Source organism: Modestobacter altitudinis (assembly GCF_005930475.1).
Lineage (GTDB): Bacteria > Actinomycetota > Actinomycetes > Mycobacteriales > Geodermatophilaceae > Modestobacter > Modestobacter altitudinis.
Map to the genome: position 1 here is coordinate 57,484 of NZ_SJEW01000005.1, position 57,076 is coordinate 114,559.

The window sequence follows — 57,076 nt, forward strand, 5'->3', positions numbered from 1 at the left end:
ACACCGGTTTGGTATGCCTGGCCATCCGGCCTGCTTATGGCGCCGGTCACGGAGGAGTACCGGTGGAGCTGCCCAGCCTCGACCTCAACCTGGTCGTCGTCCTGCACGCCCTCCTCGAGGAGCGCAACGTCACCCGCGCCGGTGAACGGGTGGGGCTGAGCCAGCCGGGCACCAGTTCCGCGCTCGCCCGGTTGCGCCGCCACTTCGACGACCCGCTGCTGGAGCGGGTGGGCACGGTGTACGAGCTGACCCCGTTGGCGCAGGCTCTGCAGGGTCAGCTCGGCTCGACCATGGAACAGCTGCAGCGGGTGCTGGCGGCCCAGCCGAGGTTCGACCCGGGCACCGCAGAGCGCCGCTTTACGGTGGCCTGCTCGGACTCGGTGCTGACCGTCCTGGGTCCGGGGCTGGTCGCCGCGGTGACACGTGCGGCACCCCGGGTGAGCCTGGACCTGCGCTCGTTGGACGCGCGGGTCGTCACCGACCCGCTCGCCCTGCTGCGCGACGTCGACGTGCTGGTCGTCCCCCGAGGGCTGTTCTCACTGCCCGACGTGCCGAGCGTCGAGCTCTACCGGGACCGCTGGGTGTGCGCCACCTGGCGCGGGAGCACCGCGGTCGGCGACCGGCTGAGCCTCGCCGACGTCGGCGAGGCGCGCTGGGTCATGCCGTTCCAGGAACTGCTCATGGCCTCCCCGGCCGACGCGGCGCTGGCCACGCTGGGCGTGGACCGGCACTGCGCCGTGCGGGTGGAGAGCTTCAGCGTGCTCGACCGGCTGGTCGTCGGCACCGACCTGCTGGTGCTCTTCCACGAACGACTGGCCGGCGACCTCACGGCACGCGACCTGCGGGTGGTGGAGCTGCCCGTGCAGCTGCCGCCGATCACCGAGACCGCCTGGTCGCACCCCTCGCGGCGGCTGGACCCGGGCCACCGCTGGCTGTTGGACCTGCTCACCGAGGTCAGCGCCGGCCTCGATCAGCCGACGACGTCCCCCAGCAGGTAGCGCACCGCGGTCTCGCCCAGGTCGGCGACGAACTCGTCGTCGACCACGGGCATCGGCGTGGCGAAGGCCGGGCCGTAGGCGATCCGGATGATCGTCGTGGCGAACACCGTGCCGAAGCAGGACCGGACGGCGGCCTCCGGGTCCTCGTGCCGGATGACGTCGCGCGCCTGCAGCACCACGCCGGCGAACCCCTCCCCCAGTGCCTGGCTGTACCGGGAGCCGCGCCGGCGGACCTCGACGTGCGACGCCGAGACGAGTACGACGGCGCGCAGGTACCGCTCGTGGCGCAGCGCGATGGAGACCGTCACGGCCACAGCCGCGCGGACGAGTTGCGCGGGCGCCAGAGCGGTCCAGCGCGCGTCGTCGGCGAACACCTCCTGATCGGCCTGCAGTCCGGCGATGCCGTGCTCGTAGACGGCGAGGAAGAGGGCGTCCTTGCTGGTCGTGCGGGCGTAGAGCGCCGTGGGGGCGACCTGGGCCTGCTCGCAGACCGCGGCGATGGTGAAGCCGTCGTAGCCGCGGTCCTCGAGGACCGCGACGCCGGCGTCGAGCACCCGCGCCCACGTCTCCCGGCTCCGGCGCTGCAGCGGCGGCCGGACCGCCAGGTCCGGAGCAGAGGCGTCGTCCACGGCGACCATCCTCCTCGGTGGGCTGCTTGACAGGACTGTGACGCGTCCTGCTGTCCTCGCTTAAGGTAGCGAACGCTACCTTTCCTACTGGATGAGGTGGGTCCCGTGTCCGTTGTTCCTCCCGCCGGCCCGCGCGGCCGGGGCGCCGTCCTCGGCGCCGGCCCGGCCGGCATGGCCGCCGCCCTCGGCGCCCTGCAGGCCGGCCACGACGTCGTGATCTACGAGCGCTACCGCGAGGCCCGGCCGGCAGGGAACATCCTCAACCTCTGGCCACCGCCGCTGAAGGCGCTCCGCTCCCTCGGCGTGGACACCGACGACCTCGGCGCCCCCACCGACTCGGAGTTCCGCAACGTGCGGGGCAGGGTCCGGGTGCGGGTGAAGCTGGACGAGGACGTCAAGCGTGAGTTCGGCGGCGGGTTCATCGGGCTGCTCCGGCCGGAGCTGTACGAGCGGATGCTCGCCGCCCTCCCGGACGGCGTGATCCGGTTCGGTCAGCAGGTGGAGCGGATCGAGCAGGACGACCGCGCGGTCACCCTGCACTTCGCCGACGGCAGCACCGCCGAGCACGACGTCCTGGTGGGCGCCGACGGGATCGACTCGCTGGTCCGGCGCACACTCTGGGGCGATGCCCCCAAGCGGGAGCACCGGCTGCACATCTTCGGCGGGTTCACCTTCGCCGAGGTGCCGGGCGCGACGCCCAACACCTGCATGCTCACCCACAGCCCGACCACCCAGGGCAGCTGGACGTCGATCCGCAACAAGGGCCGCGACGGCCACCAGTGGTGGGTGCTCACTGCCACCGACCCCGACGCCCCCGCGCCGGACGACCTCAAGGCCGCCGCCACCGCGCTGGCCGCGGAGTTCCCCGCTCCGTTGCCCGGCCTGATCGCGGCCACCCAGCCGGACAGCGTGCAGCGCTGGGTGCTGCGCGACAGGCCCGCACTGAAGCAGTGGTCGAAGGGCCGCGCCACGCTCGTCGGCGACGCCGCCCACCCCACCTCGCCCTACGCGGCCTATGGCGCGGGGATGTCGATCGAGGACGGGTACTTCCTCGGTCGGGCGCTGCGCGGGGTCGACCTCACCGACCCGGTCGCCGTCTCCCGCGCCCTGCAGACGTACGAGGACCCGCGCAAGCCGCACACCGCCAAGCAGGTGCAGATGGCCTATGTGCTGGGCAAGATCTTCCACTACGCCCGGACACCGCTGCGGCCCGTCCGCGACTTCGTCTTCGACCACACGCCCTTCCTGCAGAAGGTGGCCGGCGACTCCAACCCCCGTGAGATCAACAAGCAGCTCGCCCTGATCGAGAACTGAGCCGTGCTGATCATCTTGAGTTCCGCCACTGCCACCCCCGGCCGCCGCGACGAACTCATCGCAGCGGCCCGCGCGATCGCCGCGGTCACCCGCAGCGACCGCGGCTGTCTGTCCTATGACTTCGCCGCCGACCTCGACGACCCCGACCGGGTCCTCGGCGTCGAGGTGTGGGCCGACCGGGCGGCGCTCGACGAGCACATGGGCCACGACCACTCGCGGGAGTTCCTCGCCGCGGTGCCCGGGATGGTGACCGGTGAGCCGGTCATGGCGTTCCACGGGGTCCCTGCCGTGGAGGCCTGACGGCGGCCACCGGCCGATGACACCGGCGACCGGGCGGACGGGCCTGCGACCACTGACCGCGGCCGTCCAGCCGGTCAGGAGCTCCCGGTGACGGTGATGCCCGGCGCCGGCTCGGCCTCCTCCCGGGCCACCACGGACAGCTGCTCGCGCAGCCAGACGTGGCCGGGGTCCCGGTCGCGGCGGGAGTGCCAGAACGCCGACTGGCGGAGCGGCTGCAGGTCCATCTGCGGCTCCAGCAGCCGGATGTCCGCGGCCCCGGCGACGCGCCGGGCCAACCGCTCGGGGAGCACGGCGACCATGTCCGTGCCGGCCAGCATGAAGGGCATGGGCACGAACCCGCTCGCAGTCGCGGCCACCCGACGCGTGCACCCGACCGCGTCGAGCTGTTCCTCGACGATGGACCGTCGCCCCTCCACGACGTACTCCAGGTAAGGCGAGGCGGACAGGAGCTCAGCAGTGAGCCGGTCCTCCGCCCGCGGGTGCTCGCGCCACACGGCGCCGACGAAGCGGTCGGTGATGACCGGCAGCTGCGAGCAGTCCGACAGCGACCGCTGGTCGACGATCTGGTCCGGCAGGATGGCGACGTCGACCTCGTCCCGCTGCAGAGCGTCGAGGTACCGGGAGCCGACCGGCGCGGCGTCCAGCCGGAGGTCCGTGGCGAGCCCGGAGAGCCGAGCGATGAGCGGTCGGATGAGGGTCACCCCGACGTAGTCGCTGGCCACGACCGAGAACCGGCGGGCGTCCCGGGTCGGGTCGAACACGGGCGGACGGACGATGGTCTGCTCGATCGTCGCCAGCACCTCACGCACCGGCTCGATGAGCGACTCGGCCCGGGGCGTGAGCTCCATGTACCGGCCGTTCTTGTACAGCAGCTCGTCACCCAGCACCCGCCGCAACCGGGCCAGCGCCGTGCTGGTCGCCGGTTGGGACAGGTGCAGGCTCTCCGCGGCCCGGGTGACGTTCTTCTCCCGCAGCACCGCGTCCAGCACCACCAACAGGTTCAGGTCGACCTGTCCGAGCTTCACCCGTGCCTCCTCCGAGGTCGTGACGCCCATCACGACCATGGATCGCAGCCAACCACGCTGTGCATTTCCGGACGTCGCAGGTCCTCCCTAGCGTCGCTGGCAACTCGACGAGGAGGTGCCATGACCGACGCCCGCAACAGCACCCGACCACCGGCATGACGGCCCGGGTGCTGGTGACCGACATCGCCTGGCCGACCACCGACGTGGAGCGCCAGGTGCTGGCGGCGGCCGACATCGACCTGGTCCTGGCGCCGAGCGGGGACGAGGCCGAGCTGGTCAGGCTGGCCGCCGGTGTCGACGCCATCCTCACCTGCTTCGCCAGGGTCTCGGCCGCCGTCCTCGACGCCGCACCCAGCTGCCGCACGGTCGCCCGCTACGGAGTGGGGGTCGACAACATCGACGTCGGCCATGCCACCGAGCTCGGCATGGTGGTGAGCAACGTCCCGGTCTACTGCGTCGACGAGGTCGCCGACTCGGCACTGCTGGGCATCCTCGCCCTGGCCCGCCGGCTGCTGCCGCTGACCCGCGATGTCGCGGCGGGACGCTGGGGACGCGACGTGCCCGGCGCCGGTACCCGGCTGCGCGGCAAGGTCCTGGGGCTGGTGGGCCTGGGCGTCATCGGCTCGGCGTTGGCGACCCGCGCGCAGGCCCTGGGCCTCGAGGTCGTCGCCTTCCACCTGTCGGGTTGCGCGCCGGCGGGCGGGCGCGCCGTGGCCTCGCTCGACGACCTGCTCGAGCAGGCCGACGTGGTGTCACTGCACGTGCCGTTGACCGAGCGCACCCACCACCTCATCGGCGCAGCCCAGCTGGAGCGGATGAAGCCCACCGCCTGGCTGGTCAACACCGCCCGCGGGCCGCTCGTCGACAACGCCGCGCTGCTCGCCGCCCTGGAGTCCGGGGAGATCGCCGGCGCAGCGCTGGACGTGACCGACCCCGAACCGCTTCCGGCCGACCACCCGCTCCGCACCCGGGACGACGTGGTGCTCACCCCGCACACCGCGTTCTCCTCCGACGGCTCCCTGGTCGAGCTGGCGACGAAGGCGGCGACCAACGTGGTCGAGGTGCTGCAGGGCCGGGTGCCGGCCACCGTCGTCAACCGCGACGTCCTCACCAGCCCGGCACTCCGGGCACCGCTGGCGCAGCGGTGACGGCCGCCGCGGTGCCCAGCACCGACGCGCTGACCGCGCACCTCGTCCACCGCGGGCTGGCCGCCGCCGCCGGTGACCTGGAGGTCACGGCGCTGGCCGGCGGGGTCTCCAACGACGTGGTCGCGGTCCGCGGGCCGGGGTTGGACGTGGTGGTCAAGCAGGCCCTCGGCCGGCTGCGGGTCGCCGAGGAGTGGCTGGCCGACCCGGCCCGGATCGACACCGAGGGCCGCGCGCTGCGGCTGGCCGGGCAGCTCCTGCCCGGCGCCGTCCCGGAGGTCCTCGACCTGTCCGACGGCTACCTGGTGATCGAGCGGGCCCCGGAGGACTGGCGCACCTGGAAGGAGGACCTCCTCGACGGGGCGGTCGACGTCGGGGTGGCCGAGCAGCTGGGGCGCGCACTGGGCGTGTGGCAGCGCCGCACGGCCGGCCGGGCGGACGTCGCCGCCGACTTCGGCGACGTCACCGCCTTCACCCAGCTCCGCGTCGACCCCTTCCACCGGACCGTGGCCCAGCGGCACCCCGACCTGGCCGCCGTGATCGGCCGGACGGTCGACGTGATGGCGGCCGACCGCAGCTGCCTGGTGCACGGGGACTACACGCCCAAGAACGTGCTGGTCGACCCGTCCGGCGGGCAGCCGTGGGTCATCGACTGGGAGGTGGCCCACGTGGGCGACCCGACCTTCGACCCGGCCTGGACCGTCGGCCACCTGCTGCTCAAGACGGTGCACCGGCCCGGGTCGGCGGCGGCCTACGCCGCGGCGGCCGGGGCCTTCCTCGACGCCCTTCGCGCCGAGCTGGCCGGGGCCGTGTCCACCGACCCCGACCAGCTGGTCCGGCAGACCGGGTGCCTGCTGCTCGCCCGGGTCGACGGCAAGAGCCCGGCCGACTACCTGACCGACGACGAACGACGCGCCACGCGCGACCTCGCCCGTCGGCTGCTCACCGATCCCCCCGCTGCACTCACCGACGCCTGGGAGCTGCTCGCATGAGCGACACGACGATCGCCGCTCTGTTCGCCTGGGAGGCACTGGACAGCCGCGGCAAGCCCACGGTCGGCTGCGAGGTCCGGCTGGACGGCGGCGCGACCGGCCGGGCCACGGTGCCCTCCGGCGCCTCGACCGGCCGGCACGAGGCCCGCGAACTGCGGGACGGGGAACCCCGCCACGGGGGCAACGGCGTCCGGCGGGCGGTGGCCCACGTGAGCGGGGAGATCGCCGACGCGGTCCGCGGCCTAGACGCGACCGACCAGGCCGGGCTGGACCGGACGATGCGCGAGCTCGACGGCACCGCCGACCTGGGCCGGCTGGGGGCCAACGCGGTCCTGGCGGTGTCGATCGCCACCGCGATCGCCGCCGCATCCGCCCGGGGGCTGCCGCTGTACCGCGCCGTCGCCGACGACGGGGCGGCCCCCTTGCTGCCGCTGCCGATGGTCAACATCATCTCCGGCGGCGCCCACTCCGGCCGGTCGATCGACGTGCAGGACTTCCTCGCCGTCCCGGTGGGTGCCGCGTCGTTCACCGAGGCGATCGAGTGGGCCACCCGCGTCCGGGCCGGCGCCGCCGAGGAACTCACGGCCCGCGGCCTGCCCGTGGCGCTGGTCGCCGACGAAGGTGGCCTCGGTCCGCTGCTCCCGACCAACCGCTCGGCGCTGGACGTACTGGTCGCCGGCATCACCCGCGCCGGGCTGCGGCCGGGGGACGACGTCGGGATCGCCGTCGACGTGGCGGCCACCCAGTTCCTGCGCGCGGACGGCCGTTACGTGCTCGCCGCCGAGGACCGCGAGCTGACGTCGGAGGAGCTGGTCGAGGAGCTGGCCGACTGGTGCGCCGGCTACCCGGTCGTCTCCCTGGAGGACGCGCTCGCCGAGGACGACTGGGCCGGCTGGCGGACGGCCACCCGGCGCCTGCAGGGCCGTCAGCTGCTCGGTGACGACCTGTTCGTCACCAACCCCGGCCGGCTGCAGCGGGGCATCGACGAGGGCGTCGGCAACGCGGTGCTGGTCAAGCCCAACCAGATCGGCACGCTGGACACCGCCCGGTCCGTCGTCCGCTCGGCGCACGCCGCCGGCTACGCCACCGTGCTCTCCGCCCGGTCCGGCGAGACCGAGGACGACTGGCTGGCCGACCTCGCCGTCGGCTGGCGCACCGGCCAGATCAAGGTCGGCTCCACCATGCGCTCCGAGCGCACCGCCAAGTGGAACCGGCTGTTGCGGCTGGAGGCGGAGCTCGGCGACCGCGCCGAGTACGCCGGCCGCACTGCGCTCCCCCACTCCGCCTGACCGAAACGAGGACATCATGACGCGATCCGTGCACGGCCACGCCCTGGGCAGGTTCGACGACGGCACCGGGCCGTTCCTCGGCCTGGTCGTCGGCGACCGGGTGCACCGACTCCAGGTCGGCGACCTGGCCGACGGCCCGGCCACCTACCTCACGCTGCTCGAGGCGTGGGCCACCGTGTCCTCCCGTCTCGCCGAGCGGGCCCGGACAGCCGACCCGGCCGCCGGCGTCCCCGTTGCCGACCTGCAGGTGCTGGCGCCGGTCGAGCCGCGGCAGGTGTTCCAGGCAGGGGCCAACTACCGGTCGCACGTGGCGGAGATGATCATCTCCGGCAAGGCGCCCGACGACCCGCGGTCCGATGACGAGCTGCGTCGGGCAGCCGAGGAGGAGATGGACGAGAAGGTCCGCAAGGGCAGCCCGTTCATCTTCGTCGGGCTGCCCACCGCCCTGTGCGGTCCTGACGACGACGTCGTCCTCCCCCCGGAGGCCAGCCGCGTCGACTGGGAGGCCGAACTCGCCGTGGTGATCGGCTCCCGGACCCACCGGGTGTCCCGGGAGCAGGCGATGGACTCCGTCGCCGGGTACACCGTGTGCAACGACGTCAGCGCTCGTGACCTCCAATTCCCCGCCGAGCACCGCGTGCTAGGCGGTGACTGGCTGCGAGCGAAGCACCGGCCGACCTTCCTGCCCACCGGGCCCTTCTTCGTCCCGGCCGACCAGGTCCACGACCACCGGCAGCTGCGCATCACGTTCGACCTCGACGGCGAACGCATGCAGGACGACGTTCCGGCCAACCTGCTCTTCGACGTCCCCGGGCTGATCGCCTCGGCCTCGGCGGCCGCCGTCCTGCTCCCTGGGGACCTGCTGCTCACCGGCAGCCCGGCCGGCAACGGCGGGCACTGGAAGCGGTGGCTGCAGCCGGGCGACGTGATGGAGGCAGCGATCGAGGGACTGGGCGCCCAACGCAACCGCTGCGTGGCCGAAGTCGTGTGACCTGCGTCATCCACCACCTGGATCACACGCATTCCGACTGCGCATTTCCGCCTTTCTCCCGCGCCCCATAGCGTTTCTCCCGAGGGAATTCCCCGGGCTCATCAGAGCCAGATCGGGTCGACCCTGAGGAATGGCAGGACCGCTGCCATTCCCAGATGACGCACGCCCCGATGAGGCCATTCCCACGCCGTGGGTGGCCGACGCCCGCACCCCCGGGCTCTCCCGAGCCCTGATCCCACTCTGCGATGAAGGAGTTGTCGTGTCTAAGTACCTGTCCCAGCTCACCGAGCTGGAGCTCACCACGCCGGACGTGGAGGCCTCGGTGGCCTTCTACGAGAAGCAGTTCGGCCTGCGCGTCATCGACCGGGACGACGACGGCTCGGTGTACCTGCGCTGCTGGGGCGACTACTACCGCCACAGCCTCGTCATCTCCCCCGGCGAGCAGCCGGCCCTGGTCAACATGGCCTGGCGCACCCAGAGCGCCGAGGCGCTCGAGCAGGCCGCGGCCCAGGTGGAGGCCGAGGGCATCACCGGCACCTGGCACGAGCCCCGCCGCGGGCACGGCCGCTCCTACCAGTTCACCGGCCCGTGGGGCCACACCCTCGAGCTGTACTGGGAGCTGCCCCGCTTCCACGGCGAGGGGAACGCCTCGATCTTCCCGGACCGTCCGGAGAAGAAGTCCAGCCACGGCGCCGCCCCGCGCACCCTCGACCACGTCACCATCGCCGCCACCGACGTCCGCGCGTTCTGCGAGTGGTACAGCCGGGTCCTGGACTTCCGCATCATGGCCTACACCGAGCTCGACGAGGCCCCGGTCACGGTGTTCGGGGTGCTCACCACGAACGAGAAGTCCCACGACCTGGGCATCGTCCTGGACAGCTCCTCGATCCCGGGACGTTCCAACCACATCGCCTTCTGGACCGACTCCTACGAGGAGCTCGCGCACGCCGCGGACGTCCTCATGGAGAACGGCACGATGATCGAGTACGGGCCCTCCATCCACGGCATCGGCGAGCAGGTCTTCCTGTACTTCCGTGAGCCCTCCGGCTACCGCGTGGAGCTCAACACCGGCGGCTACCGCAACTACGTCCCCGACTGGGAACCGACCGTCTGGAAGCCCTCGCAGGGCTCGGCGTCGATCTACCGCAACGCCAGCCTGCCCATGTCGATGACCGAGTCCTTCCCGCCCGACCCCGGCCACCCCACCGCGACCGAGGAAGGGGTGCTGGAAGGCACCGAGGACCAGTTGATCAACCCGTACGCCAAGCGCGGCAACGGCTGACCGCTGCGCCCGGGGAGTCCCGGTCCTCACCCCGAGGACCGGGACCTCCTGGGCCCCTCCCCCGCTCGACGACCGCTGCCCGCCGTCGGAGCGGCCCACACCACGAGGAAGGCCCCGATGGCCACGATCGACGTCACCGTCCCGTCGCCTGCAGCCCTGCTCCCGTCCCCGCGCGGCCTCCGGCGGCGCCGCACCGGCCGCCGTGCCACGCCCACGATGCTCGGCCCGGCGTTCGTCGCCGCGATCGCCTACGTGGACCCGGGCAACTTCGCCACCAACTTCTCCGCCGGTGCCGCGCACGGCTACCTGCTGCTCTGGGTCATCGTGGCGGCCAACCTGCTCGCCATGCTGGTCCAGACCCTCTCGGCCAAGCTCGGGCTGGCCACCGGCCGGAGCATGCCCGAGGTCTGCCGGGACACGTTCCGGCCCGTGGTGAACCGTGGCCTGTGGCTCCAGGCCGAGCTGGTGGCCATCGCCACCGACCTGGCCGAGGTGATCGGCGGCGCCATCGCGCTCAACCTGCTGTTCGGGTTGCCACTGCCGATCGGCGGCGCGGTCACCGGTGCGGTCGCATTCGTCCTGCTGGCGCTGGAGGGACGCGGGCAACGGCCCTTCGAACGGGCGATCACCGGGTTGTTCGCGGTCATCCTGGTCGGGTTCCTGGTCACCCTGGTGCGCGTTCCGGTCGACCCCCTGCCGTTGGCCGACGGTCTGCTGCCGGGTCTGGCCGGCACGGACAGCCTGGTGCTGGCGACCGGGATCCTGGGGGCCACGGTCATGCCGCACGCCATCTACCTGCACTCCGCTCTCACCTGCCGGCGGGACCAGGCACCCACCCCCGGTCAGCGGCGTCAGCTGCTCCGGGCCCATCGGCGCGGTGTCATCGTGGCCATGGGCCTGGCCGGGGTCGTGAACGCCTCGATGCTGGTCGTGGCGGCGGGGCTGTTCCACGGCTCGGACATCCCGGCCACCGACACGCTGGCCGGCGTGCACGCCGGGCTCGCCCGCGCGCTGGACGCGCCGGCCGCCACCCTCTTCGCCCTGACCCTGCTCGCTTCCGGCTTCGCCTCCTCCGGCGTGGGGACCCTGGCCGGCCAGGTGGTGATGCAGGGCTTCGTGCGCCGCCGGATGTCCCTGCTCGGCCGGCGGGCCCTCACCCTCGCTCCCGCACTCGTGGTGCTCACCGTGGGCATCGACCCGACCGCCGCCCTGGTCGCCTCGCAGGTGGTGCTCTCCTTCGGCATCCCCTTCGCGCTGGTCCCGCTGGTCCTGCTCACCCGCCGTCGTTGCGTCATGGGCGACCTGGTCAACCGGCGGGTCACCACGGTGGCCGCTGCGGTCGCCGCCGCCGCGATCATCGGACTGAACGGCTTCCTGCTCGCCACCCTGGTCGGCTGAGCGCGCCGGACGGCGCCCGCACCCATCGGCCGGGTGGATCCGAGCGATAGCGGATGCGCATTTCCGCTCCACCCCCGGCGCTTCCTAACGTGACCGGCACCACTCAACGAGGAGTTCCGCCGTGCCCGCAGTGAACAACGTCCTGGTCGTGGGGGCCGGCGCCGCCGGCACCACTGCCGCGGCCCTGCTGGCCGACGCCGGCGTCGCCGTCGACCTGGTGGAGATGAAGTCCGAGGTGAGCGCGCTCGGGTCGGGCATCACCCTGCAGGGCAACGCGCTGCGGGTGCTCCGGCAGCTGGGCGTGCTCGACGAGTGCCTCGAGCTCGGCCAGCCGTTCTCCCAGCTCGTCATCCGGCTGCCCGACCCGGCGGCGACCATCGTGGCGCGCGTCGACGACATCCCCTTCGGCGGCCCTGACCTGCCCTCCACCGTGGGCATGTACCGCCCGGACCTCGCCCGGGTCCTGGTCAGCCGGGCAGAGCGGGCCGGCGTGCGCTTCCGCTACTCCAAGACCATCGACTCCCTCACCCAGGACGACGACGGTGTCGATGTCCACTTCTCCGACGGCTCCACCGCTCGCTACGACGTCGTGGTCGGGGCCGATGGACTGCGCTCCTGGACCCGGCGGCTGCTGGAGATCCCTCTCGAGACGAAATCGGTGGGCATGGGCGCCTTCCGCATGTTCGGCCCCAAGCCGGCCGACGTCACCGAGTTCCACGCCATCTTCGGCGGGCCCTCCTACATGGCCCTGGTCTGCCCCACCTCGGCGACGACGGCCTACTGGTCGCTGGTCGAGCCGGCGCGGGACCGCACCACCCAGACCCCGGAGGAGCGGCTGGCAGACTTCTTGGAACTGAGCCGGCCCTACCACGGGCCCTGGGACGAGGTGCGCGACTCGTTCACCGACCCGGCGGCGCTGAACTACACCTGGTTCGAGCACCACCTCCTCGATGCGCCCTGGAATCGCGGACGAGTCGTGCTCATCGGCGACGCCGTGCACACCTGCCCGCCCACCATCGCCCAGGGTGCGGCGATGGGCTTCGAGGACGCCGCAGTGCTGGCCGAGCTCCTGACCGACCGCGAGCAGGTCGACGAGGAGCTGTGGGCCACGTTCACCGCGCGCCGGTTCGACCGGGTCAAGACCGTCGTCGACGCCTCCATGCAGATGGCCCAGTGGAACCTCGACCACGTCCAGGGCGACGTCCCCGGGGTCACCCGCCGCGTTGCAGCCGCCGTCAGCCAGCCCGCCTGACCGTCCTCCCCGACCTCCGGAGCCCAACGATGTCGATCCCCTTGCCTGCCCGTACTGACGACCACGCCGCAGCGCGCGGAGCCTGCTGATGGCAGCCGTCCGGAGAGTGCTGATCCAGGGCGGCGGCGTCGGCGGCCTCACGCTGGCTGCCGCCCTCGGCCAGCGCGGCGTCGAGGTCGACGTCCTCGAGGCGTCGGGCCCGGAAGCCGTCCTCGGGGTGGGGCTCAGCCAGCCGAACAACGCCCTGGCCGCCCTCGACGAGATCGGCGTCCGGGACGCCTGCCTGGCGGTCGGCTTCGCGTTCGAGCCGCTGGCCATCTGGAACCCGGCCGGGGTCGAGGTCGCGTCGATCCCGCCGGCAGAGGGCCGCTACGGCAAGCCGTCGAACAACGCGATCAGCCGCCCCGTCTACAACGCCATCCTGCGTGAGGCCGCGGAAGCGGCCGGCGCCCGCATCCGCACCGGTTCCACGGTCTGGGACGTGACCGAGGACGCCGACGGGGTCGAGGTCGAGCTGGCCACCTGGACCGGCAAGCGCACCCCTCCGGTCCGTGACCAGGGCGCCGGCAGCAACCGCTACGACCTGGTCGTGGGCTTCGACGGCGTGAACTCCAAGATCCGTGAGCACCTCTTCGGCGACCGGTACACCCCACGGTTCACCGGATCGGCGTGCTGGCGGATCACCATGCCCCGCCCGGCCGACCTCACCCACATCGCCTTCGCCATGAGCGGGCCGGCGAAGGCGGTGCTCACCCCGATCAGCGACGAGCAGATGTACTTCGGGCTCGTCACCCCGGAGCCCGACAACCCCCGGTTCGACCCTGCCGACTTCAGCCGGCTCGCGAAGGAGCGGATGCAGGGCTTCTCCGGCCGGATCGGTGAGATGCGCGATGGCATCACCACCGACAGCTACGTCAGCTACGCGCCGCTGTACCACGTGACCGTGCGGGAGCCGTGGTTCCGCGGCCGGATCGCCATCGCCGGCGACGCCGCGCACACCGCTCCCCCGCACCTGGCCCAGGGCGCGGCCATGGCGGTGGAGGACGCCGTCACCCTCGCCGCCGCCCTCGACGAGCACCCGACCCTGGACCGGGCGCTGCAGGCCTGGTTCGAACGCAGGAGGGACCGCGCGCTGTTCGTCGCCGACATGTCGCTGGCGCTCCTCAAGCAGGAGACCGGAGGTGCCGACCTGACCCCCGCGGAGACCGAGATGCTGGAGCTCGGCATCCCCGGCGCCCAGGCACGCATCGCGCAGGAGGCCTATTGATGCGCGCCTACGTACTCCCGGCCGAGGGGGGCTCCCCGGGCTTCGCCGATGTCGCCGTGCCCCAACCGGCCGACGACGAGGTCCTGGTGCGGGTGACTGCGTCCTCGGTGAACCCGCACGATGCACTGGTCGCCAGCGGTGGCGCGGCCCGCTACATGACCTACCGGTACCCGGTCGTGCTCGGCAGCGATCTGGCCGGCACCGTGGAGACCGTCGGCGCCGACGTCCACGACCTCACGCCTGGCCGACGGGTGTTCGGCCTGGTCCGCGAGCTCGTCGCTGCCCGCGGCTCGTTCGCCGAACTCGTGGCTGTCCCGCGCGCGTGGCTGGCCGCGGTTCCCGACGGGGTGGACGACGCATCCGCCGGGGCGCTCGGACTGGCCGCGCTCACCGCCCTCCGCTGCGTCGAGGCGATCGCGCCCGCCCCGGGTGACGTCGTCCTCGTCAACGGCGCCACGGGGGGCGTGGGCAGCTACACCCTGCAGCTGCTGGCGGCTCACGGGGCGACCGTGGTGGCCACCGCCCGTCCCGGCGAAGAGGAACAGCACGTCAGGAAGCTGGGTGCGACCGGCGTCGCGGACTGGTCGGCCGGGGACCTGGGCGACCAGGTCCGCGCCCTCCGTGCCGACGGCGTCGACGCGATCGTCGACCTGGTCAACCGCGAGCAGGACGCGCTCACCGCGCTGGCCAGCCGCTGCCTCCGGACCGGAGGTCGGGTCGCCTGCACCGGCCACGCCGCCGACCCCGACCGGCTGCCGGGCATCCGAGCGACCAACGTGCGCGCCGAAGTCGACCAGGACGCGCTGCGCACCATCGCCGAACTCGCCGGAACCGGTCGGCTGCACGCCCCCATCACCGCCATCTTCTCCCTCGACGAGGTCGCCGGGGCCTTCGCTGCGCTCCGGACCGGGGCGCTCGGCAAGCTCGCGATCGACCTGAGCACCGCCACGCCACACACATCACCAGAACAGAGGACGACGTGAACCTCCCTTCCCTGCAGAGCGGGATCGACCAGGCCGGTAGCCCGATGCGGTTGCTCTGGAAGCCGGGTGCCCCAGCCGTCACCGTGCCGGTGGTCCCCCCGGAGATCACCGGCTGGCGAGGAGAACAGCGAGCCTGGTACGACGGCGTCGCGTACCTCGAGCTGTCCCACCACATGACCGACCTGTTCCTGGAGGGCCCGGACGCCCTGCGGCTGCTCTCCCGGGTCGGAGCCAACAACGTCGAGAACTTCGTCGTCGGTCAGGCCAAGCAGTTCATCGTGGTGAACGACGAAGGCCTGCTGGTGCAGGACGGCATCGTGACCCGGCTCGCCGAGGACCGGTTCGACCTCGCCGGCATCGGCACCGCGGCCAGCTGGGTGCAGCACGAGGCCGAGCGCGGCGAGTACGACGTCACGCTCACCGTCGACCCCGACTCGGCCTTCCGCGGGGGTGCCGACCCGGTCCTCTTCCGGTTCCAGGTCCAGGGCGCCAAGGCGATGACCTTCCTGGAGTCCGCGTTCGGTGGGGCGATGCCGTCGGTGAAGTTCTTCCACTCCGCCGAGGTCTCCCTGGCGGGCAAGTCGTTCCGCGCGCTCCGCCACGGTATGACCGGCCAGCCCGGCTTCGAGTTCTTCGGGGCGTGGGAGGACTACACGCCCATCCGCGAGGCGCTGCTGAGCGCGGGTGAGCAGTTCGGGCTGGTCCAGGTTGGCGGGCTCGCCTACTACTCCGCCGGTGTCGTCGGCGGCTGGCTGGCGACTCCGGTCCCGGCGGTCTACACGTCGGAGAGCACGGCGGACTTCCGGCAGTTCACCAGCCTCTTCTCCTACGAGGGCCAGGGCGCCCTCCAGGGCAGCTTCTACTCCGACGACATCGCGGACTACTACCACTCCCCGTACGAGCTAGGGTACGGCCGCTCGATCTCCTTCAACCACGACTTCATCGGCAAGGACGCCCTCGCGGCGGCCAAGGACCAGGAGCACCGGCAGAAGGTCACCCTGGTGTGGGACGCCGATGACGTCGCGGCGGTGTTCGGGCCGGAGCGCGACTTCTTCCTGAGCTACACCAAGGACCGTGTGGAGAAGGACTCGCGGCTGATCGGCCTGTCCGAGTACGCCACGTACCTCGACCCCGCGGGAGCCATCCACTCCATCGCCGTGATCGACCGCGAGCACGCCGAGCCCGGCACCGAGGTCGAACTCGTCTGGGGCGAGCACCCTGGCCCCGGTACCGCTCCCGACGCCGACCTCGGTCTCCCACGGATCAAGGCGACCGTCCAGCCCGCGCCGTACGACAGCTACGCCCGCACGGAGTACCGCACGTCCTGAACAGGACGTCGGCCGCCCGTCGGAGGATCGACGGGCGGCCGGCAGGACCACGTCGTGAGATCTGTGACGGCTGGCTGACTTCCTCGAGCTCGGCCCTCCGCCGTCCCCGCACCCCCGCCGAGTCGCAGCCGCGATCCGGCCAGCCGCCTCGTTCTTCGGCCCCTGGAGCAGAACGGTGTCATCTCCCAGTTCCACACCCACACGTGGTCGCGTCGCCGTCCTCGGCGGCGGCCCGGCCGGCATGGCCACCGCCCTCTCCGTGCACCAGGCAGGTCACGACGTGGTCGTCTTCGAGCGCTACCACGAGGCACGTCCCGCCGGGAACGTGCTCAACCTGTGGCCCCCGCCGCTGAAGGCGTTGGGCCTCCTGGGAGTCGACACCACCGACCTGGGCGCCCCCTGCCAGTCGCAGTTCCGCAGCATCAGCGGCAGGGTCCGCGCGACCGTGAAGAGCGATCCCGACATCGAACGGGCCTACGGGCGCGGCGGCGGCTTCATCGGGCTCCTCCGACCGGAGCTCTACGAGCGGATGCTCGCCGCGTTGCCCCCGGGCGTCCTGCGCACCGACCAGCAGGTCGACCGGATCGAGCAGGACGAACGAGCGGTGACGCTGCACTTCGCCGACGGCAGCACCCACGAAGCCGACGTTCTTGTCGGCGCCGACGGGATCAACTCGCTGGTCCGCAGCGCGCTGTGGGGCGACACCCCCATCCGCGAGCACCGGCTGCACGCCATCGCCGGTTTCACCTTCGCCGACGACATCGGCGGGGAGACCGGGATGGCCGTCATCGGCCACGGACGGGAGGTGCAGGGCAGCTGGACGTCGATCCGGTACAAGGGTCGGGCCGGCTACCAGTGGTGGGTGCTGGAGGCGACCGACCCCCAAGCGCCGCCTCCGGCAGACCTCCTCGCCCGCGCGACGGAGCTCGGCCGCGACTTCCCCCACCCGCTGCCGGCGCTCATCGCCCGCACGGAGCCCGAGAACGTCCAGCGATGGGTCCTGCGCGATCGCGGCTACCTCGACCAGTGGTCCCAGGGCCGCGTCACGCTGGCCGGCGACGCGGCGCACGCGACCTCGCCCTACGCGGCGTACGGAGCGGGCATGGCGATCGAGGACGGCTACTTCATCGGCCGCGCGCTGCGGGGCGTCGACCTCACCGACCCCGCCGCGGTCACCCGGGCACTCCAGGCCTACGAGGAGCCCCGCAAGCCGCACGTCAACTTCCAGGTGAAGATGGCCTACCGCAACGGGCAGATGTTCCACCACGCGCCGCGGTTGCTGCAGCCGGTGCGCGACTTCGTCTTCGACCACACCCCCTTCCTGCAGAAGGTCGTCGGTGACACGAACCCGCAGGAGATCAACAAACAGCTCGCACTGATCACCGACTGACCCACCCCGCCGGCGAGAACCGGTCCGCTCCTGACCGACCTGGCCAGGAGCGGACCGGCCCGACCCGTCGGCCGGTGTGCACCGTCAGCGCGGCACGGTGCCCCACCGCGGTCGATGGCGCGGAGAGCACCGGCCGGAGAGCCGAGTGCCGGTCAGGCCCGGCAGGTGAGGGGCCGGCCGCCGTTGAAGGCGACCATGTCACCGAGGGCACCCGGGAAGTCGATCGGGCCGCCTCGTTCGCCGGCCGGCACCGCGAGGTCGGCGTAGGCCCGGTGCAGGTTGCCGACGATGCGTTCGGGGTCGCTCCACTCGGCGTACCGGCCGAGGTCGGTGCCGCGAGCCAGCTCGAGCGGGGAGACGCCCGAAGCGCGCCCGTCGGTCGCTGTGTCGCGGACGAAGCGGAGGTAGCCGAGTACTTCGTCGATGAGCTCGGGCCCGGCGACCGGGCCGTGACCGGGCACGATCGTCTGCGCGCCCAGGGGGCGGACAAAGTGCTCGAGGACGTCGATGGCACCCAGCACCGACCCGGACAGCAGGAACGGCGTCCCGCCGTTGAACAGCAGATCGCCGGCGAACAGCACCGACCGCTCGGGCAGCCAGGCCACCACGTCGTTGGTCGTGTGCGCCGGGCCGCCCGCGTACAGCAGATCGCACCGGAGTTCGTCCGACCACAGGGGGAGCCGCTCGGCGAAGGTGAGGAACGGGAGCGCCAGCTCCAGGCGCCCGTAGTCGACCTCGGTCCAGATGCTGCCGTTGTGCGGAAGGCCGAGCGCCCGCATCTCCTCCCGGGCGTTCTCGTGGGCCACGATGGTGGCCCCGGTGAACAGCCCGTTGCCGGCCGTGTGGTCGGGGTGGTGATGGGTGTTGACCAGCGTCCGCACCGGCGCGGCGGTGATCCCGCGGATGGCGCCGAGCAGGTCGCGGGTGCGGCGTTCGGTCGAGGACGCGTCGATGGCGCTCACGCCGTCCCGCCCGACGAGGAAGCCCGTGTTGTTGATCATCCAGCTGCCATCGGGCTGGACGTAGGCGAAGACGCCGTCGCTGACCTCCTGCACGGAGAACCGGACCGGTGCCTCGTCGCTGCGCAGGTGCACGCTCACTGCGCGGACTCCTTCCAGGGTCGGATCTCGTGGCGCTCGACGCCAGCAACGATCCGGTTGCTGGTGCCACCCAGCCCCTCGACCGACGTGGTGACCACGTCGCCGGGCTGCAACGGTGGGTGGAAGTCCATCCCGTTCCGGCCCCACAGCTCGGCCAGGCACCCGCCCTGGCACGTGCCCGAACCGAGCAGGTCACCGGGCCGGATCTCGGTGCCGCGGGACGCGTAGGCCGCCAGCGCCGGGAAGCTCCACGCCATGCTGTCCAGCCGGTCACTGCCCAGCAGCTCACCGTTCACGCGCACCTCCATCCGCAGGTCGAACGACGATCCCGACCGGCGCGCTGCCAGCTCGTCGGCCGTCACGAAGAAGGACCCCAGTGCCGTGGCGGTGTCCTTGCCCTTGGCCGGCCCCAGCCGGAGCCGCATCTCGTGGAACTGGACGTCCCGGGCGGAGAAGTCGTTGAGGACGACGAACCCGGCTATGTGGTCTTCCGCCTCGTCCACGGACAGGTCGCGGCCGGTCGGCCCGACCACCGCGGCGACCTCCAGCTCGTGGTCGAACAGCTCGCTGCCGGGAGACACCGGCACGTCGTCGCGCGGCCCGACGATGGCGTACGGATTGGAGAAGTAGAACGTGGGGATCTCCCAGAACTCCGGCGGGATCCCGCCGTCCGGATCGGCCACCTTCACGATGCCGGCGGTGTGCTCCGGGAAGGTCGAGAAGTCCCGGAAGGTCGGCGGATCCAGGGGCGCCATGAGCTCCGCGTCAGCCAACGCGCTGCGGGCACCGGATCGCATGGCCCGCTCGGCCAGGTCGGACAGCAGACCCTGTACGGCGAGCAGCTCCGGCAGTTCACGTCCGGGCGGGAGGTCGGCCAGCGTCTCCTCGTCGGCCACGACGGCCAGGGTCGGTCTGCCGGCAGTCCGGTGCCGCACGAACTTCATCGAGCCTCCTCGTCGAGTCGCCTGACCGTAGGCACCCGCGACGGCGGCGGGAAGTCCACCGTGCGGATGCCTCTCATCGACCCCAGGGATCCCTCGGATCCCGTATGCGCATCACCGCCACGAATGGCTGGCATCGCTGATCGGCGTGTTCCGGTGGCCGGACGCCCGCCCTAACGTGGCCGGCCTCACCGCCGTCGCTGAGGGGAGCCGCTGTGACCACTGCACCACCGGACCCGCCCGACCCCGTTCCGGCGGCCGACGGCGGAACGGGACCCGTCGCGGGGCAACGCCCCCGCCGCCGCTCACGGTGGTGGCGGGATTGGTGGTCCCGTCACCTGGTGGCCTCACTGGAGCAGTTGCTGGAGCGGGAGGCCTGCGGCCACGACGGCAGCGCCACCTGCTCGCTGTGCCGCGTCGTCATGGGGCTCGGCTTCCTGCCCGCCGCCGCGGCGGCAGGGCAACCCCGATCGCAACGTGCGTGAGCCCGTCCGACCCGTAGGGCACCGTGTCCCGACGTGCCGCTCCCCGAGGCTGCCGACCTCCAACCGACCGCCGTGGCGTCCGATGTGGGCCGCTTGGTCGGTCCTGCCGGGTCGGGAGGCCGTGCAGCAGCAGATGGGCCTGGCCGTCGGTGAGACCGTGGAGATCAGCAGCGGTCCGAGCTGGAGGCGGTGGACCGCCAGGAGCCGACGAGCTGGCCGGCGAAGGTGCAGTCCACCGAGCGCACGGTGCTGGTACGCACCCCGGCGTCGATGAGCGCACGCACCCGACGGGTGACGGCCACGGAGTCCTCGGCTGTCCGCGGATGTGGGCGGTCAGCCGACCTCGTCCCGCGCAAGAAACTGGTGCGCATCGGCTCATCGCCGTGCCGACGCCGGCCAAGGTGGCGCGGAGGGCCAGGAGAGGTGGTCGGCCACGGTCCGCGCTCGTGGCGACGATCGCCCTCGCGTCCGGGAGGTCCTCAGCGGTCGAATGTCCACAGGTCGCTCATGGCCCGGTCGACGAGGTCGGGCAACGACTGGTCGTCGAACCTGATGGCCGTCCGGCGGGCTGCCGCCATGCACGCGAAGGCCGCTCCCACGATTGCCTCGGGTGAGGGGTCCGTGGCCGCCCGGGGGCGACCGGCCTGCTCCTCGCGGTCGCGGACGATCGTGGCGAGGTCGGACTGCATCTGGTCCAGGCGCTGCAGGTAGGCGGCGTTCAGAGCAGGGCTCGCGGAGACGATCCGTTCCATCTCGTCCATCCGTGCACTGTTGCTCGTGTCCGCCGTGTAGGCGATGACGTCGTCGAACATGCGTCGCAACGCCGTCCAGACCGGCTCGTCGGCCGGCCGGGCAGTGAGCCCGGCCTGCAGCTGCTCCCCCATGAGGTCGTACTTCCCCATCACGAGGTCTTCCTTGGACGCGAAGTACCGGAAGAAGCTGCGCTTGCTCAGACCCGCCGCCTCGGTGATCGAGTCGACGGTCGTCGCCTCGTACCCCTGCTCGACGAACAGCCGCTGCGCCACGTCGACCAGCTCGGCCTGAACGGCACGACGCGTGCGCTCCCGCAGCGACAGGTGCGAGTCCTCTGACACGTCTTGCAGGCTACGCCCACACGCGCAAGTGGCACTTGGTGTCAACTTTGGCGTACGGTGCGAGGCGTCGTCAGACGAACTGACGTTGACAGAGGGAGTGACATGTCCAAGGTCTGGTTCATCACCGGCGCTGGCCGCGGGTTCGGCTCGGAGTTCGCGAAGTCCGCCCTCGAGCGGGGCGACAAGGTCGCGGCCACGGCCCGCAATACCGCCGCGCTCGACGGGCTCGTGACGGCGCACGGCGACGCGGTGCTGCCGTTGCAGCTCGACGTCACCGACCGCAACGCCGTCTTCGCCGCGGTCGAGCAGGCGCACCAGGAGTTCGGGCGGCTGGACGTCGTGGTGAACAACGCCGGCTACGGGCTCTTCGGTGCGGTCGAGGAGATCAGCGAGAGCCAGCTCCGCGACCAGCTGGAGGTCAACCTGTTCGGCGTCTTCCACGTCACCCAGGCCGTGCTGCCGATCCTCCGCGAGCAGGGAGCCGGCCACATCATCCAGATCTCCACCATCGGCGGGGTGGGTGCGTTCCCGACCCTCGGTGGCTACCACGCCTCGAAGTGGGCCCTGGAGGGAATGACCGAGTCCCTGGCGCAGGAGACTGCCGGGTTCGGGATCAAGGTCACCCTCGTCGAGCCCGGCGGCTACGCCACCGACTGGGCCGGCAGCAGCGCCACCCACGCCGACCCGCAGTCGCAGTACGAGCCCCTGCACACCGCGATGGCCGAGCAGCGCAAGAACACGGCACCGGGCATGGTCGGTGACCCGGTCGCCGCCGGTCAGGCGATCCTCAAGCTCGCCGACGCCGAGCAGCCCCCGCTGCGGGTCTTCTTCGGCACCATGCCGACCCAGCTCGCCCCGCGCCTCTACCAGCAGCGTCTGAAGACCTGGGAGCAGTGGAAGTGGCTCTCGGTCGAGGCCAACGGCGCCGTCCCCCAGCAGTAGCGAGCGACCCCGCCCCTCCTCCCCGGGCCCTCGCACCCGGGATCCAACTGCTCGCCGAACAGGACCCGCAGAGATGACACCGACCACTCCCGCTCTCGACGCCTCCTCCGAGGGCCGCTCCGCCCAGGGTCCCGCCGCGGCGGACGTGCGCTGAGCATGGAGGTGCTCCGGATCGTGCTCAGCGCCGTCCTGGCCCTGCTGCTGCTCAGCACCGGCGGCGGGAAGCTGGCCGGCATCGAGTCCTCGCGGACGATCCGCGACAGCCTGGGCATCGGGGCCGGGTCGTGGAAGGCCATCGGTGCCGCCGAGGTCCTCGTCGTCATCGGGCTGCTGGTGGGCATCTGGGTGGTTCCGGTGGGCCTGGCCGCCACCCTCGGCGTGATCGTGCTCATGGTGGGCGCGATCGCGGCGCGCGTCCGCGCGGGAGGGGCGCAACGGAGGGCTGGTGTCGCCGGCGACGCCGCCGTCCTCGTCGTCGCAGTGGTGGCCGCAGTCGCCTGCGCGGTCGGCCTCTGACCTCGTCGGCGGCCTCCCAGCGCCGCTCGACCGTGACGCCGGCAGCCGGGTGGCCACGAACCCACCCGGCTCCGGCGACATCTACAGCCACGTCGCACCGGAACAGCGGCGAGAGGCTGCCGACCGCCTCTTCGAGGCGCTCGAGTGGGGACCGGCGTTGTACAAGAGCGGGTTGCTGCACTCACGCGAGAGGCGGGCCGCCCACATGGGGTGACCCGCCTCTGACCTGCAGTTCCACTGTCGGGCTGACAGGATTTGAACCTGCGACCCCTTGACCCCCAGTCAAGTGCGCTACCAAGCTGCGCTACAGCCCGAGCTCCGAGTCCCCGGCGGTCCCGCCGGGCGCTCGATCGCTGCTGGAGCAGATTACCGCACGGCTTCCCAGCCCTGGCCGGGGCCTACTTCTTCAGGTCGCGGGCCTTCGTCTCGCGCACCTTGACCGACACGTCGATCGGCGTGCCGTGGAAGCCGAACTGCTCGCGCAGCTTGCGCTCCAGAAACCGCCGGTAGCCCGCCTCCAGGAACCCGGTGGAGAACACCACGAACCGCGGTGGCCGGATGTCCGCCTGGGTCACGTACTTGATCTTCGGTGCGCGGCCACCGCGGGCCGGCGGCGGCGTCTCCTGCACCAGCGCCCGGATGAACGTGTTCAGCTCGGCGGTCGGCACCCGCGTCTCCCAGCCGGCCAGCGCCTCCTTCAGGTGCCCCGCCAGCTTGTTCACCCCGCGGCCGGTCAGCGCGGAGATGTTGACCCGGCTGGCCCACTGGATCCGGGCCAGGTCGCGGTCGATCTCCTTCTCCAGCTGGGCGTGCCGGTCCTCGTCGAGGGTGTCCCACTTGTTGAAGGCGATCACCAGCGCCCGGCCGGCCTCGATCACCTGGGTGATCACCCGCTGGTCCTGCTCGCTGATCACCTCGTCGGCGGCGAGCAGCACGACGGCGACCTCGGCGGCCTCGATCGCGGCCTCGGTGCGCAGACTGGCGTAGTACTCGGTGCCGCTGGCGGTGTTCACCCGGCGGCGCAGACCCGCGGTGTCGACGAACCGCCACTCCTCCCCGCCGATCGTCACGATCGAGTCGACCGGGTCCACGGTGGTGCCGGCGACGGAGTCGACGACCGAGCGCTCCTCCTTGCTCAGCCGGTTGATCAGGCTGGACTTGCCCACGTTGGGCCGCCCCACCAGCGCCACCCGGCGCGGGCCGCCGACCTCCTCGGTCTCCCGCGGCGCCTCCGGCATCGCGTCGAGCACCAGGTCGAGGAGGTCACCGCTCCCCCGGCCGTGCAGCGCGCTGACCGGGAACGGCTCCCCCAGCCCCAGCGACCACAGCTCTGCCGCGCCGGCCTCGCTGCGCTCGTCGTCGACCTTGTTGGCCACCAGGATCACCGGCGTCGTGCTGCGCCGCAGCACCCGCGCGGCGGCCAGGTCGGTCTCGGTCGCCCCCACGGACGCGTCGACGACCAGCACGATCACGTCCGCGGTCTTCATCGCGTACTCGGCCTGCCGGGCGATCGAGGCGGCCATGCCGGTCGCCTTCGGCTCCCAGCCGCCGGTGTCCACGACGGTGAAGTTCTTGCCGTTCCACAGCGCCTGGTACGGGATGCGGTCGCGGGTGACACCGGGGACGTCCTGGACGACGGCGGCACGCCGGCCGATGAAGCGGTTGACCAGGGTCGACTTGCCGACGTTGGGCCGGCCGACGATCGCCACCACCGGCAGCGGACCGGTGGGCTCGTCGAGGTCGGGGATGTCGTTGTCGGTCATGCGGGCTCTCCTACTGCTGTGCGGGCCAGGTCGAGCACGCGCTCGACGACGGCCTCACGGTCCAGCCCGGTGCTGTCGACGACCACGGCGTCGGCAGCAGGGCGCAGCGGGCTGTCGGCCCGGCTGCTGTCGTACTCGTCCCGGCGGCGCAGGTCGGCGGCGATCTCGGCGATCCGGCCGGGGTCGGTGACCCCGAGCTGGCCGGCCCGTCGCTCGGCGCGCGCCTCGGGTGCGGCGGTCAGGTAGACCTTGAGGGTGGCATCGGGGAGGACGACGGTGCCGATGTCCCGGCCCTCGACGACGACGGCGTCGGCGGCGGCGATCAGCGAGCGCTGCCGGTCCACCAGCAGCCGGCGCACGGCCGGGACGGCGGAGACCGGCGAGACCGTGCGGGTCACCTCGGCGCCGCGGATCCGCTCGGCCACGTCCACGCCGTCCACGGTCACCGTCTCGGCGTCGGCCGCCGTCCCGACCTGGATGTCGGCGGCGCGGACGGCGCGGGTGATGCCCTCCGGGTCGTCGAGGTCCACCCCGGCGTCCAGGACGGCGACGGTCGCGGCGCGGTACATCGCGCCGGTGTCCAGGTAGGCCGCGCCCAGCCGGGTGGCGACGGCGCGGGCGACGCTGGACTTGCCGGTGCCCGACGGCCCGTCGAGGGTGACCTGGCCGCGGAAGACCTTGGCCCCGTCCAGAGGCCCGCGACGAGCCTGCGAGTCGTGCGGGGGACGGGGTCCTTCCATCACTGCGCGATGTCCCGGCGCAGCGCCACGGCTCCGCGCAGGTACACGTGCTGCACGTCGGCGCGGGCCCGCGGGGTGTCCACGTGCGCCATGAGCCGCAGCACCCGCGGCAGCGCGTGCGGCACCGCGATCTCGGTGGCGCACATCAGCGGTACGTCGCCCAGCCCCAGCTCCCGCGCGGCCAGTGCCGGGAACTCCGACACCAGGTCGGGGGTGGCGGTGAACAGGATGCTGATCAGGTCCGCTGGGTCGAGCTCGTTGCGCTCCAGGACGGTGCTGACGAGCTCGCGGGTGGCGTCGAGCACCTCGTCGCGGTCGTCGGCGGCCACCTGCGTCGCTCCTCGGATGGCTCGGACGGCCACAGCACTCCCCTTGATCGACGCGGTGCACGGGTCGCCGTGCACCTCGGTCGAGTCTACGGAGGCCCCGCCACCTGCCCCGCCGAGCGCCGGAGAGCCAGCGGCACCGCGGTGAGCGCGGCCGCCGCCGCGGCGAGCACCCAGCCCACCGCCGTCCCGGAGAACGGCCCGTACGAGCCGGCCGAGGCGACCAGGACCAGGACGGCGACCCCGATCGCCGTGCCCAGCTGCGCGCCGGTGTTCACGATGCCCGAGGCGCTGCCCTGGATCTCCGGCGCGACCGAGGTGCCGATCTGGTTGGCCGCCACGGAGGCGACGCCGAGGCCGACCCCCAGCACCACGCCCCCGGCCACGATCCCCGCCCGGCTGCCCGTGGTCGCCGCCAGCAGCAGGTCCCCGAGCGCGATGGCGCCCAGGCCCGCGGCGGCGACCCGGCGCAGCGAGGTACAGGCCGCCAGCGCGCGGGCCAGCGCGGACCCGGGGACCACCGCGGCGCTGATCGACATCAGCACCAGCCCCGCCTCCAGCGGGCTCGCACCGAGCTCGTCCTGCAGCACCAGGGTCGCCAGCACCGCCGCCGAGGTGGTGGTGGCGGTGTTCACGAACGACACCGCCGTCCCGGTGCGCAGGCCGGCCGACCGGGCCGCCGGAGCGGGGACGAGCGGGGCAGTGACCCGGCGTTGCTGCACCGCGAACAACAGCCCGAAGCCCAGTCCGGCCAGCACCAGCGCCGCTCCGGCGGCCCGGCTCGCGGGACGCTCCAGCAGCGAGGCACCGGCCACCACGCCGGTGGCCGCGGCCACCAGCAGCACCGCACCGGTGCCGTCCAGCGAGCGGTCGGCGTCCCGGGGCGGCGGCGCGGGCAGCGCCCGGACAGCGACGGCGAGCAGCAGGACGCCGACCGGCACGGTCCCCCAGAAGACCGAACGCCAGCCCAGGGCGTCGGTGAGCGCGCCGCCGACCAGGAAGCCGGTCGACCCCGCCGCGGCACCCGCTGCGCTCCACCACGCCAGCGCGGTGGTCCGTTCCCTCCCCTCGGCGCTCACGTGCAGGAGCAGCGCCAGCGCCGAGGGCACCGAGACCGCGGCCGCGGCGCCCTGCACCGCCCGCACCCCGACGACCTGGCCGACGTCGGCGGCGAGGCCCCCGGCGAGCCCGGCCACCGTGAACGCGACCAGCCCGGCGAGCAGCACCCGGCGCGGCCCGTACCGGTCCCCGAGCCGCCCGCCGAGCACCAGCAGGCCGCCGAAGGCCGTCGGGTAGGCGATGGCGATCGGCCCGGCGGCCGACGCGGGGGCGTCGAGGTCGGAGAGGACCGCCGGGATGGCGGTGGTCGCGCTGGTGACGACCAGCACGTCGACGAACTGCACGAGGCACAGCGCGGCGACGACTCCCCGGCGCATGCCGCGGACGCTAGCCCGCAGGGACGACAGTTCCTGGGTCAGCGACAGGGACGGGACTCATCCCACCCGCGGCGCGGTGAGCTCCCGGACCTCGGCGTACCGCGCGCGGACGTGCGGGACCGGGTCCGCCTCGTAGGTCTCGGTGCTGGCGGCCGGCCAGACCGGCGGGGTGTCCCCGCCGGCCAGCACCCAGGCGGCCTGCCGGGCGGCGCCGTCGGCGACGTACTCCCCCGGCGGCGGTACCAGCACCGGCACCCCGAGGACGGCGGGCGCCAGCCGGCGGACCGCCTCGGACCGGGCGCCGCCGCCGACCAGGAACACCCGGCGGACCGGGTTGCCCAGCGCGGCGATCGCCTCGAGCCCGTCGGCCAGCCCGCACAGCAGCCCCTCGACCGCTGCGCGTGCCAGGTACGCGGGCTCGGCGGTGGTCAGCGTCAGCCCGTGCACCGCGCCGGTGGAGTGCGGCCGGTCCGGGGTCCGCTCGCCCTCCAGGTAGGGCACCAGCACCAGGCCGCCCGACCCGGCCGGCGCGGACAGCGCCAGCCGGGACAGCTCGTCGTGGTCGACGCCGAGCAGCCGGGCGGTGGCGTCCAGCACCCGGGCCGCGTTCAGCGTGACGGCCAGCGGCAGGAAGTTGCCGGTGGCGTCGGCGAACCCGGCGACGGTGCCGGACGGGTCGGCGCTCGGCGTGGTCGAGACCGTCGAGACGACCCCGGAGGTGCCGATCGAGACGACGACGTCACCGGGCTCGGCGTTGATGCCCAGCGCGGCGGCGGCGTTGTCCCCGGTGCCCGGGCCCAGCAGCGCACCCCCGCCGGCCACCACCCCGGCCTGCTCGGCCGGGCCGAGCACCCGGGGCAGCACCGGGGTGCTGCCGAAGGCGCGTTCCAGCAGGTCGGGCCGGTAGTCGCCGGTGATCGGCGACCAGTAGCCGGTGCCGCTGGCGTCGCCGCGGTCGGTCACCAGCGCATCGAGCCCCGGGCGGCCGGCGAGGGTCCAGGTCAGCCAGTCGTGCGGCAGGCAGACCGCCGCCGTCCGGGCCGCGTTGGCCGGCTCGTGCTCCGCCAACCAGCGCAGCTTGGTCACCGTGAACGACGCGACCGGCACCAGGCCGACGGCGCCGGCCCAGGCCTGCCCGCCGCCCAGCTCCGCGGTCAGGTCGGTCGCGGCTTGCGCCGACCGGGTGTCGTTCCACAGCAGCGCCGGGCGGACCACCGCCCCGTCGGCGTCCAGGCAGACCATCCCGTGCTGCTGCCCGCCGACGGCGACGGCGGCGACGTCGGCGAGGCCACCGGCCTCGCCGAGCGCCGTCTCCAGTGCCGACGCCCAGGCGGCCGGGTCGACCTCCGTGCCGTCCGGGTGCGCTGCCCGGCCCTCCCTGACCAGGGCACCGGTGTCGGCATCCCGGACCACGACCTTGCACGACTGGGTCGACGAGTCGACCCCGGCCACCAGCGTCATGTCAGCGTGCGCCGAGCAGGTGCTCGATCATCAGCTGGTCAACCCGCACGACACCGGCACCGCGCTCAGCCACGGTCTCGGCGTCGAAGTCCTCGAGGGCCGAGCGGTCGGCCAGCAGGTCCTCGAAGGTCTCGCCCTCGGCCAGGGTGGGCTGGCGCAGCTCGGGGACCCGGGCCGCAGCCAGCGCCTCCTGCACCTCCGGGTCGGCGCGGAACGCCGCAGCCCGCTCCTTGAGCAGCAGGTAGGTGTGCATGTTCGCCGCGGCCGAGCGCCAGACGCCGTCCATGTCCTCGGTGCGCATCGGCTTGTAGTCGAAGTGCCGGGGCCCGTCGTAGCTGGGGCCACCGTCCGGGCCGCCGTTCTCCAGCAGGTCGACGGTGGAGAAGGCCTGCAGCAGGTCGCCGTGGCCGAACACCAGGTCCTGGTCGAACTTCGGGCCGTGCTGGCCGTTGAGGTCGATGTGGAACAGCTTGCCCAGCCAGATCGCCTCGGCGATGCCGTGGGTGTAGTTCAGGTTCGACATCTGCTCGTGGCCGGTCTCGGGGTTGATCCCCACGAGGTCCTTGTGCTGCAGCTTGGAGATGAAGGCGATCGCGTGCCCGATGGTGGGCAGGAAGATGTCACCGCGTGGCTCGTTGGGCTTCGGCTCCAGGGCGAAGCGCAGGCCGTAGCCGCGGTCCTCGGAGTAGGCGGCCAGGGTGTCGATCGCCTCGGCGTAGCGGTCCAGCGAGGCGATGAGGTCCTTGGCGGTGTCGACCTCGGTGCCCTCGCGGCCGCCCCACAGCACATAGGTCTTGGCGCCCAGCTCGGCGGCCAGGTCCATGTTGCGCATGACCTTGCGCATCGCGAAGCGGCGCACCTCGCGGTCGTTGGCGGTGAGGCCGCCCTCCTTGAACACCGGGTGGGTGAACAGGTTCGTCGTCACCATCGGGACGACCAGGCCGGTCTCGTCCAGCGCCGTGCGGAAGCGCTTGATGCGCTCGTCGCGGGCGGTGGTGTCGCTGCCGAAGGGGATCACGTCGTCGTCGTGGAAGGTGACGCCGTAGGCGCCCATCTCCGCGAGCTTGTGCACGGACTCGACCACGTCGACCTCGGGACGGGTGGCGTCACCGAACGGGTCGCGCGCCGTCCAGCCCACCGTCCACAGGCCGAAGCTGAACTTGTCCTCGGGGGTCGGCTGCAGGGTGCTCATCGATGAGTTCCTCTCGCGGGGTGCTGGGGGTGCGGGCGGGGAGCAGGAGTGCGTCGCCCACCCGGGCGATCTTTTGTTCTGTCTCGAAACATAAGGCAGGGAGCGGCTAACCTCAACCCGTGACGCAGCGACTGGCGGGGGCGCCGAGCAGTGCCCGGCAGTCCACCGTGCGGACGACGAACCTCGGGCTGGTGCTGCGCACGGTGTGCGCCGCGTCCGGGCCGCTGTCCCGCGCCGACGTCGCCGCCGTCACCGGGGTGACCCGGGCGACGGCTGCCCGGCTGGTCGACGAGCTGGTGGCCGGCGGGCTGCTCGACGAGGTGGAGCGCGAGGTGCTCCCCCGCCGCGGTCGCCCGGCGACGCCGCTGGTGCCCGGCGCCCGCTTCGCCGCTCTCGGATTGCAGGCCGACGCCGGGCTGCTCGCCGCCCGGGTCGTGGACCTCCGCGGCCGGGTGGTCGCCGAGCGGGTGGCGCCCGGTGACCTCCGGGGCAGCGACCCGGCGGCGACGATGGCCACCCTCGGCGCGCTGACCGCCGACGTCCTCGCCGGACTGCCGGCCGACCTCTGCCTGGTCGGGGCCGGCCTGGCCCTGCCCGGGGTCGTGGACGCCGAGGCCGGCGTGCTGCTGCGCGCACCCAACCTCGGCTGGTCCGACCTCTCCCCGGCGGGCCTGCTCGCGCCGTTCGTCCCGGCCGGCCTGGACGTCGTCCCCGGCAACGAGGCCGACCTCGCCGCCCGCACCGTCGCCGAGGAGGCGCCGGGCCAGGCCGGGCCGTACCGCGACTTCGTGTACCTGTCCGGCCAGATCGGCATCGGTGGCGCGGTCGTCCTCGGCGGCCGGGTCACCGGCAGCTCCGGCTGGGCCGGCGAGGTGGGCCACGTGTGCGTCGACCCGGACGGGCCGCCCTGCAGTTGCGGCTCCACCGGGTGCCTGGAGCTCTACGCCGGCCGGCACGCACTGCTGCGCGCCGCCGGGCTGCCGCTGGACGCACCCCCCGGCGACCTCGTCCGGCTGGCCGCGGCCGGCGAGCCTGCAGCGGTCGCCGCGCTCGGCACCGGCGCGTGGGCCCTCGGTGTGGCCCTGGCCGGGGTGGTGAACGTGGTGGGCATCCCGACCGTCGTGCTCGGCGGGCACCTCGCGGAGCTCGCCGACCTGCTCCGCCCGGCGCTGGAGGAGCACCTGGCCAGCCGGGTGCTCTCCGCCCGGTGGCGCCGACCACGGGTGGTCAGCGTCCCGGGACCACCCGCGGCCGGTGCCAGCGGCGCCGCTCTGCAGGCACTGGACGGCGTCCTCGCCGACCCGGCGCGCCTGCTGGGTTGACCCGGCCGTCACTTCTGGAAGCTGGCGGTGAGGCCGCTGAGCGGGTACCGGCGTCGGGTGCCCGCGAGGCGCCGACGTCGTCCAGCTGTACCTGTACGACCCAGTGGCCAGCGTGGTCCGCCGATGCGTCAGCTCGTCGGGTTCGCCCGGGTCCCGCTGGCGGCCGGCGCCGCGGCGCGGGTGACGTTCACCGTGCACGCCGACCAGACCTCGTTCACCGGCCGGGACCTGCAGCGTGTGGTCGACTGCGGGGACGTCGTCCTGCAGCTGGGGCGTCGAGCGAGGACCTGCGGCTCGAGGCGCCGCTGCGGCTGACCGGTGGCGACCGGGTCGTCGGCGCGGACCAGGTGCTGACGACGCCGTTCGAGGTCGCCGCGCTCTGGCGCGGCCGAGTCGGCGACTCGGCCCCGTACAGAGCCTCGTCCGAAGCGCGCGAGGGACGCGGGGACGGGGTCCTTGATCAGGCGCCGGTCGCGCCGTCGAGGCGCTCGCGCAGCAGGTCGGCGTGCCCGGCGTGCCGGGCGTACTCGGCGATCATGTGGCTGTAGACCCAGCGCAGGGTGACCTGCCCGCCCATGAACGGGCTGGTCTCGTCCAGGCCGCGCGCCGCGGTGGCGGTCCGGCTGCGCGCGACCTCGTCGTCCCAGGTGGCCCGGGCGGCGGCCAGGGTGGCATCGTCAGCGAGGTCGAACCCGCCGTCCTGGCCGGTGGCCTGGGCGGCCGGCCCGTAGATCTGCGGGACGTCCTCACCGAGCAGCACGCGGCGGAACCAGTTCCGCTCGACCTCGGCCGCGTGCTGCACCAGGCCGAGCAGGGTGAGCGGGGACGGCGGCACGGCGGCGGTGCGCAGCTGGTCGTCGGTGAGCCCGTCGCACTTGCCGAGCAGGGTGGCCCGGTAGAAGTCCAGCCAGCCCTCCAGCGTCGCGCGCTCGTCGGCCTGCAGCGGGGCATCGCCCGTTCGGTCACCCTCACAGCCCGACGAGCTCGTGCAGGGCGCCGACCTCCGACCGGGTGAGCTTGCGGATCGTCCCGGTGCGCATCCGAGCGAGCTCGATCGGGCCGACGGCGGTGCGGGTGAGCCGGGTGACCGGCAGCCCGACCTCGGCCAGCAACCGCCGCACGATGTGCTTGCGGCCCTCGTGCAGGACGATCTCCACGACCGACTGACCGGCGTGGGTGTCCACCAGGTCGAAGGAGTCGACGGCGACCGGCCCGTCCTCCAGCTCGACGCCGCTGCGGAGCCGGCGACCGATGTCCCGCGGCACCGAGCCGCTGACCTGCGCGAGGTAGGTCTTCTTCACCTCGTAGGAGGGGTGCGCCAGCCGGTGGGCGAGCTCGCCGTCGGTGGTGAGCAGCAGCAGGCCCTCGGTGTCCTGGTCCAGCCGGCCGACGTGCACCAGGCCGGCGGCGAGGTCGCCCATCATGTCGCCGACGGTGGGCCGGTTGCGGTCGTCGCTCATCGCGGTGATGACGCCGAACGGCTTGTTCATCGCGTAGGTGACCTTGTCGTTCTTGATGTCGATCCGACGGCCGTCGATGGCGATGACGGCGGTGTCCGGGTCGATGCGCATGCCCTGGACCGTGACGACCTTGCCGTTCACGCTGATCCGACCCTCGTCGATCATGTCCTCGCACACGCGGCGGGAGCCGACGCCGGCCCGGGCCAGCACCTTCTGCAACCGCTCACCCGGGCGGTCCTCGTCGGGCTCGGCGGCCTCGGCGTCGCGGGGGTGCAACGGTGCGAGCTCCATGTCCTCGGACCAGCCCTCGCCGCCCTCGGTGGTGGACTCGTCGTCAGGGAAGGTGTTCATCCCCGCCATTCTCCCACCTCGCCGCTGCGACGATCACCACGCTGCACGTGGCCTCCCGGCAGGGAGCGCCTCCCCACCGCGTGCTCCCTCCGCGACCGCTCACCCCTCGTCGCAGAAGGCACGCTTTGGCGTGGCTGCGGGTCTCGGGCGCCCTGTCAAGGGCTCATAGAAATCTGTGGACAGGCGTCTGACCTGGGGATTCATCTTGTCCGGCACCCTTTGCGGCGGTAGACTTCGCACACGTGTTCGAAGACGTGGAGGGGGTGTCCGGTGGGTGAGTTGCAGTCCGCATTGGATGCCCTGGCCGCTGAGGACCTCTTCGCCCTGGCTCCTGGCGCGGTGCTGGAGCGGACCACGGCGCTCCTGCAGGTGGTCAACCGCGCCAACGCGGAGTTGACCCGCACCGTCCGGCACGCCGACTCAACCGGCGCCGCCGAGCACGACGGCAAGAAGACGGTGGCCTCCTGGCTGCGTGGGCACGGGCACCTGTCGGCGGGGGAGGCCGGGCGGCTGGTGCGGTCGGGTCGGGCGTTGGAGCACCTGCCGGCCACCGCGGCCGCCTTCGCCGAGGGCACCGTCACCGCGTCGCAGGTGGCGGTGATCGCCCCGATCGCCGGGGAGGCGGAGCGGGCCGCGGCCGACGAGCAGGACGTCGACCTGGGCGTGATCGATCGGGCGCTGGTCGCCGTCGCTCACGGTGAGGCCCATGACCGGCTCGCCCAGGTGGTGCACCACTACCGCGAGGCCCTGGACCCCGATGGCACCGAACCCGACCCCACCGAGGGCCGGTCCTTCCGCATCTCCCGCAACGGGGACAGCGGCGTGTCCGGGGACTACCGGCTCGATGCCGTGGGTGGGGAGAAGGTCATGGCCGCGCTGGAGTCGATGGTGCAGGCCAACCGGCCCCAAGGCGATGACCGCACCCGCGCCCAGCAGCTCGCCGACGCCCTCGTCCAGCTATGTGACAACGCGCTGGCCTCCGGTGGGTTGCCGAAGCTGCGGACGGTGAAGCCGCAGGTGGTGCTCAACCTGGACATCGACGACCTGATCGACCCCGCCACCGGCCCGGGTGCGGCCCGGACCGGGTTCGGTGGGCAGATCTCGGCGGCCCGGGCCCGCTGGCTGGCCTGCGACGCGAGCATCTCGAGGATCGTGATGGGCCCCGACGGGGTGCTGCTGGACCTGGGCCGGGACCACCGGGTCGTCACCCCCGGCCTCCGCAAGGCCGTGGAGCTGCGGGACGGGCACTGCGTGTTCGCCGGTTGCGGCGCCCCGACCTACTGGTGCGACGTCCATCACCTCGTGCACTGGATCTTCGGCGGGGAGACCAGCCTGGAGAACTCCGGGCTGCTGTGCGAACGGCACCACACCAAGGTCCACCACGGGTTCCGGGTCGAACGAGATCCCGGCGGCAAGTGGCACACCTACCGCCCCGACGACACCGAGATCCTCATCGGACCACTCCTCGTCTGAGCCGGGACCTGCCCGACCCTCGACACGGACCTCGCCCGCCCTGAGACTGGCCATGGTGTGAGACAGGTCACCCACATCGAGGAGGACTCCATGGACCGACTGCGCTTCGGCACGTTCCTGGCCCCGTTCCACCCGGCCGGGGAGAACCCGACCTTGGCGCTCCAGCGGGACCTCGAGCTGATCGAGCACCTGGACCGGTGCGGCTACGACGAGGCGTGGATCGGCGAGCACCACTCGGCCGGCACCGAGATCATCGCCTCCCCCGAGATCTTCATCGCCGCGGCCGCCGAGCGGACCCGCCGCATCAAGCTCGGCACCGGCGTCACGTCCATCGCCTACCACAACCCGCTCTGGGTGGCCGAGCGCATGGTGCTGCTGGACCACCTCACCCGGGGCCGCGCCATGCTCGGCTGCGGGCCGGGGTCGCTGCCCACCGACTCGATGATGCTGGGGCTGAACCCGACCGACACCCGCGAGCTGATGGAGGTCGACCTCGACATCATCATGCGGTTGCTCCGCGGTGAGACGGTCACCGAGAAGACCCGGACCCACGACCTGGTCAACGCTCGCCTGCACCTGCGGCCCTACACCCAGCCGTGCTTCGACATCTCCGTCGCTGCGGTCGCCTCCCCCACCGGGCCGCGGCTGGCCGGCCGGCACGGCGTCGGCCTGCTCTCGATCGGCGCCACGCTCACCAAGGACGGCTTCGACGCGCTCGCCCACCACTGGAACGTGGTCGAGGAGCGGGCCGCCCACTTCGGGCAGACGGTGTCCCGCAACGACTGGCGGCTGGTGGGGCTCATGCACGTGGCCGAGACCCGCGAGCAGGCCTACCGCGACGTCCAGTTCGGCATCGAGACCTGGTTCCGCTACTTCCAGAAGACCGCCGCGTTCCCGCAGATGGCTGTCGAGGGCGGCGACGCCAAGGAGATGATCGACTTCATCAACGAGGCCGGCGTCGGCGCGATCGGGACCGTCGAGGACGCCCGCGCGCAGGTCCAGCGGCTCTGGGACCAGTCCGGCGGCTTCGGCTGCATGCTGCTGCTCGGGCACGAGTGGGCCAACCCTGAGGCGACGAAGCGCTCGTGGGAGCTCATCGCCCAGCACGTGATGCCGCACTTCCAGGGCGGGGCGGTCTCGCACGCGCAGCAGACGCTCGACGCCAAGGCCCACGCCACGGGCAAGCGCGAGGACTACGCGGCGGCGCAGATGCAGGCGGTGGCCACCATGACCGAGCGGTACGAGAAGGAGAAGGCCGGGTCGAACTGAGCGGTGCACCCGGACGCCGGAACCTCCCGCTCAGGCGTCCGGGTGCTCCTCGAGGAGGGAACCGGCGTCCGGGAGCAGCGGTGCGAGCTCGGGCAGCTCGTCCAGGCCGGTCAGCCCGAGCCGTTCCAAGAACAGTGGCGTCGTCACGTACAGCCCACCCCCGGTGTCCGGGTCGGAGCCCGCCTCCCGGATCAGCCCGCGCGAGGTGAGCGTGCGCACCACGGCGTCCACCCCCACCCCGCGGATGGCCGACACCCGAGCCCGGGTCACCGGCTGCCGGTAGGCGATGACGGCGAGGGTCTCCAGCGCCGCCTGGGTCAGCCGGTTGCGCTGGCCCCCCAGCAGGTGCCGCTCGACGACCGACGCGTGCTCCTCCCGGGTGTAGAGCCGCCACCCCTCCCCCACCCGGCGGAGCACGATCCCGGCGCCCCGCTCGTCGTAGTCGGCGGCCAGCGCGGCCAGCTCCCGGCGCACCCGGGGCACCGGGCACCGCAGCGCGTCGGCGAGGGTGACCTCGTCGACCGGCGCGTCGACGACGAACAGCAGCGCCTCCAGGCCGCCGCGCAGCACCACCGGGTCCGGGCCGACGTCGAGGTCGAGCTCCTCCTGCACCGGCGCGACGTGCGGTGCGGCCTCCTCCACCACCGCCTCCGGTTCGGGCAGCACCTCGAGCTCCACCGGCGGTGCCGCGGGTGCCCGGCCGAACGACAGCGCCGGCGCCTCCTCGACCGTCGCCGCCTCCTCCGCGGCCGCCGGGTCGACGGCGGCCGGGGGGTCCGCCGCGCTGCCCAGCCCTGCGGCCAGCTGCCGGGCGACGACGTCCCAGCCCTCCGCGGGCAGCGCCTCGTCGTCCTCCAGCCCGGCGGCCACCTCGGCGGCGATCGCGTCCCAGGAGAACGGACGCGGCTGCTCCGGCTCGTCGCTCACGAGTACTCCTCCAGGTCGTCCGCGATCGCGGCCTCGATCTCCTCCGGCAGCCGGCCGCCGACCAGCTGCGGGCCGGTCCACCGCACGTGCAGCTCGCCGAGCGGCGCGACCTGGTCGAAGGTCACCAGCTGCTGCCGGTACAGCTCCAGCAGCGCCAGGAACCGGGCGACCACCTCCAGCGTGTGCGCGCAGTCGCTGCTCAGCGAGCGGAAGGTGGCGGTGCCCGCCGCCGCGATCCGGCCGCGCACCAGGACCAGCTGCTCGGTGACGCTCACCGCCGGCGCGTGCAGGTGCGAGACGCTCACCGTCGGTGGCGGCTTGGGGGTCAGCGCCTCGTGCGCCAGCGCCGCGAACTGCTCCGGCGTCACCCCGAGCAGCACCTCGGGCAGCAGCTGGGCGAAGCGCGGCTCCAGCGCCACGTCCCGCGGGAACCGGCGCGCGGCCTCCGCCTCCCGCCGGCGCAGGAACTCCGCGGCCCGCTTGTACGCGCGGTACTGCAGCAGCCGGGCGAACAGCAGGTCCCGCGCCTCGAGGACGGCGAGGTCGTCCTCGTCCTCGACGTCGGCCGCGGGCAGCAGCCGGGCGGCTTTGAGGTCCAGCAGCGTCGAGGCGACGACCAGGAACTCGCTCGCCTGGTCCAGGTCCAGCTGGTCGCCGAGCGCGTGCAGGTGCGCGATGAACTCATCGGTGACCGTCGACAGCGCGATCTCGGTGACGTCGAGCTTGTGCCGGCCGATCAGCTGCAGCAGCAGGTCGAACGGGCCCTCGAAGTTGGCCAGCCGGACGGTGAACCGCCCGTTCCCGACCTCGTTGGGCTCGGCAGCGGTCACCCCCGCTGCTCGCAGTGAGGGCGCCGCTGACCCGGCCACTGCAGACCATCGGCGGTGATGAGCAACGGTTCGGAGCCGTCGCGGGTGGCGACGACCTCGTCGAGGTGCACGAGCAGCAGGTTGAACCCCGCGGACTCGACGCTCTCGCTGGGCCAGAGTTCGTCACGGCAGGACGTCCCGATCGATGTCACCGCCGCCTCGAGGTCCGGCTCGCTCACCACCACCACGACGGGATGGCCCCGGTGCTCAGGCGCTTGGGTGAGCCGCACCGTGCGGTGTGAGCCGTACTCGACGTCCAGCGGTTGTCCGTCCAGACGCAGCCGACGGATCAGCTCCTCGACATACGGCAACCGGCTCACACATCCAGCCTAGGTCCGCACGCGGAGCGTGACCGTCCCGCGAGGCAACCGACGACCGATCGCTCAGCGGCTCACTTGCGCAGCCGGCGGACCAGGACCGAGTCCTCGCCGTGCACTTCGAGGTCGGCCAGCACCACGGCGATCGCCTCGCGGACGATCCGGCCGCGGTCGGCGGCCACCCCGTGCTGACCGCGCAGCGCCAGCCGCGCGGTCTCCAGGGCCAGCAGCTCGTCGGCCGAGCAGTAGACGGTGATCTTCTCCTCGTGCCGGGCGCGCCCCTTCGAGCTGCTCGCCCGGGTCACCTGCTTGGGCGGTGCCGCCGGCAGCGTCGACCGGTGCGCGGCGAGCTCGTCGACGACGATCCGCGGCGCCCCTCCGGCGACGTCGGGCACCAGGGTCAGCGGCGGGTTGGCCGGCAGCTCGTCCTCGCCCGCCGCCCGGGACACGCCGTTGGTGCGCAGCGCGGGAGAGGACTGGGCGGCCGCGAGGGTCGACAGCTCGGTGACCGGCGTCGGCGAGGGCGCCGCGATGTCGGTCCGGCGGAACAGCTCTGCGGCGCCCGGGAGAACAGGACGACGAGTCACAGAGCGATGACCTCCTTGGCGAGATCGCGGTACGCCGCGGCGCCCGACGACGTGGGGGCCCACTGGGTGATCGGCTGCCCGGCCACCGTGGTCTCCGGGAACCGCACCGTGCGGCTGATGACGGTCTGGAACACGGTGTCGCCGAAGGCCTCGACGACCCGGCTGAACACCTCGCGGCAGTGCACGGTCCGCGTGTCGTACATGGTGGCCAGGATCCCGTCGATCTCCAGCGACGGGTTGAGCCGCTCCTTGACCTTGTCGATCGTGTCCACCAGCAGCGCGACCCCGCGCAGCGAGAAGAACTCGCACTCCAGCGGGATGATCACGCCCTGCGCGGCGGTGAGCGCGTTGACCGTCAGCAGCCCGAGCGAGGGCTGGCAGTCGATGAGCACGTAGTCGTACTCGTCGCGGACCGAGGCGAGCACCCGCATCAGGGTCTGTTCACGGGCGACCTCGCTGACCAGCTGCACCTCGGCGGCGGACAGGTCGATGTTGCTGGGCACCAGGTCCAGGCCGGGGATGTCGGTGGCCACCCGCACGTCGGCCAGCGTCGTCCGCGGCTCCATCAGCGCGTTGTAGATGGTCCGGTCCAGGTGCTGGGAGGGGATGCCGAGGCCCACCGACAGCGCACCCTGAGGGTCCAGGTCGACCAGCAGCACCTTGCGGCCCTGCTCGACCAGCGCGGCACCCAGGTTGATGGTCGACGTGGTCTTGCCGACGCCGCCCTTCTGGTTGCACATGGCGATGATCCGCGCCGGCCCGTGCTCGGTGATCGGCTTCGGGTCGGGCAGCTTGCGCTGCCGCGCCTTGGCGGGGTCGACGCGGCTCGTCGGGATGCCCATCTCGGCGTCGCCCGCCATGGCCCCTCCGCGCGGGAGCGCGACGGCGGAGGCCGCCGCCTCGGCTCGTGTCGACATCGTCTGTGCCTCTTCCCGGGTGCTGAGCGGACCGTGGACCGGGTGCGGTCACGGCAGGAGCCCGCACGACCGGCGGGGGAAGCCGCCGACCCGTTCTCCCACCTCTCTTCTCGGCAGGGTGCCCGGCGAGCGTGACCGAGACGACGAGGAAACTCGTCGACATGTTGCTGCTGGCCGTCCCCTACCACCTCGACGAGCGCCTCGACCCCTTCGACCTGGGCGTCCCCGCCGATCGCGAGGTGACCGCCGACCTCCCGGCGGGCGACCCGTGGACCCGGATGGCCGCGCTGTACGAGCAGGTCGCGGACGTCGTCGGCGAGGGAGCTGCCGTCGTCGCCTCCGGGGACTGCACCACGAGCCTCGGGGTGCTGGCCGGGCTGCAGCGGGCCGGGCGGGACCCCGCCGTCGTCTGGTTCGACGCGCACGCCGACTTCCACACCGTCGACACCACGACGTCGGGTTACCTCGGCGGGATGCCGCTGTCGCTGGCCGTCGGCCGCGGCGACCTGGCGCTGCCGACGGCGCTGGGGCTGCGGCCGGTCGCGGAGCAGCGCGTGGTGCTGGTCGACGCCCGGGACACCGACCCCGGCGAGCACCAGCTGCTCGCCGGCTCCGCCGTCACCCGCAGCACGGTCGCCGACCTGGTCGGCGTCGTCCCGGACGGCGACCTGTACGTGCACGTGGACGTCGACGTCTGCACGCCCGCCGAGGTCCCGGACCTGCTGTACCCGGCGGCCGGCGGGGTGCGGGTCGACGAGCTGCTGACCGTGGTCCGGGCGCTGGTCGCCACCGGCCGGGTCGTCGCGCTCGGCCTGGCCGCGACGTGGCACCACACGAGTCCGGCCCGTCCCGAGCACGCCGCCCTGGTCCGCGGGCTGCTGGCCGCCGCGCCCTGAGCTCAGCGCAGCGCGCGGGGGTGGCTGGTCGCGTAGACCTCGCGCAGCCGCTCGACGGTGACCAGCGTGTAGACCTGGGTGGTGGTCACCGAGGCGTGGCCGAGCAGCTCCTGCACCACGCGGACGTCGGCGCCGCCGTCGAGCAGGTGGGTGGCGAAGGAGTGCCGCAGCGTGTGCGGTGACAGCTCGGCGGAGATCCCGGCCCGCTCGGCGGCCTCGCGGAGGATCGACCAGGCGCTCTGCCGGGACAGCGGCCCGCCCCGGGCGTTGAGGAACAGCGCTCCCCCGCGCACCCCGGCGCGGGCCTTCGTCGCCAGCTCCGGCCGGGCCCGCACCAGGTAGTCCTCGACGGCGCGGACGGCGTAGCTGCCGACCGGGACGACCCGCTCCTTGCCGCCCTTGCCGGCCAGCCGCACCGCCGCGGAGGCGAGGTCGAGGTCGTCGACGGCCAGCCCGACCGCCTCGGAGATCCGCGCGCCGGTGCCGTAGAGCAGCTCCAGCAGCGCCCGGTCGCGGAGCCCGCGCGAGCCCTCGACCGCGGCGGCGGCGGTCAGCAGTGCCTCGACCTGCTCGACCGGGATCGCCTTGGGCAGCCGCCGCGCCGGCGCCGGGGGCTTGACCTGGGCGGCGACGTCGTCGGCCACCAGCCCGTCGAGCAGCGCGAACCGGTGCAGGCCGCGGACGGCGACCACCGCCCGGGCCGCCGACGTCGCCGACAGCGGCGGGTGCTCGTCGTCCCCGCTGCGCAGCGCCACCAGGAACGCGGCGACGTCGGACTCCCCCACCTCGCCGAGCCCCTCGACACCGCCGGCGGCCAGGAACTCCGCGTAGCGGCGCAGGTCGCGGCGGTAGGAGGTGATCGTGTTGCCGGCGAGACCGCGCTCGACGGTCAGGTGGTCCAGGTAGCCGGTGACCACCCGTTCGACGGCCGGGCCTGCCGGGGTGGCGGGGTGGGTGGCGGGACCTGACACCGCTGTCAGGACAGCACCTCCTGCCACGGGACCGACGGCAACCCGTGCGCCTCGGCGACGCCGGCGTGCACCAGCTGCCCGCCGGCGACGTTGGCGCCGCGGGCCAGCGCCGGGTCGGCGGCCAGCGCCGCCGCGGTGCCGGAGTCGGCCAGCGCCAGCACGTAGGGCAGCGTCACGTTGGTCAGCGCGTAGGTCGAGGTGTGCGGCACCGCGCCGGGCATGTTCGCGACGCAGTAGAAGACCGACCCGTGGACGACGAACGTCGGGTCGTCGTGGGTGGTCGGCCGGCTGTCCTGGAAGCAGCCGCCCTGGTCGACGGCGATGTCGACGAGCACCGAGCCGGGCTTCATCCGGGACACCAGCTCGTTGCTCACCAGGGTGGGTGCCTTGGCGCCGGGCACCAGGACGGCGCCGATCACCAGGTCGGCCTCCAGCACCGCCCGCTCGATCTCCAGCGCGTTGGAGGAGACGGTCTGCAGGTGCCCGCGGTAGAGCTGGTCGGCGGCCCTCAGCTTCTCCAGGTCGCGGTCGAGCACGGTGACCTGCGCCTGCATGCCCAGGGCGATCGCCGCGGCGTTCATCCCGGAGACCCCGGCACCGATGACCACGACCTTGGCCGCGTGCACCCCGGACACCCCGCCCAGCAGCACGCCGCGGCCGCCGGAGGCCCGCTCCAGCGTGTGCGCCCCGACCTGCGGCGCCATCCGGCCGGCGACCTCGGACATCGGTGCGAGCAGCGGCAGCGCGCCGCCGTCGGTCTGCACGGTCTCGTAGGCCACCGCGGTCGTGCCCGAGGCGAGCAGCGCGTCGGTGCACGCGCGCGAGGCGGCCAGGTGCAGGTAGGTGAACAGCGTCTGGTCGGCCCGCATCCGGCCGTACTCCTCGGCGATCGGCTCCTTGACCTTCAGCAGCAGGTCCGCCTCGCCCCACACGTCGTCGGCGGTCGCCACGATCTTCGCGCCGGCCGCGGTGAAGTCCGCGTCCGGGATGGACGACCCGACCCCGGCGTCGTGCTCGACCAGCACGTCGTGCCCGGCGGCCACCAGCTCGGTCACCCCGGACGGGGTGAGCGCGACCCGGTACTCGTGGTTCTTGACCTCTCGAGCGACTCCGACCTTCATCCTCAGATCCCAGCTCCCGGTTCGGCGGGCACCCCCGGGGTTGCCGGCGGCGCTCCAGTGACGGGCGGCCCGGTCAGGGCCGGCCTCGGCCGGAGTGTAGGCAGAACGGGAGTCACGCCGGTGTCCCGCCGGGACACCGGCCCGTCGGCGTCCCCCGGTCGGGTGTCAGGCGGGTGCCGGGCTCCGCTCGACGGTGTACCGCACAGCCACCAGCTCGCCGTTGCGGGCGACCTCCTGCACCGCCAGCTCGACCCGCCGCGGCAGCAGCGGTGCACCGCCGCCGAGGGTCACCGGGGCGATGCCGACCACCACGTCGTCCAGCAGTCCGCGGTCGGCGAACTGGCCGGCGAGGTCCCCGCCGCCGACGATCCAGACGTCCCGCCCGGCCGCGGCCGCGACCATGTCGGCGTGCACCCGCGCCGGGTCCTCGGCGGTGAGGCGGAGGTCGACGCCCGGCAGCAGCGGCAGGTCGCGGTGGGTGAAGACCCAGGTGGGCCGCTCGGGGGTCCACTCCGGCTCGTGCTCGCGGACCCACAGGTAGGTCGTCGCGCCCATCGCCACGGCGCCCACCCCGGCGATGAAGCCGTCGTAGCCCATCGGCCCGTCGGCGTCGGTCTGCCGGCTGAGCAGCCAGTCCAGCGAGTGGTCGGCGGTGGCGATGAAGCCGTCCAGCGACGTGGCGGTGTAGTACACGGTGCGGGTCACGAGGTCCTCCTGCTCAACCAGTCGATCGGGTCACCGGCGTCCACCGGCACACCCGCCTCCCGGAACCAGTGCCGGGCCAGCTGCCGGCGGTGCGCGCCGAAGGTGAGCACGTGGGCGACCACGCTGCCCAGCACGAACGTCTCCGGTGGGTCGCACAGCGCGTCGACCAACCGGTCACCCCAGGCGGCGCGCCGGGAGACGTCCCGGACGAAGGCCAGCCAGCGGGGCGCGGCCTCGTCGTGCCGGGCGAGCAGGGCGGCCGGGTCGTCCGCGCCGCGCGCCGGGTGGTCGGCGCCCTCGACCGAAGCCAGCCAGACCTCCGTCGTCCGGACCAGGTGCTCCAGCACCGCGGCGAGCGACTCCTCGGGGCCGTCCCAGCCCAGCACCTGCCAGCCCGGCGCACGGGTCCGCCGGTACTCGTCGGCGGGCACGCCCTTCGCCAGGTCCAGCAGCGCGCGGGTGTCCTCCAGCGCGTGGTGCACCAGCAGCGCGGTGACCTCGTCGCCGCCGCGGGCGCCCTGCTCGCCGGTCACCCACAGCGAGGTCGGCGGGTGGAAGTGCACGCCGTTGGGCGCCGGCAGCCAGTGCCCGTCCCGGGTGGTCGGTCCCGGCTCGGCGGGCCGGTGTCCGGGCGAGCGGCCGTAGGCCCGGGAGAACGCCCGGCTGAAGCCCTCCACCGACTCGTACCCGGCGGCGAACGCCACCTCGGTGACGCTGCGGCCCCCGTGCAGCTGCCAGGCCGCGCGCTCCAGCTCCACCCGCCGGCGCAGCGCCACCGGCGACTCCCCCGCACCCCGGGTCACCTGCCGGCTGAAGTGCCAGGGCGAGGAGAAGGCGTCCCCCGCCATCTCCGTCAGCGTCCGGTTGTCCTCGTCCAGGACCGCGTCGAGCAGCTCGCGCAGCCGGTCCCGTCCGGTGGGCACGTCCTCGGTCACGAGGTCGAGTCTCGTGGGTCGGACCCGCCCGGTGCCCGACCGTTCTTGCTCCGTCCGGATCGCCCCGGCCGCTGCGGTGCCGGACGATCCACAGGACCCGACCCCGCCGGTCACCCCACCCCGCCGATGGAGCTGCACCGATGCGCCTGTACGCCGACCGACCCGATCACCGCACCCGGCAGCTGGCCGCCGACGCCGGCCTGCTGGCCTGGGCGGTGCTCTGGGTGCTGGTCGCCCGGGTGGTGCACGGAGCGGTGCTGGTGCTGGCCAAGCCCGGCCGGGCCGTCGCCGACCTGGGCCGGTCGATCTCGGACTCGATGGACTCGGCGGCCGGCGCGGCCGACGGCGTGCCGGTGGTCGGTGACGAGCTCGCGGCGCCGTTCGGTGCGCTGAGCGACGCGGGCGGCTCGGTCACCGGCGCGGGCACCAGCGCCTCGGACGCCGTGCACACCCTGGCCGCGGTGCTGGCCGTCGTGCTGGTGGTGCTGCCGGTCGGCTGGCTCCTGGTGCGCTGGCTGCGCTGGCGGGCGGCGTGGCTGTGGGAGGCCACCGCCGCCGACCGGCTGCTGGCCTCCGGCGCGGACGGGCTCCCGGACCTCGAGCTGCTGGCCGCCCGGGCGATGGCGACCGCACCGCTGCCGCAGCTGGCCCGCCTGCCGGCCGGCACGGGGGCCGGCTGGCGGGCGGGCGACCCGGCGGCGCTGCGCGCGCTCGCCGGGCTGGAGCTCCGCCGGCTGGGCCTGCGGACGCCCGAGCCGAGCCGCCCCGGGGTGAGCCGCGCCGTCAGCTGACGAGCACCCTCGGTCCGCTCCTCGGTCGCCGGCGCTCCCGTCCGTCAGCTGACGGAGTACCCGCCGGCGGCCACCGCGGCGGCGCAGACGTCCTCGTCCTGCTGACCGGTGCCGCCGCTGCCGCCGAGGGCGCCGACCAGCTGGCCGTCGAAGTACACCGGCACCGCGCCGGTCTGCGGGGTGAACCGGCCGTGGGTCATCGCCGTCACCGCGGTGGCGAAGTTCGGCATCGGCTCCATCTTCGCCTTCTGCGCGGCGCTGGGCGCCCCGTAGGCCGCCGCCGTCCACGCCTTGCCCTGGGCCACGTCGGTCGAGATCCACGGGGCGCCGTCCATCCGGATCAGCGCCAGGAGGTGGCCGGCGGGGTCCATGACGGCGAAGGACATCGGCACGCCGAGCTTCGAGGACTCCTCGCGGGCGGCCTGCAGCAGGGACAGGGCCTGGTCATGTGTGAGCACCCGGCCACCCTCCACCGGGCCTGCCGTCCGCGGCAACCCGGGGTCGGCGGTCAGCCGCCGCCCGGGCCGCCGCCCGAGCCCCGGCCGGTCCAGTCGGTCGCTGGTGCGGACTCCTCGCCCTCCCACGGCGGAGCCACCGAGGAGCTCCCGGCGGAGGACGACGCGGCTGCCGAGGACGGCGTCGGCGCAGCCTCCGACGAACTCTGGTCGGGCGACGGGGTCGGCGCGGTCGAGCCCGCGTCCGGCGCCGAGGTGGGGGCCGCGCTGTCGCCGGCGGTCTCCGACGGGGCGGCGTCCGTGGGTGTGCTGTCGGTGGGCGTGCCGGTGGACCCGGCGTCGCCCGGGCCGCTCTCGACCGGGTCGCTCCCCGTGGGGCCGGTCGTGCCGGGGGCGCTGTCCGTCGCCGGTGCCGTCGCCGGTGCCGGGGTCGACCCGGTGCCGGTGGTCGCTCCGGTGCTCGCCCCGGTCGTCGCCCCGGTGTCCGGGACGGTGCCGGTGCCGGTGCTGGTGTCGGTGTCGGTCCCCGCAGCGGGCCGGGTGTCCGGCGCCTGGGTCGGCGGCGCGGCCGCTCCGGTCACCCCGGTCGCCGGGACGTCCACAGCGGGGGCGGACGTGTCGTCGGCGAAGAAGACCGTCACGGCGTCGCCGGCGTACAGGGGCCGGTCGCTCGGGTCCAGCTGCGTGACCTGCCCCGGGGCGACGTCGGGCGCGCTCTGCGCCTGCCGGTCCACCGTCAGCCCCAGCGCCGTCAGCTGGAGCGTGACGTCGTCGACAGGGCGCCCGACGTAGTCCTGACCGTCGAGCTCGATGGTCTGCTGCTGCTCCGTCGCGGTGCCCGACGGCGGCGGGTCGTCGTCGCGGAGCAGTCCCAGCCCGAGGACGCCGGCGATCCCGGCCAGCAGCGCGCAGACGACCGGCAGCACCGTCCGCAGCCGCCGCCGTGACCGGCCCGGGCCCGCCGGCGGCCGGCGTCGGGCGACCGCCGGACGTGCCACCAGCGGGACCGCCCGGGTGCGGGCCGGGTCGTCGAGCGGGTGCCCGGCCCGGACCCGGTCGATCGCGGCGACGAACGCGTCGCCGTCCGGGATCCGCTCGCCGGGGTCCTTGGCCACGGCTTCGTCGACCAGCTCGCGGAGCTCAGCGGGCAGGTCGTCGGGCAGCGGCTCGGGCTCCTCGTTGACCTGCTTGAGCGCGACCGTCACCGGGTTGTCCCCGTCGAAGGCCGGCGCGCCGGTCAGGCACTCGTAGCCGACCAGACCGAGGGAGTACACGTCGCTGGCCGGGGTGGGCTGCTCGCCGACCGCGATCTCCGGGGACAGGTACTGCGGCGTGCCGAGCACCTGCCCGGCCGCGGTGAGCGGGACGCTCCCCGCCGACCAGGCGATCCCGAAGTCGGTGATCTTCACCTGCTCGTCCGGCCCGACGAGGATGTTGCCGGGCTTGACGTCGCGGTGCACCATCCCGGCGTGGTGGGCCTCGGCGAGGGCGACGGCGGTCTGCCGCAGCACCGACAGCGTCGCCTCGGGGCTGAGCGGCCCCTCCTCGCGCAGCAGGGTGGACAGCGGCGCGCCCTGCACGAGCTCCATCACCAGGTAGGCCAGGTGCTCGCCGTCCTGGGACGACGTCACCTCGCCGTAGTCGTAGACGGCGGCGATGTTGGGGTGGCTGAGCGCCGCGGCGTGCGTGGCCTCGGCCCGGAAGCGGGCGAGGAACGTCGGGTCGCCGGTGTACTCGCTGCGCAGCAGCTTGACCGCGACCGGCCGGCCGAGCAGGACGTCCCGGCCCCGCCAGACCTCGCCCATGCCGCCGGAGGCGATCAGCGAGTCCAGCTCGTAGCGGTCGTTGAGCACCCGCCTGCCCGGCTCGTCCACGCTGCTGGTCCCCCGTCCCCTCCTGTGCGGCCGCGGCCGAGCCCGGGTCCAGGGACCCCCGCCGACCGTGCGCGCCGTCCTGCTGGGTCCCCACTCGGACCCCTCGCTACACCTCTCGGCCTGCGCCGAACGGCTCCGGCCGGCGGCTGACCGCCGGACCGGAGCCGCCCGGCTCAGGTGGCGTCGAGCGGACGCAGCCTCGGCGAGGTCGCCCGCACCTGCGCGGCGGCGAGCAGACCGATGACGGCGAGGGAGTTGCGGACCTTGCCGTCGAAGACCCACTGGACCGCTTCGGCCAGCGGCACCCGCTCGACGGTCATGTCCAGCTCCTCGTGCTCGACCACGAACCCGTCGGGTCGGGCGACGTCCGACAGCCCCTCGGCCAGGTACAGCAGCACCAGCTCGTCGCAGAACCCCGGGGAGGGGTGCTGGGTGGTCAGCAGCGACCACCGCTCCGCGGCCAGCAGGGTCTCCTCGGCCAGCTCACGCCGGGCGCTGTCCACCGGCGGCTCGCCGTCGACGTCCCGGAGCCCGGCGGGCAGCTCCCACAGGTGCTCACCGATGGCGTGCCGGTACTGGCGCACCATCACGACCCGGTCGGAGTCGTCGAGGGCGACGATGCCGACCGCACCCGGGTGGTGCACGACCTCCCGGTCGCTCGTCCCACCGCCGGGCATCGCCACGGTGTCCTTGCGCAGCGAGATGATCCGGCCGGTGTAGATCTCCTCGGAGGCGACGACCTCGTACTCGTGCGGGGCGTCCACGGTCTCGGTCATCGCCTCAGATGCCGATCGGCTCGGACTCGGGCACCGGCAGCCGGGCGGCGTCCTGGTAGCCGACGGCGGCCTGCACGAAGGCGGCGAACAGCGGGTGCGGCCGGGTCGGCCGGCTCTTCAGCTCCGGGTGCGCCTGGGTGCCGACGAAGAACGGGTGGACGTCGGCCGGCAGCTCGGCGAACTCGACCAGCATCCCGTCCGGCGAGGTGCCGGAGAAGACCATGCCGGCCTGCTCGAGCTTGTCGCGGTAGGCGTTGGCGACCTCGTAGCGGTGCCGGTGCCGCTCGGTGATCTCGGTCTCGCCGTAGGCGGCCGCGGCCACCGACCCCTTCTGCAGCTGCGCCGGGTAGCTGCCCAGCCGCATGGTCCCGCCCATGTCCCGGGTGCCGGCGACCACGTCGAGCTGGGTGGCCATGGTGGCGATCACCGGGTGGGCGGTGTCCGGGTCGAACTCGGTGGAGTTGGCGTCGGAGATGCCGGCCAGGTCCCGCGCCGCCTCGATCACCATGCACTGCAGGCCCAGGCACAGCCCCAGCGTCGGGATGCCGTTGACCCGGGCGTGCTTGATCGCGCCGAGCTTGCCCTCGATGCCGCGCACCCCGAAGCCGCCGGGGATGCAGACCCCGTCGACGCCGGCCAGCGCGGCCGCGGCGCCCTCGGGGGTCTGGCACTCGTCGGAGGGGACCCAGCGGATCTCCACCCGCGAGCGGTGCGCGAAGCCACCGGCCCGGAGCGCCTCGGTCACCGACAGGTAGGCGTCGGGCAGGTCGATGTACTTGCCGACGAGGGCGACGGTGACGGTCTGCTTCGGGGAGTGCACCCGGTCCAGCAGGTCGCCCCACACCGTCCAGTCGACGTCCCGGAAGGGCAGCCCGAGCCGGCGGACGACGAAGGCGTCCAGGCCCTCCCGGTGCAGCACCTTGGGGATGTCGTAGATCGACGGGGCGTCGGGGCAGGAGATGACGCCCTCGGCCTCGGTGTCGCACATCAGGCTGATCTTGCGCTTGAGGCCCTCGTTGATCGGCCGGTCCGACCGGCAGACCAGCGCGTCGGGCTGGATGCCGATGCTGCGCAGCGCGGCGACCGAGTGCTGGGTGGGCTTGGTCTTCAGCTCACCGGAGGGGGCGATGTAGGGGATCAGCGAGATGTGCAGGAAGAAGCAGTTGTCCCGGCCGATCTCGTGCCGCACCTGGCGGGCGGCCTCGAGGAAGGGCAGCGACTCGATGTCGCCGACCGTGCCGCCGATCTCGGTGATCACGACGTCGACCCGCTCGGCGCTCTCGGCGCCGGCCAGGATCCGCGCCTTGATCTCGTTGGTGATGTGCGGGATGACCTGCACGGTGTCCCCGAGGTACTCCCCGCGCCGCTCCTGGGCGATCACGTCGGAGTAGACCTGGCCGGTGGTCACGTTGGCCCGGCCGGTCAGGTCGGTGTCCAGGAACCGCTCGTAGTGCCCGATGTCCAGGTCGGTCTCGGCGCCGTCCTCGGTGACGAACACCTCGCCGTGCTGGAAGGGGTTCATCGTCCCCGGGTCCACGTTGAGGTAGGGGTCCAGCTTCTGCATGGTGACCCGGAGGCCCCTGCTGGACAGCAGGGCCCCCAGGGAACTTGCGGTCAGGCCCTTGCCCAGTGACGACACGACGCCGCCGGTGACGAAGACGAACTTCGTCGGCTGGGAGTTGGGGAGAAGAGGTCCGCGGTCACGAGGTTCTGCCAGTCGACCCACGGACGCCCACGTTAACACGGGGGTCCGCCGCCCCGGCCGCCGGACCGGGTGCACCCGGCGACCCGTCGTCCTCCGCGGGCCGGACGGGGGCGCCGGCCACCAGCTGCACCAGCAGCGGCACCAGCAGGGTCGCGGCGGTGGCCGGCAGCGCCACGCCGCTGTCGTTGACCAGCGCGCCGACGGTGAGGCTGAGCGCGATGGCGGTGAGCCCGGCGCGCAGCACGCGCACGTCCTCGGCCGGCAGGCCGGCGGCTCCCCGGCCGGCCCGGCTGCGGAGCGGGCCGCCGGGCCGCAGCAGCCAGCCCGCCGCCAGCAGCGCGACCAGCAGCATCCAGGCCAGCGGACTGCCGAGCAGGATCGCCAGGTTCGCCGCGGCCTTGCGGCTGACCACCGTCCACGCCTGCCCGTCGAGCAGCTGCCCGACGAACCGGCCCAGGTGGCTGCGCTGGTCGGCCGGGCGGAGCCAGTCGAGCACCGCGACGACGCCGACGACTCCGACGGCGGTGGCCAGCACGGCGACCAGCCGCGCGGCGGTGACCCGGATCCGGGCCAGCAGCATGCCGAGCACGGCGAAGCCCGGGACGGCGGCCAGCACGCCCCCGAAGTCCCGGCCCAGCGACGGGGTGCCGATCAGCACGGTGCAGACCACCCCGGCGACCAGCACCGGCAGCAGCCACGTCCGGCGGGTCGGCGCCGCCGAGCGGCGCACCAGCGCGGCGGCCCCGGCGGCGGTGAGCAGCAGGGCGCTGACCGAGAGCAGCCCGAAGGTGAGGTTGCCGTAGCCGGTGAACCGGCCGGCCACGATCGCGTCGTAGCCGAGCAGGCCGTCCAGCTCCAGGTGCGAGCCGGTGAGCACGTCACCGGCGAGGGTGCCCAGCGTGACGGCGAGGACGACGACCGGCGGGCCCAGCCGCCGGCGGCGCCACGGCCCGAGCGCGGCTCCCGCGGTGACGGCGAGGGCGGCGGCCAGCACCGAGCCGGCCAGCGCCCAGCGCGGGGAGCCGCTCAGCTCCCAGGGCACCAGGTTGGCCAGGTAGGTCGACACCGGCAGGGCGGCGACACCGAGGGCCAGCAGCTGCAGCAGCGGTGGACCGCGGCGTCCCGGGGTGCGGCGGCGCAGCCAGTCCCGCACCCGGCTGCGGCGTCCGGCCCGGCCGGGGAGCCAGCCGCGGTCCCAGCCACCGAGCAGCAGCGCGCCCAGCAGCACCAGGGCGCCGTCGAGCAGCACCAGCAGCCAGAAGGTCAGGCCGGTGCTGCGGTAGTGCACCACCGCCCGGGTGTTGGCCCGGTCCAGCTCGGTCAGCGCGTCGGCCAGCGCCGGCCGGCCGGCCGTCACGGTGACGGGCTGGCCGTTCATCGAGTCGGGGACGTCGAGGCCGAGCGCGCGCAGCACGGTGGGCGCGACGTCGATCAGCTGGACGAACGGCGCGCGGCCGGTGCTGGCCGAGGTGAGCCAGCCCGGGCTCGTCCCCGGACCCTCGGCCATCACCACGTGCAGCTGCGGCCGGCCGCCGTTGACCTCCGAGACGCCCTGCAGCAGGAGCAGCGTCTCGCCCGGGAGCCCGGCGGCCGCGGCCCGCAGCCGGCCCACGGCGGCGTCGACGGCCTGCACCGCGGCCTCGCGGGCGGTGGGCAGGGTGCCGTCGTCACTGGCGTCGGCCCCCGGTGCGGCGGCGTCGCTCAGCTGGCCGAGGGAGACCAGCGTCAGCGGGCAGTCCGCCAGCAGCCCGCTCAGCTCGGCGTCGTCGGTGGGGAGCGCGTCCCGGACGGTGAACCGGGCGCTCTCCCCCGCCACGGCCAGCGCCGCGGCCCGGCCGACCACGGTGCTGCAGGAGACGGTCTGCCCCAGCAGCCCGGGTTCGGCGCCGAAGCGGGTGGTGGCCTCGTCGGCGGCGACCCGGGCCACGGTCCGCTCCGGCTCGGCCAGCCCGACCGCGGCGACCTGCTCCTCGAGGCCGCAGTAGGACAGCCGGGCGTCCACGGCCGGCGGGGCGGGCGTCGGGGCGGGCGGCGCACCGCCGTCGGCCGCCGGCGCGTCGGGCGCGGGCACGGCCGGGATCGGCTCGACCGGGCCGGGGTAGCGGGCGCGGTTGCCCGCGCCCAGGCTGGCCCAGCCGTCGAGCAGGCAGGTGGTGGAGCGGCCGGCCCGCACCGAGAGCGAGCCGATGGCGGAGTCCTCGGCCAGCGACCACAGCTCCGGGGTGCGGTCGGGGTCCAGGTCGGCCCAGACCAGCCCGGGGACGCCGACGGTGAGCACCCGGTCGGCATGCCACGGGTCGTGCCCCGCGGCGGCGGCCGGCCCGGTCGACCCGGCGAGCAGCGCCAGCAGGACGGCGATCAGCACCCCGACCAGCGGGCGCCGGTGCACCCGGGTCATCGGGAGGGCCCGGCCGGCCCGAGCAGCTCGGAGTACAGCTCGACCAGCTGCCGGGCGGTGGCCGCCTCGTCCGGCCAGCCGGCCGCCTGTCGTGGGCCCGCGGCGCACAACCGCCCGGTGAGCCCGGGGTCGCTGAGCACGGCGGTCACGGCCGTGGCGAGGGCCGCGGCGTCGCCGACCGGGACCAGCTCGGCGGCGTCCCCGACGAGCTCCGGGATGCCGCCGACCGCGGTGGCGACCAGCGGCGTCCCGGCGCGCAGGGCCTCCTGGGCGGTGAGCGAGCGGGCCTCCCACACCGAGGGCAGCACGCAGACGTCGGCCGCGCCGAGCAGGTCGGCGACGTCGCTGCGCCGGCCGAGCAGGATCACCGGCAGCTGCTCGGCGTCGATCCGCGCGGCCAGCGCGTCGTGCAGCGGCCCGTCCCCGGCGATGGCCACCAGCGGTGCCGGCCGCAGCCGCCCCTCGGCCGTCCAGGCGGCGACCGCGTCGAGCAGCACGTCGTAGCCCTTCTGCGGGTGCAGCCGGCCCACCGCGACGACCAGCGCCCGGCGGTCGTCGTCCAGCCCGAGCTCGCGGCGCACGTCCGGCCGGGACCGCTGCGCCGGGGGCAGCGGCGGTGCGGCCACCGGCGCGACCCGCACGTCGCGGGCGCCGAGCCGGCGGGCGTTCTCGGCCAGGTCCGCCGACGCCGCCAGGACGACGTCGGCGCCGCGGATGGTGGCTGCCTCGGCGGCCTGCAGCACCTGGCGCCGCACCCCGCCGCCGCCGGGGAGCGCGTTGTGCAGGGTGAGCACCAGCGGGCGGTCGCGCTCCCCCGCCAGCCGCCGCGCGGCCGCGGTGACCAGGCCGGCGCGCAGCCCGTGCGCGTGGACCAGGTCCGCGCCCGCGGTGGCCCGGCGCAGCGCCAGCACCGCGCGCACGTCGGCCACCGGCGCCAGCCCGGCGGAGATGCCGACCTCGCGGAAGTCCGCGCCGGTGGCGGTGAAGGCGAACAGCTCCTCGGTGGACCGCGGCCCGCAGACCCGCACGGAGGCGCCCGCCCGGCCCAGCGGGACCAGCAGCGAGCGCAGGTGGGTGCCGACCCCGCCGGTGCTGGTGGCCAGCACCTCGGCGACCCGGCGGTCGGCGAGCAGACGCCGGTCCGGCTCAGACACCTGCCACCTCCGCCTTCCCTGCGTGCCGCAGCCCGGCCACGGCCGCGAGCAGCGGCCGCCGGGAGGTCCCCATCATGACCGCCGCCGCGACCACCAGCACCACCCCGGCGGCCAGCGCGCCGGTACCGATCGCGGCGAGCACCCCACCGCCGGGCACCGGGTCCGCGCCCAGCGCCCGGGCGGTCAGCAGACCGGCCGCCCCGGCCAGTGCCGCGGCGAGCAGCGCCGGCAGCCCGCTGCGGGCGACCCCGGCCAGCGCGTCGGCGCCGGCCTCGCGGGCGACGACGACCAGCAGCGCGAGCCCGGCGACGGTGACCCCGAGGCTGTGCCCCGCGGCCAGCGCCAGCGCCCGGTCCGCGGCCGGCAGCGCGTCGGCGAGCACGAGGTCGGCGACGACGGCGGCCAGCCAGCCCCCGGCGACGCAGACGGTGGGCGACCGCCACAGCCCGCGGGCGTACAGCGCCCGGGACAGCAGCGCCACCAGCCCGTAGCCGAGCAGGCCGGGGGCGAACGCGGCGATGGTCGGCGCCAGCGCGGCGGCCCGGTCGGCGTCCTCGGCGGAGGCCAGGAAGACCCGGGCCAGCGGCCCGGAGACGGCGACCAGGCCGGCCGCGGCGACCGCGCTGCCCACCAGGGTGAGGACGGCGGCCGGGGCCAGCGTCCGCGCGTACCCCGTCTCGTCGCCGAGCCCGGCGCGCTCGCTGAGGGCGGGGTAGACCGAGGTGGCCAGCGGCACGGCCACCGCCGCCCACGGCAGCAGGAACACCGTCATCCCGGCGAAGTAGACGACCTGGGTGCCGTCCGGCGCGCCGGCGTTGGCCAGCCGGATCGCCACCACGGCGACCAGCTGCTGCCCGGCCAGGGTGAGCACCCCGGCCAGCGCCAGCCGGCGCACCCGCGGGGCGGCGCCGACCGGGAAGCGCAGCGCCGGGCGCAGGCCCAGCCGCAGGCCGCGCAGCGGCGCCAGCAGCGAACCGGCGAGGGCGAGCACGCCCAGCGTCGTCCCGACGCCGAGCACCAGCTCGGCCGGGGTGGACAGGTCCGCGACGTCCCGGGCCCCGCCGATGCCGGCGAACACCAGGTAGGACGCGGCCACGACCAGGGTGGACAGCAGCGGCGCCAGCGCCGGTCCGGCGAAGCGGCGGTGCGCCTGCAGGACGCCGGTGAGCACGACCGCGAGGCCGTAGAGCACCACCTGCGGCGCGAACACGAGCAGGAAGCGGGCGGCCAGGTCGACCTTCGCCGCGTCGGCGGGGTCGCCGGGGTCGCCACCGAGCAACGCGGCGGCGATGGGCCGGGAGAGCACCGCGAGCAGCGCGGCGAGCGGCACGAGGACGAGCAGCGTCCAGCCGAGCAGCGCGTTGGCGGTGCGCCGGACCTGTTCCCGGTCCCCGGCCGCGATCCCACCGGCGAGCATCGGCACCACCAGGCTCGCCAGCGCGCCGCCGGCGACCACCTCGAAGACGATGTTGGGCACGTTGTTGGCGGCCTGGTACGTGTCGCCGGTGCTCCCCGCGCCGACGGCGTTGGTGAAGACCACGGTCCGGCCGAACCCGGCGACCCGGGACAGCAGGGTGAGCGCGGAGATGAGCAGCGCGGCACCGGCGGCACCGGCCACGACGCGCCGGGCGGTCACCGCCGTCCGCCGCGGGGGGAGCGGGTCACGCCGGGCGGCGGCCGAGCCGGTCGAGCTGCCGCAGTCCGCCGGTCGACTCGATGACCCGGGTGAAGCTGACCTTCTCGCTGGCCAGGGTGAGCGCGGTGACCACGCCGAGCAGCCCGGCCCGGCTGCCCCGGCCGGGCAGGGCCGCCAGCCGGAGCCCCAGCAGCGCGCCGACGGCGTTCGCGCCGCAGTCGCCGAGCATCACCCGCTCGCCCAGGTCGTCGGGGAGCACGCCGAGGGTCGCCCCGAGGGGGCCGGCGACCAGGCCACCGGCGGGACCGCCGACCGTCGACGCGGCCAGCAGCACGGCGACCTTGCCGGCCCGGCCGGGGCGGAGGTCGAGCAGGTTGAGCAGGTTCGCGGTGCCGGCGACCAGACCGGTGGTGAGCACGCCGTCGACCACCGCCGGCAGCCCGCTGCCCCGGCGGGTGAGGACCGCGGCGACGACGCCGGCGGTGCCGATGCCGGCCACCTTCACCGCACCGGCGGAGACCCGTCCTTCGCGGAGCGCCGCCAGGTGACCGGCCAGCCCCTTGTCCCCCGCCTGCTCGGGCCGGGCGCCGGCCAGGTCGTCGTACCCGCCGACGACCCCGACCACGGTGCCGACGACGGCCGCCGCAGCCCGCTGACCGGCCGGTGCGCCGGTGACCGCGGTCGCCGTGGCGGCGGCGGCCAGCACCGGCCCACCGAGCAGGCTGACCGGACGCCGGGCGTAGTTGGTGCGCTGCCAGGGGGCGCCGGCCTCCTGCGCGGCCAGACGTCCGGCAGCGGCCAGACCGGCCCGGGCGAGGAGCGCGCCGGCGGCGGCGAGCGCCGTGCGGCGTCCGGCCGTGCTGCGCCGCGGCAGGGCCCGGCTCACGAGGCCGGCGGCGGGACCGGCTGGGTGTCCTCGCCCACGCCGTACTCGCCCGACGTGCCGCGCTGCTCGGCCGCCACGGCCAGCACCGTGCTGATCCGGCCGGCCGGGGTGTCCACGTTGTCCACCGTCGACACGGCCGCCGCGGCCGTCCGGTCGCTGCGCACCGCCTCGACCAGGCCGCCCTCCCCGGCGGAGGCGAGGTCGCCGGCGACGACGACGCCCGAGCCCTCGGTGTCCAGCGCGGTGGCCAGCTGCACCAGGGCCGTCGCCCGGGCCTCGGCGTCCTCGGCGTCCTCGCCACCGGCGACCGTGCCGGAGGTGAGCACGACGGCCTGGTCGGCCGGGCTCACCGAGGAGGTGTCCTGGCTGAGCACGTCGAGCTCGGCCAGCCCGGCGAGCACGGTGGAGGTGTCCGTGGTGCTCGGCGGGATGCCGACGTCGGGGGCGCCCTCGCCGGGGACCATCAGCACCTGGGCGAGCACGGAGGCGACCAGCTCGCCGACGTCGTCGGTCGCCGGCCGGGTCACCGTCGCGGGCACGCCCGGGCCGGCCAGGTAGCTCTCCACCGTCCCGGCGGAGGAGGGGTCCGCGTAGGTGTCGGTGAGCCGGATGGTGCCGGTGACGGTGGCCCCCGCGCTGCCGAGCAGCGCGGTCACGCCCTCGACCACCTCGGCGTCCAGGTCGGGGCTGGCGACGACCAGCACGACGCTCTCGCCCGCGAGGGTGTTCTCCACCAGCGTGGGGCCGACCGCCTCGTCGAAGCTGCCCACGTCGTCCAGCTGGGTCTGCAGCAGCTGTGTCTGGTCCTCCAGCGAGCGCTTGTCGTCCTGGAGTGCGGTGACCTGGCCCTGCAGGTTGTCCGTCAGCGGGCCGTTGAGCTGGGTGGTGCCGATGACGATCCCCAACGCCACCGCGAGGAAGACCGCGATCAGCGAGACGAGGTGGTAGCGGAAGTCGATCACGTGAAGAGGTTCTCCAGCCAGAACACGAAGCTGTCCCATTGGTCGACGAGCAGGTCGAAGTAGATGTGGCTGGCCGTGGACACCGCCAGCGCGGCGACGATCGACGCCAGCGCGGCGAGCACCAGCAGCACGAGCGCCAGGGTGGAGATGCGGCTGCGGTACAGCCGGCTCACGCCCTTGGCGTCCACGAGCTTGCCGCCCAGGCGCAGCCGGGTCAGGAAGGTCGAGGCCATGCCGCCACGGCCCTTGTCCAGGAACTCGATCAGGGTGGCGTGCGTGCCGACCGCGACGATCAGCGTGGCGCCCTTCTCGTCGGCGAGCAGCATCGCGATGTCCTCGCTGGTCGCCGATGCCGGGAACGTGATGGCGTCGACGCCCAGGTCGGTGACCCGCTGCAGCCCGGGCGCGCGGCCGTCGGCGTAGGCGTGCACGACGACCTCGGCCCCGCAGCGCAGCACCGAGTCGCTGACCGAGTCCATGTCGCCGATGATCATGTCCGGCTGGTAGCCGGCCTCCTTCAGCGCGTCGGCCCCGCCGTCCACGCCGATCAGCACCGGCCGGTAGTCGCGGATGTAGGGCCGCAGCGCCTGCAGGTCCTCCTTGTAGTCATAACCCCGGACGACGACCAGCACGTGCCGGCCCTCGATCTGGGTCGCGACGTCGGGCACGCCCACGCCGTCGAGCAGCAGCGCGCGCTCGCGCTTCATGTACTCCATGGTGTTGGCCGCGAAGGCCTCCAG

The 57,076-nt window shown here is 74.0% G+C and carries 56 protein-coding genes and 1 tRNA gene (1 of these 57 cut by a window edge); 23 read left to right on the forward strand and 34 right to left on the reverse strand.

Features of this window, described 5'->3' with window-relative positions:
- Positions 1–62: 62 nt before the first annotated feature.
- A complete protein-coding gene (locus FHL79_RS03510; protein WP_171057990.1) occupies positions 63–998 on the forward strand; it encodes a LysR family transcriptional regulator in 936 nt (311 codons plus the stop codon).
- On the opposite strand, the gene FHL79_RS03515 is transcribed toward FHL79_RS03510, so the two are convergent.
- On the reverse strand, positions 971–1,627 hold the full coding sequence (locus tag FHL79_RS03515; protein WP_246080306.1) for a TetR/AcrR family transcriptional regulator: 657 nt from the start codon (positions 1,625–1,627) through the stop codon (positions 971–973). The two genes, FHL79_RS03510 and FHL79_RS03515, sit on opposite strands and share 28 nt — an antisense overlap.
- Before the next feature lie 105 nt (positions 1,628–1,732).
- Here FHL79_RS03515 and FHL79_RS03520 point away from each other — a divergent pair, with 105 nt between their 5' ends.
- Both FHL79_RS03520 and FHL79_RS03525 read left to right on the forward strand, forming a co-directional pair.
- A complete protein-coding gene (locus tag FHL79_RS03520) occupies positions 1,733–2,941 on the forward strand; it encodes an FAD-dependent oxidoreductase (protein WP_138757242.1) in 1,209 nt (402 codons plus the stop codon).
- A gap of 3 nt (positions 2,942–2,944) precedes the next feature.
- Positions 2,945–3,241, forward strand: coding sequence for a putative quinol monooxygenase (locus FHL79_RS03525; RefSeq protein ID WP_138757243.1), 297 nt, complete (start codon positions 2,945–2,947; stop codon positions 3,239–3,241).
- 74 nt (positions 3,242–3,315) lie between these two features.
- On the opposite strand, the gene FHL79_RS03530 is transcribed toward FHL79_RS03525, so the two are convergent.
- Positions 3,316–4,266, reverse strand: coding sequence for a LysR family transcriptional regulator (locus FHL79_RS03530; RefSeq protein WP_171057991.1), 951 nt, complete (start codon positions 4,264–4,266; stop codon positions 3,316–3,318).
- Positions 4,267–4,421: 155 nt separating this feature from the next.
- On the opposite strand from FHL79_RS03530, the gene FHL79_RS03535 reads away from it, so the two are divergent.
- The 11 genes from FHL79_RS03535 (at position 4,422) to FHL79_RS03585 (ending at position 17,583) form a co-directional block, all read left to right on the forward strand.
- The gene (locus tag FHL79_RS03535; RefSeq protein WP_138757245.1) at positions 4,422–5,414 is read left to right on the forward strand and encodes a C-terminal binding protein; all 993 of its coding nucleotides are present in this window, start codon (positions 4,422–4,424) and stop codon (positions 5,412–5,414) included.
- Positions 5,415–5,425: 11 nt separating this feature from the next.
- Positions 5,426–6,403, forward strand: a complete 978-nt coding sequence (locus FHL79_RS03540; protein WP_171057992.1) for a phosphotransferase family protein — start codon at positions 5,426–5,428, stop codon at positions 6,401–6,403.
- On the forward strand, positions 6,400–7,692 hold the full coding sequence (gene eno, locus FHL79_RS03545; RefSeq protein ID WP_138757247.1) for a phosphopyruvate hydratase: 1,293 nt from the start codon (positions 6,400–6,402) through the stop codon (positions 7,690–7,692). Before FHL79_RS03540 ends, eno begins: the two co-directional genes overlap by 4 nt.
- Before the next feature lie 16 nt (positions 7,693–7,708).
- Entirely contained in the window at positions 7,709–8,683 is a 975-nt protein-coding gene (locus tag FHL79_RS03550; RefSeq protein ID WP_138757248.1) for a fumarylacetoacetate hydrolase family protein, read from the forward strand.
- Between the two features lie 259 nt (positions 8,684–8,942).
- Positions 8,943–9,965, forward strand: a complete 1,023-nt coding sequence (locus FHL79_RS03555; RefSeq protein WP_138757249.1) for a VOC family protein — start codon at positions 8,943–8,945, stop codon at positions 9,963–9,965.
- A 117-nt stretch (positions 9,966–10,082) separates the two neighbouring features.
- On the forward strand, positions 10,083–11,363 hold the full coding sequence (locus tag FHL79_RS03560; protein WP_138757250.1) for an Nramp family divalent metal transporter: 1,281 nt from the start codon (positions 10,083–10,085) through the stop codon (positions 11,361–11,363).
- Positions 11,364–11,484: 121 nt separating this feature from the next.
- On the forward strand, positions 11,485–12,615 hold the full coding sequence (locus tag FHL79_RS03565) for an FAD-dependent monooxygenase (protein WP_138757251.1): 1,131 nt from the start codon (positions 11,485–11,487) through the stop codon (positions 12,613–12,615).
- Positions 12,616–12,703: 88 nt separating this feature from the next.
- Positions 12,704–13,882: an FAD-dependent monooxygenase gene (locus FHL79_RS03570; RefSeq protein WP_138757252.1), complete on the forward strand. Its 1,179-nt coding sequence runs from the start codon at positions 12,704–12,706 to the stop codon at positions 13,880–13,882.
- On the forward strand, positions 13,882–14,865 hold the full coding sequence (locus FHL79_RS03575) for a quinone oxidoreductase family protein (protein ID WP_138757253.1): 984 nt from the start codon (positions 13,882–13,884) through the stop codon (positions 14,863–14,865). Before FHL79_RS03570 ends, FHL79_RS03575 begins: the two co-directional genes overlap by 1 nt.
- Entirely contained in the window at positions 14,862–16,193 is a 1,332-nt protein-coding gene (locus tag FHL79_RS03580; protein WP_138757254.1) for an aminomethyltransferase family protein, read from the forward strand. The genes FHL79_RS03575 and FHL79_RS03580 overlap by 4 nt, the downstream gene beginning before the upstream one ends.
- A gap of 175 nt (positions 16,194–16,368) precedes the next feature.
- Positions 16,369–17,583 (forward strand): FAD-dependent oxidoreductase, encoded by a 1,215-nt coding sequence (locus tag FHL79_RS03585; RefSeq protein ID WP_138757255.1) that lies wholly within the window; start codon positions 16,369–16,371, stop codon positions 17,581–17,583.
- Between the two features lie 152 nt (positions 17,584–17,735).
- Here the strand turns inward: FHL79_RS03585 and FHL79_RS03590 are convergent, their stop codons facing one another.
- Together FHL79_RS03590 and FHL79_RS03595 are read right to left on the reverse strand one after the other, a co-directional pair.
- Positions 17,736–18,683, reverse strand: a complete 948-nt coding sequence (locus FHL79_RS03590; RefSeq protein ID WP_246080308.1) for an MBL fold metallo-hydrolase — start codon at positions 18,681–18,683, stop codon at positions 17,736–17,738.
- Positions 18,680–19,627 carry a fumarylacetoacetate hydrolase family protein gene (locus FHL79_RS03595; protein ID WP_138757256.1) on the reverse strand — a complete coding sequence of 316 codons (948 nt, stop codon included), beginning with the start codon at positions 19,625–19,627 and terminating at the stop codon, positions 18,680–18,682. Before FHL79_RS03595 ends, FHL79_RS03590 begins: the two co-directional genes overlap by 4 nt.
- A gap of 338 nt (positions 19,628–19,965) precedes the next feature.
- Between FHL79_RS03595 and FHL79_RS24930 the strand changes: the two genes are divergently transcribed.
- Positions 19,966–20,109, forward strand: a complete 144-nt coding sequence (locus FHL79_RS24930) for a hypothetical protein (protein WP_171057993.1) — start codon at positions 19,966–19,968, stop codon at positions 20,107–20,109.
- Between the two features lie 164 nt (positions 20,110–20,273).
- On the opposite strand, the gene FHL79_RS24935 is transcribed toward FHL79_RS24930, so the two are convergent.
- Positions 20,274–20,411 carry a hypothetical protein gene (locus FHL79_RS24935; RefSeq protein ID WP_171057994.1) on the reverse strand — a complete coding sequence of 46 codons (138 nt, stop codon included), beginning with the start codon at positions 20,409–20,411 and terminating at the stop codon, positions 20,274–20,276.
- A gap of 177 nt (positions 20,412–20,588) precedes the next feature.
- A complete protein-coding gene (locus FHL79_RS03600) occupies positions 20,589–21,203 on the reverse strand; it encodes a TetR/AcrR family transcriptional regulator (RefSeq protein WP_171057995.1) in 615 nt (204 codons plus the stop codon).
- Positions 21,204–21,305: 102 nt separating this feature from the next.
- Here FHL79_RS03600 and FHL79_RS03605 point away from each other — a divergent pair, with 102 nt between their 5' ends.
- Entirely contained in the window at positions 21,306–22,145 is an 840-nt protein-coding gene (locus tag FHL79_RS03605; protein WP_138757258.1) for an SDR family oxidoreductase, read from the forward strand.
- Between the two features lie 156 nt (positions 22,146–22,301).
- On the forward strand, positions 22,302–22,661 hold the full coding sequence (locus FHL79_RS03610; RefSeq protein WP_138757259.1) for a DoxX family protein: 360 nt from the start codon (positions 22,302–22,304) through the stop codon (positions 22,659–22,661).
- Positions 22,662–22,901: 240 nt separating this feature from the next.
- Here the strand turns inward: FHL79_RS03610 and FHL79_RS03615 are convergent.
- The 7 genes from FHL79_RS03615 to xylA form a co-directional block, all read right to left on the reverse strand.
- A tRNA-Pro gene (locus FHL79_RS03615) sits at positions 22,902–22,975 on the reverse strand.
- A gap of 84 nt (positions 22,976–23,059) precedes the next feature.
- On the reverse strand, positions 23,060–24,424 hold the full coding sequence (gene der, locus FHL79_RS03620) for a ribosome biogenesis GTPase Der (RefSeq protein WP_138757260.1): 1,365 nt from the start codon (positions 24,422–24,424) through the stop codon (positions 23,060–23,062).
- On the reverse strand, positions 24,421–25,164 hold the full coding sequence (cmk, locus tag FHL79_RS03625) for a (d)CMP kinase (RefSeq protein WP_246080309.1): 744 nt from the start codon (positions 25,162–25,164) through the stop codon (positions 24,421–24,423). The genes der and cmk overlap by 4 nt, the downstream gene beginning before the upstream one ends.
- Positions 25,164–25,568 (reverse strand): chorismate mutase, encoded by a 405-nt coding sequence (gene aroH / locus FHL79_RS03630; protein WP_342777091.1) that lies wholly within the window; start codon positions 25,566–25,568, stop codon positions 25,164–25,166. Before aroH ends, cmk begins: the two co-directional genes overlap by 1 nt.
- A gap of 11 nt (positions 25,569–25,579) precedes the next feature.
- Entirely contained in the window at positions 25,580–26,926 is a 1,347-nt protein-coding gene (locus tag FHL79_RS03635; protein ID WP_138757261.1) for an MFS transporter, read from the reverse strand.
- Positions 26,927–26,983: 57 nt separating this feature from the next.
- Complete coding sequence (gene xylB, locus FHL79_RS03640) at positions 26,984–28,387, reverse strand: xylulokinase (protein ID WP_138757262.1); 1,404 nt, start codon at positions 28,385–28,387, stop codon at positions 26,984–26,986.
- A 1-nt stretch (position 28,388) separates the two neighbouring features.
- The gene (gene xylA / locus FHL79_RS03645) at positions 28,389–29,579 is read right to left on the reverse strand and encodes a xylose isomerase (RefSeq protein WP_138757263.1); all 1,191 of its coding nucleotides are present in this window, start codon (positions 29,577–29,579) and stop codon (positions 28,389–28,391) included.
- A 119-nt stretch (positions 29,580–29,698) separates the two neighbouring features.
- Here xylA and FHL79_RS03650 point away from each other — a divergent pair, with 119 nt between their 5' ends.
- Positions 29,699–30,901 (forward strand): ROK family transcriptional regulator, encoded by a 1,203-nt coding sequence (locus tag FHL79_RS03650; RefSeq protein WP_138757264.1) that lies wholly within the window; start codon positions 29,699–29,701, stop codon positions 30,899–30,901.
- Positions 30,902–31,024: 123 nt separating this feature from the next.
- Positions 31,025–31,216 (forward strand): fibronectin type III-like domain-contianing protein, encoded by a 192-nt coding sequence (locus FHL79_RS25475; RefSeq protein ID WP_218938309.1) that lies wholly within the window; start codon positions 31,025–31,027, stop codon positions 31,214–31,216.
- A gap of 145 nt (positions 31,217–31,361) precedes the next feature.
- On the opposite strand, the gene FHL79_RS03660 is transcribed toward FHL79_RS25475, so the two are convergent.
- Positions 31,362–31,844 carry a mycothiol transferase gene (locus FHL79_RS03660; RefSeq protein WP_138757265.1) on the reverse strand — a complete coding sequence of 161 codons (483 nt, stop codon included), beginning with the start codon at positions 31,842–31,844 and terminating at the stop codon, positions 31,362–31,364.
- Positions 31,845–31,869: 25 nt separating this feature from the next.
- Positions 31,870–32,712 carry a pseudouridine synthase gene (locus FHL79_RS03665; protein ID WP_171057996.1) on the reverse strand — a complete coding sequence of 281 codons (843 nt, stop codon included), beginning with the start codon at positions 32,710–32,712 and terminating at the stop codon, positions 31,870–31,872.
- 270 nt (positions 32,713–32,982) lie between these two features.
- Between FHL79_RS03665 and FHL79_RS03670 the strand changes: the two genes are divergently transcribed.
- Together FHL79_RS03670 and FHL79_RS03675 are read left to right on the forward strand one after the other, a co-directional pair.
- A complete protein-coding gene (locus tag FHL79_RS03670) occupies positions 32,983–34,185 on the forward strand; it encodes an HNH endonuclease signature motif containing protein (protein WP_138757266.1) in 1,203 nt (400 codons plus the stop codon).
- A 90-nt stretch (positions 34,186–34,275) separates the two neighbouring features.
- On the forward strand, positions 34,276–35,454 hold the full coding sequence (locus FHL79_RS03675; RefSeq protein ID WP_138757267.1) for an LLM class flavin-dependent oxidoreductase: 1,179 nt from the start codon (positions 34,276–34,278) through the stop codon (positions 35,452–35,454).
- Between the two features lie 30 nt (positions 35,455–35,484).
- Here FHL79_RS03675 and scpB read toward each other — a convergent pair whose 3' ends face one another.
- The 5 genes from scpB to FHL79_RS03700 form a co-directional block, all read right to left on the reverse strand.
- Positions 35,485–36,381, reverse strand: coding sequence for an SMC-Scp complex subunit ScpB (scpB, locus tag FHL79_RS03680; protein WP_138757268.1), 897 nt, complete (start codon positions 36,379–36,381; stop codon positions 35,485–35,487).
- A complete protein-coding gene (locus FHL79_RS03685) occupies positions 36,378–37,211 on the reverse strand; it encodes a segregation and condensation protein A (RefSeq protein WP_138757269.1) in 834 nt (277 codons plus the stop codon). Before FHL79_RS03685 ends, scpB begins: the two co-directional genes overlap by 4 nt.
- A complete protein-coding gene (locus FHL79_RS03690) occupies positions 37,208–37,570 on the reverse strand; it encodes a hypothetical protein (RefSeq protein WP_138757270.1) in 363 nt (120 codons plus the stop codon). The genes FHL79_RS03685 and FHL79_RS03690 overlap by 4 nt, the downstream gene beginning before the upstream one ends.
- Positions 37,571–37,641: 71 nt before the next feature.
- Positions 37,642–38,154, reverse strand: a complete 513-nt coding sequence (locus FHL79_RS03695; protein WP_138757271.1) for a hypothetical protein — start codon at positions 38,152–38,154, stop codon at positions 37,642–37,644.
- Positions 38,151–39,014 carry a ParA family protein gene (locus tag FHL79_RS03700; protein WP_246080313.1) on the reverse strand — a complete coding sequence of 288 codons (864 nt, stop codon included), beginning with the start codon at positions 39,012–39,014 and terminating at the stop codon, positions 38,151–38,153. The genes FHL79_RS03695 and FHL79_RS03700 overlap by 4 nt, the downstream gene beginning before the upstream one ends.
- A 188-nt stretch (positions 39,015–39,202) precedes the next feature.
- Here FHL79_RS03700 and FHL79_RS03705 point away from each other — a divergent pair, with 188 nt between their 5' ends.
- Positions 39,203–39,967, forward strand: coding sequence for an arginase family protein (locus tag FHL79_RS03705; protein ID WP_138757273.1), 765 nt, complete (start codon positions 39,203–39,205; stop codon positions 39,965–39,967).
- A 2-nt stretch (positions 39,968–39,969) separates the two neighbouring features.
- Here the strand turns inward: FHL79_RS03705 and xerD are convergent, their stop codons facing one another.
- From xerD to FHL79_RS03725, 4 genes are all read right to left on the reverse strand, one after another.
- Positions 39,970–40,938: a site-specific tyrosine recombinase XerD gene (gene xerD / locus FHL79_RS03710; RefSeq protein ID WP_246080315.1), complete on the reverse strand. Its 969-nt coding sequence runs from the start codon at positions 40,936–40,938 to the stop codon at positions 39,970–39,972.
- A gap of 5 nt (positions 40,939–40,943) precedes the next feature.
- Positions 40,944–42,059 (reverse strand): alanine dehydrogenase, encoded by a 1,116-nt coding sequence (ald, locus tag FHL79_RS03715; protein WP_138757274.1) that lies wholly within the window; start codon positions 42,057–42,059, stop codon positions 40,944–40,946.
- 165 nt (positions 42,060–42,224) lie between these two features.
- The gene (locus FHL79_RS03720; RefSeq protein ID WP_138757275.1) at positions 42,225–42,764 is read right to left on the reverse strand and encodes a dihydrofolate reductase family protein; all 540 of its coding nucleotides are present in this window, start codon (positions 42,762–42,764) and stop codon (positions 42,225–42,227) included.
- Positions 42,761–43,699, reverse strand: a complete 939-nt coding sequence (locus FHL79_RS03725) for a helix-turn-helix domain-containing protein (RefSeq protein ID WP_138757276.1) — start codon at positions 43,697–43,699, stop codon at positions 42,761–42,763. Before FHL79_RS03725 ends, FHL79_RS03720 begins: the two co-directional genes overlap by 4 nt.
- 140 nt (positions 43,700–43,839) lie before the next feature.
- Here FHL79_RS03725 and FHL79_RS03730 point away from each other — a divergent pair, with 140 nt between their 5' ends.
- Positions 43,840–44,490: a hypothetical protein gene (locus FHL79_RS03730; protein ID WP_138757277.1), complete on the forward strand. Its 651-nt coding sequence runs from the start codon at positions 43,840–43,842 to the stop codon at positions 44,488–44,490.
- Positions 44,491–44,534: 44 nt separating this feature from the next.
- On the opposite strand, the gene FHL79_RS03735 is transcribed toward FHL79_RS03730, so the two are convergent.
- The 10 genes from FHL79_RS03735 to steA form a co-directional block, all read right to left on the reverse strand.
- On the reverse strand, positions 44,535–44,948 hold the full coding sequence (locus FHL79_RS03735) for a GlcG/HbpS family heme-binding protein (protein ID WP_246080317.1): 414 nt from the start codon (positions 44,946–44,948) through the stop codon (positions 44,535–44,537).
- 50 nt (positions 44,949–44,998) lie between these two features.
- Positions 44,999–46,819 (reverse strand): protein kinase domain-containing protein, encoded by a 1,821-nt coding sequence (locus FHL79_RS03740; protein WP_138757278.1) that lies wholly within the window; start codon positions 46,817–46,819, stop codon positions 44,999–45,001.
- A 173-nt stretch (positions 46,820–46,992) separates the two neighbouring features.
- Complete coding sequence (locus FHL79_RS03745; RefSeq protein WP_138757279.1) at positions 46,993–47,595, reverse strand: NUDIX domain-containing protein; 603 nt, start codon at positions 47,593–47,595, stop codon at positions 46,993–46,995.
- Between the two features lie 4 nt (positions 47,596–47,599).
- Positions 47,600–49,321, reverse strand: coding sequence for a CTP synthase (gene pyrG / locus FHL79_RS03750; RefSeq protein ID WP_246080318.1), 1,722 nt, complete (start codon positions 49,319–49,321; stop codon positions 47,600–47,602).
- Positions 49,296–51,698, reverse strand: a complete 2,403-nt coding sequence (locus FHL79_RS03755; protein WP_138757280.1) for a hypothetical protein — start codon at positions 51,696–51,698, stop codon at positions 49,296–49,298. Before FHL79_RS03755 ends, pyrG begins: the two co-directional genes overlap by 26 nt.
- A complete protein-coding gene (locus FHL79_RS03760) occupies positions 51,695–52,852 on the reverse strand; it encodes a glycosyltransferase family 4 protein (protein WP_138757281.1) in 1,158 nt (385 codons plus the stop codon). Before FHL79_RS03760 ends, FHL79_RS03755 begins: the two co-directional genes overlap by 4 nt.
- Complete coding sequence (murJ, locus tag FHL79_RS03765; protein WP_138757282.1) at positions 52,845–54,488, reverse strand: murein biosynthesis integral membrane protein MurJ; 1,644 nt, start codon at positions 54,486–54,488, stop codon at positions 52,845–52,847. The genes FHL79_RS03760 and murJ overlap by 8 nt, the downstream gene beginning before the upstream one ends.
- A gap of 25 nt (positions 54,489–54,513) precedes the next feature.
- Positions 54,514–55,374 (reverse strand): hypothetical protein, encoded by an 861-nt coding sequence (locus tag FHL79_RS03770; protein ID WP_246080320.1) that lies wholly within the window; start codon positions 55,372–55,374, stop codon positions 54,514–54,516.
- On the reverse strand, positions 55,371–56,336 hold the full coding sequence (locus FHL79_RS03775; protein WP_138757283.1) for a copper transporter: 966 nt from the start codon (positions 56,334–56,336) through the stop codon (positions 55,371–55,373). Before FHL79_RS03775 ends, FHL79_RS03770 begins: the two co-directional genes overlap by 4 nt.
- Positions 56,333–57,076, reverse strand: the 3' portion of a protein-coding gene (gene steA, locus FHL79_RS03780) for a putative cytokinetic ring protein SteA (protein WP_246080322.1). It continues 390 nt past the right edge of the window; only the last 744 of its 1,134 coding nucleotides appear in the window; the start codon falls outside the window, past its right edge — the gene reads right to left on this strand; the stop codon is at positions 56,333–56,335. The genes FHL79_RS03775 and steA overlap by 4 nt, the downstream gene beginning before the upstream one ends.

Coding starts and splice junctions, on each gene's coding strand:
- FHL79_RS03535 (WP_138757245.1), top strand. CDS start 4,422: ATGACGGCCCGGGTGCTGGTGACCGACATCGCCTGGCCGACCACCGAC.
- eno (WP_138757247.1), top strand. CDS start 6,400: ATGAGCGACACGACGATCGCCGCTCTGTTCGCCTGGGAGGCACTGGAC.
- FHL79_RS03550 (WP_138757248.1), top strand. CDS start 7,709: ATGACGCGATCCGTGCACGGCCACGCCCTGGGCAGGTTCGACGACGGC.
- FHL79_RS03560 (WP_138757250.1), top strand. CDS start 10,083: ATGGCCACGATCGACGTCACCGTCCCGTCGCCTGCAGCCCTGCTCCCG.
- FHL79_RS03570 (WP_138757252.1), top strand. CDS start 12,704: ATGGCAGCCGTCCGGAGAGTGCTGATCCAGGGCGGCGGCGTCGGCGGC.
- FHL79_RS03575 (WP_138757253.1), top strand. CDS start 13,882: ATGCGCGCCTACGTACTCCCGGCCGAGGGGGGCTCCCCGGGCTTCGCC.
- FHL79_RS03595 (WP_138757256.1), bottom strand. CDS start 19,627: ATGAAGTTCGTGCGGCACCGGACTGCCGGCAGACCGACCCTGGCCGTC.
- FHL79_RS03605 (WP_138757258.1), top strand. CDS start 21,306: ATGTCCAAGGTCTGGTTCATCACCGGCGCTGGCCGCGGGTTCGGCTCG.
- FHL79_RS03610 (WP_138757259.1), top strand. CDS start 22,302: ATGGAGGTGCTCCGGATCGTGCTCAGCGCCGTCCTGGCCCTGCTGCTG.
- der (WP_138757260.1), bottom strand. CDS start 24,424: ATGACCGACAACGACATCCCCGACCTCGACGAGCCCACCGGTCCGCTG.
- cmk (WP_246080309.1), bottom strand. CDS start 25,164: ATGGAAGGACCCCGTCCCCCGCACGACTCGCAGGCTCGTCGCGGGCCT.
- FHL79_RS03635 (WP_138757261.1), bottom strand. CDS start 26,926: ATGCGCCGGGGAGTCGTCGCCGCGCTGTGCCTCGTGCAGTTCGTCGAC.
- xylB (WP_138757262.1), bottom strand. CDS start 28,387: ATGACGCTGGTGGCCGGGGTCGACTCGTCGACCCAGTCGTGCAAGGTC.
- xylA (WP_138757263.1), bottom strand. CDS start 29,579: ATGAGCACCCTGCAGCCGACCCCCGAGGACAAGTTCAGCTTCGGCCTG.
- FHL79_RS25475 (WP_218938309.1), top strand. CDS start 31,025: ATGCGTCAGCTCGTCGGGTTCGCCCGGGTCCCGCTGGCGGCCGGCGCC.
- FHL79_RS03665 (WP_171057996.1), bottom strand. CDS start 32,712: ATGAACACCTTCCCTGACGACGAGTCCACCACCGAGGGCGGCGAGGGC.
- FHL79_RS03675 (WP_138757267.1), top strand. CDS start 34,276: ATGGACCGACTGCGCTTCGGCACGTTCCTGGCCCCGTTCCACCCGGCC.
- FHL79_RS03700 (WP_246080313.1), bottom strand. CDS start 39,014: ATGGCGGGCGACGCCGAGATGGGCATCCCGACGAGCCGCGTCGACCCC.
- ald (WP_138757274.1), bottom strand. CDS start 42,059: ATGAAGGTCGGAGTCGCTCGAGAGGTCAAGAACCACGAGTACCGGGTC.
- FHL79_RS03730 (WP_138757277.1), top strand. CDS start 43,840: ATGCGCCTGTACGCCGACCGACCCGATCACCGCACCCGGCAGCTGGCC.
- FHL79_RS03745 (WP_138757279.1), bottom strand. CDS start 47,595: ATGACCGAGACCGTGGACGCCCCGCACGAGTACGAGGTCGTCGCCTCC.
- FHL79_RS03755 (WP_138757280.1), bottom strand. CDS start 51,698: ATGACCCGGGTGCACCGGCGCCCGCTGGTCGGGGTGCTGATCGCCGTC.